This window comes from Pandoraea iniqua, from assembly GCF_902459685.1.
GTDB lineage: Bacteria > Pseudomonadota > Gammaproteobacteria > Burkholderiales > Burkholderiaceae > Pandoraea > Pandoraea iniqua.
Genome location: NZ_CABPSF010000005.1, coordinates 1 through 57671 on the forward strand (window position 1 = coordinate 1; position 57671 = coordinate 57671).

48 protein-coding genes, 4 tRNA genes and 1 pseudogene are annotated in these 57671 nt (G+C 63.6%); 28 read left to right on the forward strand and 25 right to left on the reverse strand.

Annotated features, from left to right (window positions below; translation table 11 throughout):
• The 6 genes from PIN31009_RS17720 to PIN31009_RS17745 form a co-directional block, all read right to left on the reverse strand.
• A tRNA-Lys gene (locus PIN31009_RS17720) sits at positions 1 to 76 on the reverse strand.
• Positions 77 to 135: 59 nt separating this feature from the next.
• Positions 136 to 211: transfer RNA gene (locus PIN31009_RS17725), tRNA-Lys, on the reverse strand.
• Between the two features lie 72 nt (positions 212 to 283).
• Entirely contained in the window at positions 284 to 469 is a 186-nt protein-coding gene (locus tag PIN31009_RS17730) for a hypothetical protein (RefSeq protein ID WP_150686414.1), read from the reverse strand.
• Positions 470 to 642: 173 nt separating this feature from the next.
• Positions 643 to 882, reverse strand: a complete 240-nt coding sequence (locus PIN31009_RS17735) for a hypothetical protein (RefSeq protein ID WP_058379188.1) — start codon at positions 880 to 882, stop codon at positions 643 to 645.
• Between the two features lie 581 nt (positions 883 to 1463).
• Positions 1464 to 2081, reverse strand: coding sequence for a LysE family translocator (locus PIN31009_RS17740; RefSeq protein WP_150686415.1), 618 nt, complete (start codon positions 2079 to 2081; stop codon positions 1464 to 1466).
• A 172-nt stretch (positions 2082 to 2253) separates the two neighbouring features.
• Positions 2254 to 2721, reverse strand: coding sequence for a rhodanese-like domain-containing protein (locus PIN31009_RS17745; protein WP_087688909.1), 468 nt, complete (start codon positions 2719 to 2721; stop codon positions 2254 to 2256).
• A gap of 477 nt (positions 2722 to 3198) precedes the next feature.
• Between PIN31009_RS17745 and glnA the strand changes: the two genes are divergently transcribed.
• From glnA to PIN31009_RS17775, 6 genes are all read left to right on the forward strand, one after another.
• A complete protein-coding gene (gene glnA, locus PIN31009_RS17750; protein ID WP_150686416.1) occupies positions 3199 to 4614 on the forward strand; it encodes a type I glutamate--ammonia ligase in 1416 nt (471 codons plus the stop codon).
• 172 nt (positions 4615 to 4786) lie between these two features.
• Positions 4787 to 5968 carry a nitrogen regulation protein NR(II) gene (gene glnL, locus PIN31009_RS17755; RefSeq protein WP_150686417.1) on the forward strand — a complete coding sequence of 394 codons (1182 nt, stop codon included), beginning with the start codon at positions 4787 to 4789 and terminating at the stop codon, positions 5966 to 5968.
• Between the two features lie 61 nt (positions 5969 to 6029).
• Positions 6030 to 7613 carry a nitrogen regulation protein NR(I) gene (ntrC, locus tag PIN31009_RS17760; protein WP_150791158.1) on the forward strand — a complete coding sequence of 528 codons (1584 nt, stop codon included), beginning with the start codon at positions 6030 to 6032 and terminating at the stop codon, positions 7611 to 7613.
• A 62-nt stretch (positions 7614 to 7675) separates the two neighbouring features.
• Positions 7676 to 8557, forward strand: a complete 882-nt coding sequence (gene rfbD, locus PIN31009_RS17765) for a dTDP-4-dehydrorhamnose reductase (protein WP_150686419.1) — start codon at positions 7676 to 7678, stop codon at positions 8555 to 8557.
• 424 nt (positions 8558 to 8981) lie between these two features.
• Positions 8982 to 11891 carry a pentapeptide repeat-containing protein gene (locus PIN31009_RS17770; protein ID WP_174997264.1) on the forward strand — a complete coding sequence of 970 codons (2910 nt, stop codon included), beginning with the start codon at positions 8982 to 8984 and terminating at the stop codon, positions 11889 to 11891.
• A 236-nt stretch (positions 11892 to 12127) separates the two neighbouring features.
• Positions 12128 to 13120 carry a flagellar brake protein gene (locus PIN31009_RS17775; RefSeq protein ID WP_174996263.1) on the forward strand — a complete coding sequence of 331 codons (993 nt, stop codon included), beginning with the start codon at positions 12128 to 12130 and terminating at the stop codon, positions 13118 to 13120.
• A 137-nt stretch (positions 13121 to 13257) separates the two neighbouring features.
• On the opposite strand, the gene xth is transcribed toward PIN31009_RS17775, so the two are convergent.
• Both xth and PIN31009_RS17785 read right to left on the reverse strand, forming a co-directional pair.
• Positions 13258 to 14037, reverse strand: coding sequence for an exodeoxyribonuclease III (gene xth, locus PIN31009_RS17780; RefSeq protein WP_087688902.1), 780 nt, complete (start codon positions 14035 to 14037; stop codon positions 13258 to 13260).
• Between the two features lie 47 nt (positions 14038 to 14084).
• Entirely contained in the window at positions 14085 to 14843 is a 759-nt protein-coding gene (locus PIN31009_RS17785) for a riboflavin synthase subunit alpha (protein ID WP_150791160.1), read from the reverse strand.
• Between the two features lie 107 nt (positions 14844 to 14950).
• Between PIN31009_RS17785 and PIN31009_RS17790 the strand changes: the two genes are divergently transcribed.
• On the forward strand, positions 14951 to 15205 hold the full coding sequence (locus tag PIN31009_RS17790; RefSeq protein WP_150686423.1) for a hypothetical protein: 255 nt from the start codon (positions 14951 to 14953) through the stop codon (positions 15203 to 15205).
• A 55-nt stretch (positions 15206 to 15260) separates the two neighbouring features.
• Positions 15261 to 15503 carry a hypothetical protein gene (locus PIN31009_RS17795; protein WP_150686424.1) on the forward strand — a complete coding sequence of 81 codons (243 nt, stop codon included), beginning with the start codon at positions 15261 to 15263 and terminating at the stop codon, positions 15501 to 15503.
• A 9-nt stretch (positions 15504 to 15512) separates the two neighbouring features.
• On the opposite strand, the gene PIN31009_RS17800 is transcribed toward PIN31009_RS17795, so the two are convergent.
• Complete coding sequence (locus PIN31009_RS17800) at positions 15513 to 16595, reverse strand: calcium:cation antiporter (RefSeq protein WP_150686425.1); 1083 nt, start codon at positions 16593 to 16595, stop codon at positions 15513 to 15515.
• Positions 16596 to 16995: 400 nt separating this feature from the next.
• Here PIN31009_RS17800 and PIN31009_RS17805 point away from each other — a divergent pair, with 400 nt between their 5' ends.
• The 6 genes and pseudogenes from PIN31009_RS17805 to PIN31009_RS17830 form a co-directional block, all read left to right on the forward strand.
• Positions 16996 to 17781, forward strand: coding sequence for a FadR/GntR family transcriptional regulator (locus PIN31009_RS17805; RefSeq protein WP_150791161.1), 786 nt, complete (start codon positions 16996 to 16998; stop codon positions 17779 to 17781).
• Positions 17759 to 18514 carry an SDR family oxidoreductase gene (locus tag PIN31009_RS17810; RefSeq protein WP_150791162.1) on the forward strand — a complete coding sequence of 252 codons (756 nt, stop codon included), beginning with the start codon at positions 17759 to 17761 and terminating at the stop codon, positions 18512 to 18514. Before PIN31009_RS17805 ends, PIN31009_RS17810 begins: the two co-directional genes overlap by 23 nt.
• Before the next feature lie 36 nt (positions 18515 to 18550).
• The gene (locus PIN31009_RS17815) at positions 18551 to 19411 is read left to right on the forward strand and encodes a fumarylacetoacetate hydrolase family protein (RefSeq protein WP_150791163.1); all 861 of its coding nucleotides are present in this window, start codon (positions 18551 to 18553) and stop codon (positions 19409 to 19411) included.
• 26 nt (positions 19412 to 19437) lie between these two features.
• Entirely contained in the window at positions 19438 to 20199 is a 762-nt protein-coding gene (locus PIN31009_RS17820; RefSeq protein ID WP_058379093.1) for an SDR family NAD(P)-dependent oxidoreductase, read from the forward strand.
• 194 nt (positions 20200 to 20393) lie between these two features.
• Complete coding sequence (locus tag PIN31009_RS17825) at positions 20394 to 20993, forward strand: DNA-3-methyladenine glycosylase I (RefSeq protein ID WP_150791164.1); 600 nt, start codon at positions 20394 to 20396, stop codon at positions 20991 to 20993.
• Positions 20994 to 21150: 157 nt separating this feature from the next.
• Positions 21151 to 22008: pseudogene (locus tag PIN31009_RS17830) on the forward strand (23S rRNA (adenine(2030)-N(6))-methyltransferase RlmJ); the annotation flags it as partial.
• A gap of 356 nt (positions 22009 to 22364) precedes the next feature.
• On the opposite strand, the gene PIN31009_RS17835 reads toward PIN31009_RS17830, so the two are convergent.
• The 9 genes from PIN31009_RS17835 to PIN31009_RS17875 form a co-directional block, all read right to left on the reverse strand.
• Complete coding sequence (locus PIN31009_RS17835) at positions 22365 to 23087, reverse strand: pseudouridine synthase (RefSeq protein ID WP_150791309.1); 723 nt, start codon at positions 23085 to 23087, stop codon at positions 22365 to 22367.
• Positions 23088 to 23157: 70 nt separating this feature from the next.
• The gene (locus tag PIN31009_RS17840; protein ID WP_425495497.1) at positions 23158 to 24009 is read right to left on the reverse strand and encodes an ABC transporter permease; all 852 of its coding nucleotides are present in this window, start codon (positions 24007 to 24009) and stop codon (positions 23158 to 23160) included.
• A complete protein-coding gene (locus PIN31009_RS17845) occupies positions 24002 to 25186 on the reverse strand; it encodes an ABC transporter substrate-binding protein (RefSeq protein ID WP_150686431.1) in 1185 nt (394 codons plus the stop codon). The genes PIN31009_RS17840 and PIN31009_RS17845 overlap by 8 nt, the downstream gene beginning before the upstream one ends.
• Before the next feature lie 42 nt (positions 25187 to 25228).
• Positions 25229 to 26185 carry an ABC transporter ATP-binding protein gene (locus PIN31009_RS17850; protein ID WP_150791166.1) on the reverse strand — a complete coding sequence of 319 codons (957 nt, stop codon included), beginning with the start codon at positions 26183 to 26185 and terminating at the stop codon, positions 25229 to 25231.
• Positions 26182 to 27387, reverse strand: a complete 1206-nt coding sequence (locus PIN31009_RS17855; protein WP_150791167.1) for an acyl-CoA dehydrogenase family protein — start codon at positions 27385 to 27387, stop codon at positions 26182 to 26184. The genes PIN31009_RS17850 and PIN31009_RS17855 overlap by 4 nt, the downstream gene beginning before the upstream one ends.
• Entirely contained in the window at positions 27384 to 27950 is a 567-nt protein-coding gene (locus PIN31009_RS17860; RefSeq protein WP_150686434.1) for a carboxymuconolactone decarboxylase family protein, read from the reverse strand. Before PIN31009_RS17860 ends, PIN31009_RS17855 begins: the two co-directional genes overlap by 4 nt.
• Positions 27951 to 28160: 210 nt before the next feature.
• On the reverse strand, positions 28161 to 29249 hold the full coding sequence (locus PIN31009_RS17865; RefSeq protein ID WP_150791311.1) for an AraC family transcriptional regulator: 1089 nt from the start codon (positions 29247 to 29249) through the stop codon (positions 28161 to 28163).
• 362 nt (positions 29250 to 29611) lie between these two features.
• Positions 29612 to 29696, reverse strand: a tRNA-Leu gene (locus PIN31009_RS17870).
• Positions 29697 to 29881: 185 nt separating this feature from the next.
• Positions 29882 to 30796 carry a LysR substrate-binding domain-containing protein gene (locus tag PIN31009_RS17875; RefSeq protein WP_150791312.1) on the reverse strand — a complete coding sequence of 305 codons (915 nt, stop codon included), beginning with the start codon at positions 30794 to 30796 and terminating at the stop codon, positions 29882 to 29884.
• A gap of 135 nt (positions 30797 to 30931) precedes the next feature.
• Here PIN31009_RS17875 and PIN31009_RS17880 point away from each other — a divergent pair, with 135 nt between their 5' ends.
• The 4 genes from PIN31009_RS17880 (at position 30932) to PIN31009_RS17895 (ending at position 36141) form a co-directional block, all read left to right on the forward strand.
• Positions 30932 to 31933: an aldo/keto reductase gene (locus PIN31009_RS17880; RefSeq protein WP_150791168.1), complete on the forward strand. Its 1002-nt coding sequence runs from the start codon at positions 30932 to 30934 to the stop codon at positions 31931 to 31933.
• A 343-nt stretch (positions 31934 to 32276) separates the two neighbouring features.
• On the forward strand, positions 32277 to 32897 hold the full coding sequence (locus PIN31009_RS17885; protein WP_246185736.1) for a (2Fe-2S)-binding protein: 621 nt from the start codon (positions 32277 to 32279) through the stop codon (positions 32895 to 32897).
• Between the two features lie 5 nt (positions 32898 to 32902).
• Positions 32903 to 33931 (forward strand): FAD binding domain-containing protein, encoded by a 1029-nt coding sequence (locus PIN31009_RS17890; protein WP_150791170.1) that lies wholly within the window; start codon positions 32903 to 32905, stop codon positions 33929 to 33931.
• Positions 33928 to 36141 (forward strand): xanthine dehydrogenase family protein molybdopterin-binding subunit, encoded by a 2214-nt coding sequence (locus PIN31009_RS17895; RefSeq protein ID WP_150791171.1) that lies wholly within the window; start codon positions 33928 to 33930, stop codon positions 36139 to 36141. Before PIN31009_RS17890 ends, PIN31009_RS17895 begins: the two co-directional genes overlap by 4 nt.
• A 234-nt stretch (positions 36142 to 36375) precedes the next feature.
• Here the strand turns inward: PIN31009_RS17895 and PIN31009_RS17900 are convergent.
• Positions 36376 to 36460 (reverse strand) — tRNA-Leu (locus tag PIN31009_RS17900).
• A 295-nt stretch (positions 36461 to 36755) separates the two neighbouring features.
• Here PIN31009_RS17900 and rnr point away from each other — a divergent pair.
• Both rnr and rlmB read left to right on the forward strand, forming a co-directional pair.
• A complete protein-coding gene (rnr, locus tag PIN31009_RS17905) occupies positions 36756 to 39314 on the forward strand; it encodes a ribonuclease R (protein WP_150686438.1) in 2559 nt (852 codons plus the stop codon).
• Positions 39315 to 39611: 297 nt separating this feature from the next.
• Entirely contained in the window at positions 39612 to 40382 is a 771-nt protein-coding gene (rlmB, locus tag PIN31009_RS17910; protein ID WP_087688879.1) for a 23S rRNA (guanosine(2251)-2'-O)-methyltransferase RlmB, read from the forward strand.
• A gap of 93 nt (positions 40383 to 40475) precedes the next feature.
• On the opposite strand, the gene tal is transcribed toward rlmB, so the two are convergent.
• Positions 40476 to 41429 (reverse strand): transaldolase, encoded by a 954-nt coding sequence (gene tal / locus PIN31009_RS17915; RefSeq protein WP_150791313.1) that lies wholly within the window; start codon positions 41427 to 41429, stop codon positions 40476 to 40478.
• Positions 41430 to 41593: 164 nt separating this feature from the next.
• Here tal and rpiA point away from each other — a divergent pair, with 164 nt between their 5' ends.
• Both rpiA and PIN31009_RS17925 read left to right on the forward strand, forming a co-directional pair.
• Positions 41594 to 42283 carry a ribose-5-phosphate isomerase RpiA gene (rpiA, locus tag PIN31009_RS17920; RefSeq protein ID WP_058380347.1) on the forward strand — a complete coding sequence of 230 codons (690 nt, stop codon included), beginning with the start codon at positions 41594 to 41596 and terminating at the stop codon, positions 42281 to 42283.
• Positions 42284 to 42301: 18 nt separating this feature from the next.
• The gene (locus PIN31009_RS17925; protein WP_150791172.1) at positions 42302 to 43387 is read left to right on the forward strand and encodes a serine endopeptidase; all 1086 of its coding nucleotides are present in this window, start codon (positions 42302 to 42304) and stop codon (positions 43385 to 43387) included.
• 138 nt (positions 43388 to 43525) lie between these two features.
• On the opposite strand, the gene PIN31009_RS17930 is transcribed toward PIN31009_RS17925, so the two are convergent.
• Positions 43526 to 43801, reverse strand: a complete 276-nt coding sequence (locus PIN31009_RS17930; RefSeq protein ID WP_058379080.1) for an oxidative damage protection protein — start codon at positions 43799 to 43801, stop codon at positions 43526 to 43528.
• 177 nt (positions 43802 to 43978) lie between these two features.
• Complete coding sequence (argA, locus tag PIN31009_RS17935) at positions 43979 to 45328, reverse strand: amino-acid N-acetyltransferase (protein ID WP_058379079.1); 1350 nt, start codon at positions 45326 to 45328, stop codon at positions 43979 to 43981.
• 44 nt (positions 45329 to 45372) lie between these two features.
• Between argA and hrpA the strand changes: the two genes are divergently transcribed.
• The 5 genes from hrpA (at position 45373) to PIN31009_RS17960 (ending at position 53800) form a co-directional block, all read left to right on the forward strand.
• Positions 45373 to 49479 (forward strand): ATP-dependent RNA helicase HrpA, encoded by a 4107-nt coding sequence (gene hrpA / locus PIN31009_RS17940; protein ID WP_150791173.1) that lies wholly within the window; start codon positions 45373 to 45375, stop codon positions 49477 to 49479.
• A gap of 204 nt (positions 49480 to 49683) precedes the next feature.
• Positions 49684 to 50694, forward strand: a complete 1011-nt coding sequence (locus PIN31009_RS17945) for a YVTN family beta-propeller repeat protein (RefSeq protein WP_150791174.1) — start codon at positions 49684 to 49686, stop codon at positions 50692 to 50694.
• 63 nt (positions 50695 to 50757) lie between these two features.
• The gene (locus PIN31009_RS17950) at positions 50758 to 51798 is read left to right on the forward strand and encodes a sterol desaturase family protein (protein WP_150791175.1); all 1041 of its coding nucleotides are present in this window, start codon (positions 50758 to 50760) and stop codon (positions 51796 to 51798) included.
• Positions 51795 to 52724, forward strand: a complete 930-nt coding sequence (locus PIN31009_RS17955; protein ID WP_150686442.1) for an EI24 domain-containing protein — start codon at positions 51795 to 51797, stop codon at positions 52722 to 52724. Before PIN31009_RS17950 ends, PIN31009_RS17955 begins: the two co-directional genes overlap by 4 nt.
• Before the next feature lie 236 nt (positions 52725 to 52960).
• Complete coding sequence (locus tag PIN31009_RS17960) at positions 52961 to 53800, forward strand: competence/damage-inducible protein A (protein WP_150791176.1); 840 nt, start codon at positions 52961 to 52963, stop codon at positions 53798 to 53800.
• Between the two features lie 115 nt (positions 53801 to 53915).
• Here the strand turns inward: PIN31009_RS17960 and PIN31009_RS17965 are convergent, their stop codons facing one another.
• Positions 53916 to 54932, reverse strand: coding sequence for a zinc-binding alcohol dehydrogenase family protein (locus tag PIN31009_RS17965; RefSeq protein ID WP_087688873.1), 1017 nt, complete (start codon positions 54930 to 54932; stop codon positions 53916 to 53918).
• Positions 54933 to 55068: 136 nt separating this feature from the next.
• Between PIN31009_RS17965 and PIN31009_RS17970 the strand changes: the two genes are divergently transcribed.
• Entirely contained in the window at positions 55069 to 56013 is a 945-nt protein-coding gene (locus PIN31009_RS17970; RefSeq protein WP_150791177.1) for a LysR family transcriptional regulator, read from the forward strand.
• A 90-nt stretch (positions 56014 to 56103) separates the two neighbouring features.
• On the opposite strand, the gene PIN31009_RS17975 is transcribed toward PIN31009_RS17970, so the two are convergent.
• Together PIN31009_RS17975 and fnr are read right to left on the reverse strand one after the other, a co-directional pair.
• Entirely contained in the window at positions 56104 to 56538 is a 435-nt protein-coding gene (locus PIN31009_RS17975) for a YybH family protein (protein ID WP_150686445.1), read from the reverse strand.
• Between the two features lie 244 nt (positions 56539 to 56782).
• Positions 56783 to 57517: a fumarate/nitrate reduction transcriptional regulator Fnr gene (gene fnr, locus PIN31009_RS17980; protein ID WP_150791178.1), complete on the reverse strand. Its 735-nt coding sequence runs from the start codon at positions 57515 to 57517 to the stop codon at positions 56783 to 56785.
• Positions 57518 to 57671: the final 154 nt, after the last annotated feature.

Genomic DNA, 57671 nt, shown 5'->3' on the forward strand with positions numbered 1-57671 from the left:
TGGTGGGGCGTGAGTGACTCGAACACTCGACCTACGGATTAAGAGTCCGCTGCTCTACCAACTGAGCTAACGCCCCGATGCAACCGGGAATAAAAAAGGCTGCACGGCAAAGCAGCCTTTCTTCAAAAATTCGTTTGGTGGGGCGTGAGTGACTCGAACACTCGACCTACGGATTAAGAGTCCGCTGCTCTACCAACTGAGCTAACGCCCCAACGAGACCGAGATATTATCGGCTCTTCCGCATGGGGTCAACCCTTAATGATGAAATTCCGCAAAAAAGCTCTCACGCGAGCAGCGGGACGAGTTCGAATGCCAGCACGGCAAGCACCGCCCCCACCACAACCAGCAGCGAGCGCCAGCACATTCGCACTGCGCCCTTGCACGGCATCGCGCCGACGACAATCGCTCCGAACACCGCAATCGCAAACATCACGATGAGCTGCGCATTGGAAAGGTGGGGTATGACCATGATCCATCTCCCGGTCGATATCACGCGACTAAAGACGCGATTCGAGTATAGAAAATGGCTCGCCCCAAGCAAAGCGGCGCGGCAACCGGGATTTCCCCAGTGGCCGCGCCGCGTGCGATGCGTCCGGACTGCGCTGCCGAGTGCTCATCGGCACCGTGCAGCGCGATTGCGCATTAGTCCGGCAGGTCGAGAATCAGGACGATCGTCCATGCATCTTCGCCTTCATGGTGATACTGGCGCTCCACCACGACGAACGGCTGCTTCTTGTCGCCTTGACCGAGAAACAGCACGTCGCCTTCGGCCGGCATGCATTCGATCGGCGGCAGCGCGATGGGCGTGTCCTTCTTGATGATCCGTTCGGCCTTTTTCGCTGCGCGTTCGGTCCACTCGATATCGAATTCGATCTGACTCACCGGATGATCCTGTCTATGCAAATTGAAACGGCAGCATGGTAGCACGCAGTGCGCGTGCCGCTACGAAAAAAGCCCGCTCCCTGGGCGAGGGGCGGGCGGAAAGTCCCATGCGATCCAAGCCTTAGCGGGGAACGCACGGCGACAGGAGACGCGCCCGAAGACATCGTCGGCGCCTGCCCCGGCCAGAGGGGAAGAGGACTGGCCGGATTTGCTTGACGATGCCCCGGAAAGACGCGGGCGCCCGCCTGTCGACGGACCTACGGCACGGATACCGGGGTGATATCGATGTGACGTAAAGAGGTGACGCAGCGCAAGCCGGAGATGCCGTCCGACTTGCGTGCGTCGTGTTGCGTTGTCGCGATACAGCTGAGGGGGACGACAACGCAACGAGGGCCGGAGGTCGTACGCCTGCGCACTGTTGCAGGCGGCCGACGCGTGTGAGTGAAGAAGGGGAAGTGCGCATTGCCCTGCGCTGACTGCTTCACCCACGCCACGAGTGTAGAGGCCGGGCGAGGGCGGAGAAACCGCAATTGAGCAAATGGACCCCTCCGCCTGACGCAACAATGCCGGAGAGGTTCGGGTTACCGCGTCGCGATAGCGACCGCTGCGCCAGCCATGACCGTGCCGGTGGCCCGGTTCAGCCGACGCACGGCGCGAGCGGAACTGAGCAGGCGGCGCGCACGCGCGGCGAGCAGGATGTAGCTGCCGAACACGATGGTGAGCACCGAGAGCGTCACGCCCACGACTTCGAAATAGCCGAGCGCGGTGATGCGTTGCAGATCCAGCAGGTTGGGCAGCAGTGCGAAATAGAACACGACGACTTTCGGATTGCCCAGCGTGACCGACAAGCCACCGAGAAACAGCCGCCACGACTGCTCGCGCGGGGCGCCCGTCATCGGTTCTGCGGGAGCGACAGCGGGGGCGTGCCACATCTTCCACGCCAGATAGAGCAGATAGGCGGCGCCCGCGTACTTGATCGCCAGAAACACGCCCGAGAACGTATGAGCCAATGCCGCCACGCCAAGCACCGCCAGCGTGAGCCACACGACGTCGCCGATCGCCACGCCTGCCGAAAATGCCACGGCGCCTTGCATGCCGCGTCCGAGCACGCGCGCAACGATGGCCGCGATGCCCGGGCCGGGGGTTCCGGCGCCCACGAACAGCGCGAGGGCGAAAGTCAGCAAATGGGTCCAGTCCATGGGGGATGTCTCCTCGCGGCGATGCGTCGTTGTTGTGTTTGTGTGCGTTGTTCGGTGGGTTGTTCGAGTTACGTACCGACGTAACCCGATGGCTTCATTCGGGCGGGAACGCTCCGAATAGGTGAATAGGTGAATAGATGACTCGGAGAATTGGCGAATCGACGCCGCTATCTCACGCGCCCAGCCAAGGCAGGCCGCGGAAGCACCAGCCGCTCACATGCTTGCGGTGGCCCGCGCTGTCCTTGTCCCCTTCGAAGCCTTCGAGGATGTCGAACGATTGCGCGTAACCGGCTTCATAGGCCACTTTGGCGGCGGCCTTCGAGCGCGCGGCGCTGCGGCACAGGAACAGCAGCGGCGTGTCCTTGCTGGCGGCCTGCGATGCCAGTTGCTCAAGAAACTGCTCGTTGGGCACGCCGCCGGGGTAGCGCACCCACTCCACGTTGACGTATTGGCCGTCCGGCACCTGCGGGCGGCCCACCCAGTCGAGTTCCGCGCGCGTGCGCACGTCGATCAGGCGCACCGCCGGGTCGGCTTGCAGCAGCGCCAGCGCTTCTTCCGGGGTCACGGCGCCCGAGTAGGCGAGTTGGCCGGCGGCGCGGCGTTGGGCGGCTTGTTCGAGAATGGCTTTCGCGCTTGTCATATTGCTGTGATCTCGTTGGTCGAAGGTTGACTCTCATTCTAGCGTGCACTTTGCGTCACATACATAGCCGATCACGCAGGCGCCAGCGAATGACGACGTGTACAGACGGTGCATTCGGATGCACAATTTCGGGTCGGTGCAATTCGGTGAATGGCACCTAAAAGGTGCATAATCCGTCAATGCACCAACATGGGGTTATTTTGGTGCGGACTGCACCAAAACGGCACCACGAAGGAGAATCGCCGCCCGGGAACGGGAATTCTTCCGCCGGGGATCGCTCAATTCATTATTTCCTTAGAAATCAGAGGAGATAGAGCTGAACTGAGACGGAAACCGCCATGCGGCGATAGCAGTATCAGTGGCTGGCACGCTTCGTGCTAATCACTGGTGAATCCGAACACGGAGTTCGTTAAGAGGGTGCGGCGACGCTGGTGACTAGCGCCGGCAGCGCCAGTATTGAATCTTTCGGGAGATAGCATGAGCAAATCAGTGGCAGATGTGTTGAACCTGGTGAAGGAAGAAGATGTCAAGTTCGTCGACTTCCGCTTTACCGACACGCGCGGCAAAGAACAACACGTCTCGGTGCCGGTGTCGCACTTCGACGCCGACAAGTTCGAAAGCGGTCACGCTTTCGACGGTTCGTCGATCGCCGGCTGGAAGGGCATCGAAGCCTCGGACATGCTGCTGGTGCCGGACGCCAACACGGCGTACATCGACCCGTTCTATGAAGAAAGCACGCTGGTGCTGACCTGCGACGTGGTTGAGCCGGCTGATGGCAAGGGCTACGACCGCGACCCGCGCTCGATCGCCAAGCGCGCCGAAGCGTACCTGAAGAGCACGGGCCTGGGCGACACCGCCTTCTTCGGTCCGGAGCCGGAATTCTTCATTTTCGACTCGGTCCAGTGGGGCACCGACATGTCGGGCACGTTCGTGCGCATCGGCTCGGAAGAAGCACCGTGGTCGTCGTCGAAGGACTTCGAAGGCGGCAACACCGGCCACCGTCCGGGCACGAAGGGCGGCTACTTCCCGGTCGCACCGGTCGACACGTTCCAAGACATGCGCTCGGAAATGTGCCTGTTGCTCGAGCAACTGGGCGTGCCGGTTGAAGTGCACCACCACGAAGTCGCCGGCCAAGGCCAGAACGAAATCGGTACCCGTTTCTCGACGCTGGTGCAACGCGCCGACTGGACGCAGATCCTGAAGTACGTGGTGCAGAACGTTGCCCACAGCTACGGCAAGACGGCTACGTTCATGCCGAAGCCGATCGTTGGCGACAACGGTTCGGGCATGCACATCCACCAGTCGATCTGGAAGGATGGTCAGAACCTGTTCGCCGGTAACGGCTACGGCGGTCTGTCGGAATTCGCGCTGTACTACATCGGCGGCATCATCAAGCACGCCCGTGCCCTGAACGCGATCACGAACCCGTCGACCAACTCGTACAAGCGTCTGGTTCCGCACTTCGAAGCCCCGGTGAAGCTGGCCTACTCGGCCCGTAACCGTTCGGCCTCGATCCGCATTCCGTACGTTGCCAACCCGAAGGGCCGCCGCATCGAAGCGCGCTTCCCGGACCCGATGGCCAACCCGTACCTGGCCTTCTCGGCCATGCTGATGGCCGGTCTGGATGGCGTGCAGAACAAGATCCACCCGGGCGAAGCTGCCGACAAGAACCTGTACGACCTGCCGCCGGAAGAGGATGCAAAGATCCCGACCGTGTGCTCGAGCCTCGAACAGGCGCTGGACTACCTGAACGAAGACCGCGAGTTCCTGACCCGTGGCGGCGTGTTCACGGACGGCATGCTGGATTCGTACATCGCACTCAAGAGCGACGAAGCCCGTCGTATCGCGATGACCACGCATCCGCTCGAGTTCGAGATGTACTACTCGCTGTAATCGAAGCGCTGCGCAGGGAATGCGCCGGCATGACGGAACGCCAGCGGCCGACCGTCATGCTTGCAAGCCAGAGGGGGATGGCCGCGGCCGTCCCCCTTTTTTATCCCTGCGTGTCGTGACCGGCATTGCCGGTCACAGGTTATCCACCATGAATTTATCGCCTCGATCCTTGATGAAAAGTGTGCGTGCCGGTGCCCGGCCGAAGGGCGAGACGCAAGCGGCAGTGGTATCTGCCGATGCGAGCGCCGAGCCATTGCTCGCGCAGAGCGACGATCCGTCGGCAGTGAAGCTCGCGGCGACCGGCATTTTGCCGGGCCTCGAAGCGTTGCCGACCGTGCTGCTGGTGCTCGAGAAGCACACGCTGCGCGTGGTGTTCGCGAACCCGGCGGCCGAAGCGCTGCTGGCACTCTCGCGCCGTTCGCTCTCGCAGATGACGTGGAGCGATGTGTTCACCAACGGCGACGTGCTGGCGTCGACGATGGTCGAGCTGATCGCCAATCACTTTCAGACCACGCGCCTCGATTTGGTGCTTGAACGCACCGCGCAGGAGCCTTTGCATACGCACGCGATCGTGGCCGCCCCCGAGGCGGCGCCCGATTTCGTGATCGTCGAGCTGATCGAGAACGAACAGAAGATCAAGAACGAGCGCGAAGAACGCATCATCGATCAGGCGTTGATGAACAAGCAGCTCATCCGCAATCTGGCCCACGAGATCAAGAATCCGCTCGGCGGCATTCGCGGTGCGGCGCAGTTGCTGGAGTTTGAGCTCGATCAGCGCGAATTGCGTGAGTACACGCAGGTCATCATCAAGGAGTCCGACCGGCTGCAAACGCTGGTCGACCGGCTGCTCGAGCCGCATCGCCATCCGTATATCGCCACCGACGTGAACATCCACGAAGTGTGCGAGCGCGTGCGCTCGGTGGTACTGGCCGAATTCCCGCAAGGGCTGTCGATCGAGCGCGATTACGACGTGAGCCTGCCGGACTTTCGCGGCGACAAAGAGCAACTGATTCAAGCGCTTCTGAACATTGTGCGCAACGGGGCCGAGGCGTTGCGCGAGCAGATTGCACGTGGCGACGCACGCATCGTTTTACGCACGCGCGTGGCAAGAAAGATCACGATTGCCAAACGTTTGCACAAGCTGGCATTGGAATTGCATGTCATCGACAACGGGCCTGGTATTCCCGCTGACATTCGTGACCGCATCTTCTATCCGCTCGTCTCCGGGCGCGAAGGGGGAAGTGGTCTGGGACTCACACTGGCGCAGTCGTTCGTACAGCGTCACGACGGTCTGATCGAATGCGAAAGCCGGCCCGGACGGACGGATTTCCGAATCCTGCTGCCCCTGGGCTGATGCGGCCCTCACGCCGTCGGCCGTACACCTGCGGCCGGGCATAGACGTTACACGGTGAACAATGAAGCCGATCTGGATAGTAGACGACGACCAATCGATTCGATGGGTGCTTGAGAAGGCGCTGACACGCGCCAACTTGCCGGTGCGCAGCTTTACAGGCCCGCGCGAAGCCAGTGCTGCCCTCGAACACGACTCGCCGCAAGTGCTGGTCTCGGACATCCGCATGGCGGGCGGGTCCGGGCTCGAGCTTTTGCAAATGGCGAAACAACGCCACCCCGGCCTGCCGGTCATCATCATGACGGCGTTCTCGGATCTCGACAGTGCCGTTGCCGCGTTTCAGGGCGGGGCGTTCGAATACCTCGCCAAGCCGTTCGACGTGGATCGCGCGGTCGAACTGATTCTGCGAGCCGTGGAAGAAAGCCTGCGCGAAGCGACCGACGACGAACGCATTACTGAAGAGCCCGAGATTCTCGGTCAGGCGAGCGCAATGCAGGACGTGTTCCGCGCTATCGGCCGCTTGTCGCATTCGAGCGCGACGGTGCTCATCACCGGTGAGTCGGGTTCGGGCAAGGAACTCGTTGCCCGCGCGCTTCACCGGCATTCGCCGCGCGCTGCGGGGCCGTTTATTGCGCTCAATACGGCAGCGATTCCGAAAGATCTTCTGGAGTCCGAGCTGTTCGGTCACGAGCGTGGCGCGTTCACCGGTGCACAAGCCACCCGGCGCGGGCGCTTCGAACAGGCCGAGAACGGCACGCTGTTTCTCGATGAAATCGGCGACATGCCGCTCGATCTGCAAACGCGCTTGCTGCGTGTGCTCTCGGACGGCAACTATTACCGCGTGGGCGGGCACAGCCCGATCAAGGCGAACGTGCGCGTGATCGCAGCGACGCACCAGAACTTGGAAGATCGTGTGCGGCAGGGCCTGTTCCGCGAGGACTTGTACCACCGCCTCAACGTCATTCGCCTGCGCTTGCCGTCGCTGCGCGAGCGCAACGAAGACATTCCGCTGCTGGTACGTCACTTCCTGCAAAAGAGCGCGCGCGATCTGGGTGTCGAGACCAAGCGCATCAGCGAGGGCGCACTCAATCACCTGACGCGCTTCCCGTTCCCGGGCAACGTGCGGCAGTTGGAGAATCTGAGCAACTGGCTCACGGTGATGGCCCCGGCGCAGACCGTCGAAATCAAGGATCTGCCGCCGGAATTCCAGACGTTGGCACCCACGTCCATCACGGGCTCGGGCGTGCCCGCGCCGGCTTATGCGGCGGCGGTGGCTGCGCCTGCAAATGCCGCCGTCAGCACACCGGCCGGTGGCGTGGCGGGGACCGGGATGGCGGGCGCCGGTTATGCGGGGCCGAACGGCATGTCCGGCGGTGCGGCGCCCCAGCCCGGCGCGAATGGCGCGTCGGCATCGGGTGACGCCACGGGCGCGGATAGCTGGGAGCCGATTCTGCGTCGCGAGGTGGCGAGACTGCTGCGCTCGGCGTCGCCTGACGTCATGGATCAGTTGACGCGTCGCTTCGAAACCGCGCTGATCAACGAGGCGCTCGACTTCACGCGGGGTCGAAAGGTCGAGGCGGCAAGCCGTCTGGGCATCGGCCGCAACACCATTACCCGCAAGATTCAGGAGTTGGGACTGGAAACCTGAAGGTAATCGCGGTAGGCTCCCCTGTTTCACCGATCTGATATCCGAGACAAGGGAGTCGTACCATGACGAGACGTATCCTGCTGACAGGCGCCACCGGACAAGTGGGCTGGGAATTGGCGCGTTGCCTGCAAGGCATGGGCGATGTCTACGCACCGGCGCGTAGCGAGATGGACCTGCTCGACACCGACAGCGTCGTGCGGACGATTCGCGACTTCGCCCCCGACCTGATCGTCAATCCGGCCGCCTACACGGCGGTCGACCGGGCCGAAACGGAAGAGGCGGCCGCTTATCAAGTCAATGCGGTGGTGCCCGGCGTCATGGCCGAGCAGGCCAAGCGACTTGGTGCGCTCGTCGTTCACTACTCCACCGACTATGTTTTCGATGGCACGTCCAGCGTGCCGTATCGCGAAGAAGAACCCACCAATCCGCAGAACGCCTATGGCCGCACCAAGCTGGCCGGCGAGGCAGCGCTTGCGGCGAGCGGTGCGAACCATCTGGTGCTGCGCACGAGCTGGGTGTACGGCAACCGCGGTGCCAACTTTCTGTTGACGGTGCAACGGCTGGCGCGCGAGCGCGACGAACTGCGCATCGTGGCCGACCAGCACGGCGCCCCGACGTGGTGCCGCACGATTGCCGAGTTGACGGCGCAGACGCTGGCACAAGGCACGAACGAGCAGGGCTTCGATGCCGACTTCTGGCGTGAGCGCAGCGGTGTCTATCACCTGACGGCAGCAGGTCAGACGACGTGGCACGGTTTCACCGAAGCAATTCTCGATCTGAGCGCCGCAGAAAAGCGTCCGAATGTTGTGCCGATTCCCACTTCGGCGTATCCGCTGCCGGCCAAGCGCCCGGCGTATTCGGTACTCGACAATGACAAGCTCGCGCGCACCTTCGGCGTGCGCGCCCCGGACTGGCGCGACGCGCTCGCACTCTGCCTCGGCTGATGCTGATCGCCACGTAGTTCGATGGACTGCGCTGGCTCAGGCGGTACCGGGTTGTTCAACGCAATTCGGACACTAACGGGCAATACCGGGCACCACCGTCCACTATCGGGCGGCACAACGGGTTTCGACTCGGTGCTGCCCGATTTTTTTGCGGTGCTTGTGACGCAACTTCACGTTTCCGATTGACGGTATTCCGCGCTGTCACGCGCACTGTTACGCGGACTGTTACGTTAAGGCCGCCCTTCGCGTGTAGGCACGCGAATTCAGAATTTACCCAAGCCTCTGCCCCGGTTTCCTTCGGCACCATGGTCGCTTTTTGTTCGCGTCACGCGTCGGCGTACGCGACGAGGAGCCACAGATGGTCCTGTTCTCAAGCACATCACCCCCCACCCAGCGTTACCCGAGTGTCCGCCCGGCTGGGCGCATGTCGGCCGAGGACGCGGTGTCTTACCACGATCTTGAACAACGCAGCGCCGCGCCCCCGGAGGCGTTACGCCGGTTGATTCTGTGCGCAGACAAAGACGAGCGGCGCGTGATCGGGCAACAAGTGGCGTGGCTGGTCCATGTCCTCGGTCAGGACGTCGCGATGCCGGCGCGGCACGCCGTCTCGAATCAATCGGATCAATTGGATCACTCGGATCACTCGGATCGACACGATGAATCCGGCTCGACGCGCCGGGCATCGCAGAGCGCATTGCCATTTGACGAGCAGGCGCTGGCGCACGCATGGCGTTTGCGTTTCTCCCATCTGGCACCTGACGGCAAGATCACCGGTGCGCTGCGTGCACTGATCCGTTGGTGTAGCGAGTCGCAGGCGCCGGCATCGGCGGCGCACGCGGCTACAGCGACCCAGCCAACGCAATGGCACTGGGTGGCGCTGGCGGATGCCGACGGATTCGACGTGTCGCGTTGCCACGACGCGCCCGTGCGTGAATGGCCAGCCGCAGTGTTGAGCGTTGCGCTGACGTTGACCCATTTGCGCAACGCCGACTTGCCCGACCTCTCGGTGCCGATGGCTGATTTGCGCGGCGTGCAGGCGTCCGGTGCCCGGCTGAGTCATGGCGGCTTCGACGGCGTGCAGTGGGGCGGCGCATCGCTCAACGGGGCAATGCTCGACCGTACGCGCAACGTCGGTGCCGACTTCGAGGGGGCCGATTTGCGCGACGCCACCTTCCGCGCAGCAGACCTCAGCGGCGCGCGGTTGTCGAAAGTGCGTGCGCAAGGCGCCGATTTCCGCTTCGCAGCGATGACGGGGGCGGACTTCAGCGACGCCCAGTGCGATGGGGTGGCGTTCGCACACAACCGACTCGACGATGCGTCGCTACGGCGCACTCGCTTGCAGCGAGCGAGCTTTTACGACTGCCGTGCCACCGGCATGAGGTTGACGGGAGCGAGCGCAGCGAAGTCTCAATGGGACGAAGTGACGATGGTGCGCGGCTGCGTGGCGGGGGCAGATTTGCGTCGCGCGGTGTTCCGGCACTGCGAACTGACCGGCTTGAATGCGCGGGAAGCGAAGCTCGACGGCGTGTTGTTCTTCGCCTCTGATTTGCGAGACACGCATTTCGGCGGCGCTAGCCTGAACGGTTTGCGCGTCGGCCCCGGTTGCCACTTGGGGGGCACGCAGTGGCAAGGGGCGCAGATACGGCTCGACGCTGACTGGTTGCGCGCGCTCTCACCGGCAGTGCTGGGTGAGGTCGTGCAATCGTGGATGACGTTGCCATTCGATCAGCCGGCCCTGCGTGCCGATGTCTTCGGGCAGTTGCTGCGTGCGCTGGCCGGTCGCTCCGGGGTGATGCCGTCATGGCTGGGCGAGGCGTCACCGTCAATACCGTCGTTGGCGCGTCTGCGCATCGATGTCCAGCACAGTGAATGGTTGGGACGCCTGCTGGCCGCCGAGCCTGCGCTCGGGGGCGTGGGTGAGCTCGATGGTTTTGCGCAGTTGCGTGCCCAGTGGCTCACGCGGGCCATCGGTGACCTGTCGGCGGCACCGTTGGGCCGGGTGCAGGCGGCATGGGTGTTGCCTGCATTGCTTCAGGCGCTGCTCGAGCATTGTCTGACACATGCCCCCGAAGCCGTCTGGCCGCTCGCCGGCGCGGTTTGCCAGACGCTGTACTGGGCAGAGGCTGGCGTTGCGGGGATCGCCGATGCGGACACGCAAGCGTTGCGCAAGGCTTGGCACGATGCGTTGCCCGCGCATCTGCATAGCGCGTTGTCCGTCGATGGCACGGATGCCTTCGGACCGAAGTCGTTCGTGCTGATCAGTGCCGACGGCCGGGTTGGCATGCGCGTGCCGCAGCAGCTTCTGGCAGCGGGACTTGAGGGCGATGTCCGTGATGGAGAACCCGTGGCGCCGACGGCATCGAATACCACGGACGCGACAGCATCAGACCCCACCACGCGACGCATTTCGAACGGCTGGCAATGGCTTGGCATTCGCGTGGCGACGTGCGAGCAGGGCGTGGGTGGTGTGGAAGGTGTGGCGGGTGTGGACGGCCCATATGCGCCGGGCGATATGTCGCAACTCCACACGCTGATTCGCGACTTCGGTTGTCTTCGCGATATCTGGCCGACGGAGCACACGCTGGCGGCCTTCGTTCGTTTGCTCGGCCGGTGGCTTGGCGACGCGGGCGGTGATGCCGCGAAGGCCATTCTCCATAGCGATGCCGCGCCGGGTGAATCTCTGCAATCCGTGGCGTTGTCGACGTCGGATCGCGTCGGTGCGCTGGTCGGGACCGCCGCGCAGCCGGACAGTGGGCGGCTGCGCCCCTTGGCGCATCTCGATATCGATGACGTCTTCCGAGCGGTCGTGCCGACGACGCCGGAGACCGAAGTGGCCAGCCCATCCTCCCGGCAGGCCATGCAAGCGACGCAACGCACGCGATTGCTGGCGATCGCAGCCGGGCTGACGTGGCTCGCCGTGCAGCCTGAATGTCAGGCGGTACGTCATGCCGGCACGCGTACACCGACGATGCCGGAACAGGCAGCCGGCTTGCTCCAGCCCGACTTGCTCAAACATTACGCGCTGGCGGCGTTCAACGATGCTATGAGCCACGAGCGCGCATGGCGCGAACTGCCACAGAGCCGGATCTTGCGTGCGCATCTGGCCGACCCTGCCTGCGATGCCGAAACGTTGGCGGGGGCGCTGGCCGGCTGGCTGGCAAGTCCCACGATACAAGGCACTGCGGGGCTCACCGGGTTTCTCGCGCAGACGCTGCCGTGGTTCTGGCTGGCCCGGTTGCCGCTCACACCCGCTGATACCGCGGCGTTGTTGAGCGTTTCACCGGCCGCGAACGAGAGCGGAATGACGCCAATTTCCCCCGATAATGCGCTGTAAGGATCGGGGCGCTTTCGTGGTACAAAGATGAACGCGCAAGGCGCTGCCCGGCAGGGCGGCGCTTCCGGCCGGCCGGAGGCGCGAAGTTTGTGTAGGTTGGCGACATTTGTGGGGTGTTGGCCACGGATGACGGTGCAAAGAGGGTCGCCCAAGACGTGGCCCCGGGCGCCGGAATGCGGGGAAGGTCAACGCCTTGTTCCCAGGCTCTCAAGGGGTTTGTAACCCTCTCAGGCATCATGCAATCGACTTGTATCGCGTCAGGCTATCCGGGGTTCGTGGCGGTCAATCGCCGCGAGCTTGACGCACATGTTCCACTCTCCTGGCCTCTGTTCGACGCCGACGGTACGCCATTGCTGGCGGCCGGCGAGCGTTTGCCTTCAGAGGCCGACCTCGATTGGCTGTTCACCATGTTCGCGCCGCACCGGCCGTTGCCCGAAGGGGCCAGCACCGGCGAAGCGGCGGGGCGCAGCGAGGCTGCCAACTCGGCATCGCCGCTTGACACGGCGCCCGCCAGCGCATCGACGGTGTATCTGCACGGCCTGCCCGTGCCGCTGCCGATCGGCGCCTGGTTGCAGGTGCGCGTGGCACCCGACGCCGAAACCATGCGGGTGCGCGCACGGTTGATCGGCCGGGCACCGAACGGCATGCTCATCATCACGCCACCGGCGGCCGGCGACACGCGGCTGCCTGTGATGGCAGGCGACAAGCTCGCGCTCTGGACGTTTCCCGGCGACAACCTTTACGAATTCACGTGCGACGTGCACAGCGTGCACCACGGGCCGTTCGATTACGTGGTGCTCTCGCGGCCGTCGCAGGTGCGTGAGACACCCGTGCGGCGCACGCCGCGTGTCGATACCCGGCTGGTCGCCCGGCTCTCGCCACTCGACGAAAGCTCGCGGGCGTCGTTCACGCGCATGCTGGCCGATCCGGAGGACACCCCCGAATGGCTGGTGCTCGTGCGCGACATCAGCGCCGACGGCGCAGGCATTGTCGCCAAGACGGCGTTGCCTGACGGCTGCACCCACGTCGCCATGCAGTTCCGTGTGCCGATCGGGGCGGATGTCGTGCCGATTCTCGGGATGGCGGCCGTGCGCGGCACGGAAGGACCGCGTGCCGACGGAACGTGGGCCTACGGGCTGGAGTTTATGCAGATGGACACGCGCAACAAGGCGGCCATTCGCTGCTACGTGTATGAGTCGCGGCTGACCGATCCGCGCGCGAGTCAGTAACCTGCGATCCTTGCGGCGCTCGTGTGATGCGAACGCCGGCAGGCCAATAAAAAACGGCACCGAATTTCGGTGCCGTTTTTGTTTGTGGCGCAGACGGTGTGTGCTCGTGCGGCATCCTCCGATGAGCGCCGTGACGCTCAGTCCTTGAACGTCGCCACCACCGGCGTGTGATCGGACGGCTGCTCCCACGTGCGCGGTTCACGATCGATTTCGCAACCGGTGCAGCGTTCTGCCATGGCGGCGGTCACAAGGATGTGGTCGATACGCAGGCCCGCATTGCGGCGAAACGCGCCCATGCGGTAGTCCCACCAGCTGAACGACTTCTCGGGCTGATCGAACATGCGGAAGGTGTCGCGCAGGCCGAGCCCTTGCAGGCGTGCGAAGGCCTGACGTTCCTGCGGCGAGACGAGATTCTGGCCTTCCCACTTGGCCGGATCGTGCACGTCGCGGTCTTCCGGCGCGATGTTGTAGTCGCCGAGCAGCGCGAGCTGCGGGTGACGTTCGAGCTCGTCGGAGAGCCAGTGGGTGAGGGCGTCGAGCCAGTTGAGCTTGTACTCGAACTTGTCGGAGCCGACGGCCTGCCCGTTCGGGAAGTAGCCGCAGACCACGCGCACACCGCCGACGGTGGCCGCAATCAGGCGGCGTTGTTCGTCGGCGAAATTCGGCAGGTTCATCACGATGTCGGTGGCTTCGCCGACCTTGGCGTGATTCACCAACAGTGCGACGCCGTTATACGTCTTCTGCCCGGTGAAGTGCGAGGTGTAGCCGAGCGACGCAATTTCCGCGATCGGAAAATTCTCGTCGGTGAGCTTGAGCTCTTGCAGGCAGAGCACGTCGACGGGGTTGCTGCGCAGCCAATCCTGCACATGACCGACACGGACCTTGAGCGAGTTGACGTTCCAGGTGGCGAGTTGCATGAATGTCCTTGGGGGTTGTCGGTGGCTTGAAGTGACTTGATGCGGACTCAAGCCTTGGTGTCGGGGGCGGGCTTCGCGGTGTTCTGCGCGTTTTGCGCCTCCGCAGCGGGCAGTTGCGGCACCGACACGAAGTCGTCCAGCGTCAGTCCTTTCTCCCTCAGCAGCGCTTCGAGCACGGGCTGCAAGCGGCCCAGACTTTCCTGCACGGCTTCACGCACGGTGTCGACCACGACCTGCGTGCTGCGCTCGATTTCGATATTCACGCGTGTGCCGTCGAGCTTGTCTTCGAACGTGGTCATGCGGCGCGTTTCCGGAATCAGCCACACTTCGAACCAGCCTTCCTGCCGGTTGACTTCCGAGACCGTGAGGCTCGCACCGTTGATCGCGATGTAACCCTTCGCGAACACGTACTTGCGAAACGCTTCGGGAATGGCGATGCGCAGCACACGATTCGTGTCCGAGGTGCGCACGCTCAGAATCTCGGTCGAGAAGTCGATATGGCCCGAGAGCGGATGGCCGCCGATCTCGGCGCCGTCTTTGGCGGCGCGCTCCACGTTGACCTGCGCGCCCACGCCGAAGCTGCCGAGCGTGGTCACATTCAGGCTTTGCAGAATCACGTCGAACGACGCGGCCGTGGGGGAGAGCAGTTGCGTGACGGTGAGGCACACGCCATCGACCGAGACGCTGGCGCCCAGTGTGAGGTCTTCGCAAAAACCCTCGGGAAACGCCAGCGCGAGAGTGCGCATGCCGTCGCGATCTTCGATGGACGACAACGTGGCCGTGCCTTGAACAATTCCGGTGAACATCGTGATGTCGGTAAGAGAGTCGTAGGTTGCTATGCCGCAGTATTCTACTGCGTGACGACGGTATGCCGCCCGTCGTGCTACGATGCCGCCTTTTTGCGGGATCGGATATGGGTTTCGAAGGCTGCCTGCTGGCGGGCGATTTTTACTACTGGGCGGAAACCGCGCCCATGCCGGACGGGCAGTTTCAGGGCGTGGTGCACTTTACCGGCTGGCGCGACGTGGACGATGTGATCGAATCACTCGACCCGCCGCTCATGCACACGACACCCGACACCTACCGCTGGGCAGGCGACGCACTCGAAGCCGCTCATGCATTGGCAAAAACGCTCGTAGAAGACGGCGCGCTCGGCATCGATCCCTGAGCGACCACCGCTACGCTGTACCGGCCTCCGAAGACGAGGTCACAAGGACATCATCATGACGCTGAAAAAATTCGACCTCGCCAAGCAACAAGGCCTGAAGATCAACGCCGGCGTGCGCCGCGGCCCGCCCTCGGGCAATGGCGTCGGCGCGCAAGGCAAGCGCAACCCCACCGGCAGCAAGCTGCTCGGCTCGCTGCTGGGCAAAGCCCCTGCACCGGCTGACGCCGACGCAGGCAAGAATGAGGTGGGTGGAGAAGCGGGCGCGGCAGCACCCGCCAAGGGAACGTCGAAGTCCTGATTTCGTCCCTTACGGCACGATCGCCAGAAACAGGAACGCCGCGAACAGCACAAGGTGAACGGCGCCTTGTAGCACCGTGGTTCTCCCCGTACCAAGCGAGATCACGCTCACCAGCAACGTGACTGCCAGCAGTACCGTCTCCTTGGGTGCCAGACCCAGTTCGATCGGGATGTGCAGGAACAGGGAGACGGCCGCCACCGTAGGAATGGTCAGGCCGATACTGGCGAGTGCCGAGCCGAGTGCCAGATTCAGGCTCGTCTGGAGCTTGTTGGCACGTGCGGCACGCAGCGCGGCCAGCCCTTCCGGCAGCAGCACCAGCGCTGCAATCACAATCCCCACCACCGCTTTGGGCGCACCGGCTTCGGCCACCGCATGCTCCACGGCCGGCGACAACTTCTTCGCCAACGCGACAACCGCGAGCAACGCGATCACCAGCAAGCCAAGACTCAGCACGGCAGTGCGGCGCGAGGGCGGCGGCACGTGCACTTCTTCGCTGGGCGCCTTCGCGAGAAAGTAGTCGCGATGGCTCACCGTCTGCACGAACACGAACACCATGTAGAGCACCAGCGCAATGACGCCTTCGAAGGCCAGTTGCGAGGACGTCAGTCCCGGGCCAAGCACTGAACTGGTGTAGTTCGGCAGTACCAGCGTCAGCACCGAGAGCACACAAAGCACGGCGAGCGCGGCACTTGCACCTTCCACGTGGAAGCCCTGCGTGTGATGGCGCACACCGCCGAACAGCAGGCACAGCCCCACAATCCCCGTCGACACGATCATGATCGCCGCGAACACCGTGTCGCGGGCGAGACCGGCTTTGTCCGGGCCGCCCGAGAGCATGACCGAGACGATCAGTGCCACTTCGATGATGGTCACGGCCACGGCGAGAACCAGTGTGCCGAACGGCTCACCGACCTTGTGAGCGACAGTTTCGGCGTGGTGCACGGCGGAGAACACCGCCCCGGCGAGGGCGATGGCACATACCGTGAGCGAGACACCGTAGGGCAGGACACCGGCAATGCCCCACGCGACGAGGGCCACGATCGGCATGTACATGGTCCAGTGGCCCAGCTTGGCGGTCTTTGAGGAGGACATCGTCGGAGACTCCAGAATTCGGGGGGATTCGAGGGATAAAGCGGATGCAGCGGATGCGGCGGGAGCATTGCCCCGGCAGGAACCCCGAGGCAGCGAATCATGGTCGCAGAAAAGCGACACCCAGACAACAGAAAGGGCGCAATGGCGAGGAGCCATCGGCCAAAACATCATTTGGCTCGAAACGCGCATGGCCAAACGATTTGCAGCCATCCATGCATTTGACTCGGAGTGCGGAATTGGCAAGAAATTCCATAGGATGAAACATTGAGCGCAATGAGTTGACATCCGATCGGTATCAGTCGTATCGTCGTGTTCATTGGTCTTACCACTGAACGACGAGCGTCCTGCCAACGCAGCATTCGGCACGGCCACGCGCGGTTCACTTCACGATCTGGCTGCTATGTCCTTCGATCCCATCGTGCAGGTCTCCGTCTCGGAGCAAGTTGCCCAGCGACTGCTCACGATGATTCGTACCGGGCTGCTCAAGCCCGGTCAGCAACTCCCCCCTGAACGTGATCTTGCCGCGATGCTCGGCGTGGGCCGGCCGGCCGTGCGCGAGGCCATTCGCGGGCTGGCGCTGTTGGGCCTGTTGCGCATCCGGCAGGGCGAGGGGACGTTTGTCGGCACGCTTCAGACGCGCGAGTTGCTCGAGCCGCTGGAGATGGTCATCGAGTTGAACGCGGGCACGCTCGAGGCGCTGTTCGATGCCCGTCTGGTCATCGAGCCCGGTGTCGCGGCGCTGGCAGCCAGCCAGATGACCGATGCGCACCTCGCGCGCCTGCACGCGCTTGTCGAGGACGAGCAGACGCTGCTCGGCAACCCCGAGACCTTCTCGGCGGCCGACATGGCGTTTCACGAGACGATCATCGACGCGTGCGATAACCCCTTTCTGCAAAGCATCGCCAACAGTCTCTATCTGCTTGGCAAGAAGAGCCGGCGCGTCACGTCGCAGGTGGCGGGCGTGCTGGAGCGCAGCTTGCAGGACCACCGCGACATCATTGCCGCCTTGCAGGCGCGTGATCCGGCGCGGGCCGCCGAGGCGATGCGCCGGCACCTGTGCCGCGTGCGAGAGGCCTACATCGGCAGCGCAGCGCCTCCCGAACATCCCGACGACACCGAACATCCCGGGGATTCCAAACCTTCCCAGCATCAAGGAGACACCGATGGCAGGCCGACTGGCGGGTAAGACCGCCTTGATTACCGCCGCAGCGCAGGGCATCGGACGCGCCAGCGTCGAAGCGTATCTGCGCGAGGGCGCCCGCGTCATCGCGACCGATCTGAATGCCGACGGACTGCGCGAACTCGACGATCACCCGAACCTCGTACGTCGCCCGCTCGACGTGACCGATACCGCCGCCGTCACGGCGCTGGCCAGCGAACTCGGCGCTGTCGACGTGCTGTTCAACTGCGCGGGCTTCGTGCATCACGGCTCGATTCTCGAGTGCGACGACGCGGCGTGGGACTTCTCGTTCGACCTGAACGTGAAGAGCATGTACCGCACCACGCGTGCCTTTCTACCGGCCATGCTGGCCGCCGGGCGTGGTTCGATCATCAACATGTCGTCGGCGGCGTCGAGTGTGAAGGGCGTCGCCAACCGCTGCGCGTACGGCACGACGAAGGCGGCGGTGATCGGGCTGACGAAGTCCGTCGCGGCCGACTACGTGGCGCGCGGCATTCGCTGCAACGCCATTTGTCCGGGCACGGTCGAGTCGCCGTCGCTGCGTCAGCGCATTGCCACGCAGGCCGATACGGCGGGCACGAGCGAAGCGGCGGTGCGCGCGCAGTTTGTGGCGCGTCAGCCGATGGGACGTGTCGGCTCGCCTGACGAAATTGCGGCGCTGGCCGTGTATCTGGGTTCCGACGATGCGGCCTTCACGACCGGGGCCATTCACGTGATTGACGGCGGCTGGTCCAACTGATCAACCGCTACCACTGCTCCAATTGGGAGAACTGCTTTGAAACTGCTGCGTTACGGCCCTAAGGGCCAAGAAAAGCCGGGTCTGCTCGATGCCGCCGGCAAAGTGCGCGATCTGTCGAACGTGCTCACCGATATCACTGCCGAAACGCTGAGCCCGGAAGGGCTGGCGGCGCTGCGTGCACTCGACGTCGACGCGTTGCCCATCGTGGCTGCGCCGGGGCGTCTGGGCGTGCCGTTCGCGGGGCTCGGCAAGTTTCTTGCCGTGGGCCTCAACTACAGCGACCACGCCGCCGAAGCCGGGCTGGCCGCGCCGTCCGAGCCGGTGCTCTTCACTAAGTGGGACAACTGCCTGAACGGGCCGAACGACCCTGTGGTGTTGCCGAAAGATTCGATCAAGGGCGACTGGGAAGTCGAACTTGGCTTCGTGATCGGCACGACCGCGCGTTACGTGCCGCTCGAGAAGGCGCTGGACTACGTGGCGGGCTACTGCATCGTGAACGACGTGTCCGAGCGCGAGTATCAGATCGAGCGGGGCGGCACTTGGGACAAGGGCAAGGGTTTCGACACCTTCGGCCCGGTCGGTCCGTGGCTGGTGACGACCGACGAGATTCGCGATCCGCAGCAACTCGGCATGTGGCTCGACGTGAATGGCGTGGGCCGTCAGACCGGTCACACGTCGACGATGATTTTCAATGTGGCGTTTCTCGTGCACTACATCAGCCAGTTCGCGACGCTCAAGCCGGGCGACCTCATTACCACCGGCACGCCGCCGGGCGTGGGCATGGGGCATAAGCCGCCGGTGTATCTGAAGGCGGGCGACGTGATGCGTCTGGGGATCGACGGGCTGGGTGAGCAGGAGCAGCATGTCCACGCTTACGACACGCGCTGGCTCGACTGACGATCTGAGGATTTGAGGATTTCACCATGGAAGACCTGAAAGGTAAATTCGTGCTGATCACGGGGGCGAGCACCGGCATCGGTGCCGCCGCCGCAACGGCGTTTGCGGCGCAAGGCGCCAATGTGGCCGTGCATTACAACCGTTCGCGGGAGAAGGCCGAGGCGGTGGCGGAAGCGGTGCGCGCCTATGGTGTGAAGGCCATGACCGTGGCCGCCGATGTGGCTGACACCGGTGCTATCGATGCCGCCGTGGCGCATGTGCTCGACGGCTTTGGGCGTATCGACGTGCTCATCAACAACGCGGGCAGTCTCGTCAAGCGCACGCCGTTCACCGAAGTCACCGACGCGTTTTTCGAAGACGTGCTCAACGTCAACGCGCGCTCGGTCGTCGCGTTTTCGCGCGCGGTGGTGCCCGCGATGCGCAAGCAGGGCGGCGGGGCCATCGTCAACGTGACGTCGATTGCGGCGCGTCATGGCGGCGGCCCGGGGGCACTCATTTATGCCGCAGCCAAGGGGTTCGTGAGCACGCTCACGCGTGGCATGGCAAAGGAGTTGATGCCTGACCGCATTCGCGTGAACGCCGTGTCGCCGGGCGTGATCATGACGCCGTTCCACGAGCAGTTCAGCACCGAAGCGCAGATCGAGGCGTTCCGTCAGAGCATTCCGATGGGGCGCTTGGGCGTGCCCGACGAGTGCTCGGGTGCGTTCCTTTATCTCGCGTCGGAGACGCTGGCGAGCTACGTGACGGGCCAGATCATCGAGGTCAACGGTGGCCAGTTGATGCTGTGAGCCGGGGTGCCCACAAGGAGTCGATTCCGAGTGGGCACCCGGAAAATTCCGGTCCATCGATGCCGTGGTGCCGAAAGTGACTCGCCATGCGATGGGTGGCGTGCGCTTCTCCGGCAAATGCTGGCACACTTGCGTCAATTCAATGACTTTGTCTGCGGCGCGAAGGCGCTCGGGACGCAACGATCGAGGGGCCAATGGAACGATGTCCATGGAGCGAGGGCTTCGAGCAGTACCGTCAGTATCACGATGAAGAGTGGGGCGTGCCGCTGCGCGACTCACGGGCGTTGTTCGAATTGCTGATGCTTGAAGGCGCGCAGGCGGGGTTGTCGTGGTCGACGATTCTCAAGAAGCGCGATAACTATCGCAAGGCGTTCGACGGCTTCGATCCGGTGCGCATTGCCGCTTACGGTCCGGAGGATGAGGCGCGACTGATGGCCGATGCGGGCATCGTGCGCAACCGCCTGAAGGTGAACGGCGTGATCAAGGGCGCACGGGCTTATCTGGCCATGGAGGCCTCAGGCACCCGATTCTCCGATTTCGTCTGGCAGTTCGTGGGCGGCGAGCCGTTGCAGAACCGCTGGACGACGCTTGGCGAGGTGCCTGCGAGCACCGCGGTGTCCGACGCGATGAGCAAGGCGCTTAAGAAGGCGGGCTTCACCTTCGTCGGCTCGACCATCTGCTATTCGTTTATGCAGGCAGCGGGCATGATCAACGACCATTTGGTGGCGTGTCCGCGTCACAAGGCTGTCAAAGCATTGGCCAAGGGGACGCCGAAGTCGGCAAAGCGCGCCTGAGCGAGGGTGCTGAAGGGGGGGTGTTCGGTGTCTGCCCGGTATTTGCGAAGTGTTTGAGGGGTTTTCTTGCGACGTGATTGAGGGCGCTGAAGGTGCGGAGAGGGCGCTGGGGCGCCGCGTCGGCTACAATCGCGCCTGACGAATCAGGAACTGCCTAATGTTCAGCTACCGCCATGCCTTCCACGCCGGCAACCACGCCGACGTACTGAAACACTTCATCGCCGTCGAATGCATCGATTACATGCGCCAGAAAGACACGGCGTTCTGGTACATCGACACGCACGCCGGCGCGGGTGGCTATGCGCTTGATGGCAAGTGGGCCGACAAGACGGGCGAGTATCACACCGGTATCGGCCGCCTGTGGGAGCGTAACGATCTGCCGCCCGCGCTGGCAGACTACGTGGCGTTGGTGCGTGAGTTCAACCCGGACGGCCAGTTGCGCTACTACCCGGGCTCGCCGTATTTCGCGCTGCAACTGCTGGGTGATCGTGATCGCCTGCGCTTGTTCGAGGCGCACCCGACGGAGCAGGAAGTCCTGCGCGAGAATTTCGAAGCACAAGGCCGTGAAGTGGCCCGTCGCACGATGATCTTCGGCGCCGATGGTTTTTCGGGGCTCAAGACGATTCTGCCGCCGGCCCCGCGCCGCGGCTTTACGCTGATCGATCCGTCGTATGAAGACAAGCGCGATTACACGCGCACGACGCAAGCGGTGCAGGAAGGGCTAGATCGCTTCCCGACCGGCATGTACGCCGTGTGGTATCCGCTGGTGCAGCGCCGCGAGGCCGCGCAACTGCCCGAGCGCATGAAGCGCCTGACGATCAAGGATCAGCCGATCAAGAACTGGGTGCACGTGGCGCTGACTGTGAGCTCGCCGGTGCCGGGCGGTATGGGATTGCATGGCAGCGGTATGTTCATCGTGAACCCGCCGTTCCAGCTGTATGAAACGCTGAAAACGACCATGCCGTATCTGGTCAAGGCGCTGGGACAGGACAAGGGCGCGCAGTACTTGCTCGAGGACGACAGCCACAAGGTGCTGCTGCCTCGCGGCGGCGCTTCGCGACCGTCAGCGGGCGGGCGTGGCGCGTCGGCTGGTGCGGCAACGACTGCTAAGCCGGGCACACCCGGCACGTCCTCGACGACCGGGACGACCGGCAATTCCGCACCCGGACGTCCGGGTGCCCGAACCCCCGGTCCGCGACGCGGCGGTCGGTAAGCCGGGCGGCTGACTGGGCGACTGACTTGGTGGCTTTGTTGGCATCTTAGTAGGCGGCTTAGTTGGCGCCGCCCTCGTTGCCGTCGTTACCATCGTCACTGTCGTCCGCCTCGATTCCACCGAATCCACCGAATCCGACGAATCCGGCGAATCCGGCGTTAACGCTGACCGGTTGCCGGAACTTCGTACGGCAGTGACAGCAGTTCGTCGGGGTCGAGATAGCGCCATTCCCCTTCCGCAAGTGTCCCCATCGGCAGACCGCCGATGGCGGTTCTGACCAGACCTTCCACTCGATTGCCCGCCGCAGCGACCATCCGCTTGACCTGATGGTATTTGCCTTGCGTGATCGTGAGCGCGATCTCGTGTGACGAGGGGCTCATCACGTCGGTGGCAGCCAACAGCTCAGTTTCGTCACGCAACAGCACGCCATCGCGCAACGCTTGCAGCATCTCGTTCGTCACCGGGTGTTTGGTGGTCGCGATGTAGCGCTTGGGCACGTGGCGGCGCGGCGACATCATGGCGTGCAGAAACGGCCCATCGTCGGAGAGCAGCAACATACCGGTGGTGTCCTGATCGAGACGTCCTGCAGGTTGCACGCCACGCACGGCCAACGGCAGCGGCAGCAGCGAATGCACGCCTTCATGGTGTGTGGGGCTGGTGGAGCACTCGAAGCCGGCGGGCTTGTTGAGCAGCACGTAGACGTGCTCGCGGTATTCCCACGGTTCGCCGTCCAGTGTGAAGTGCAGGCCGTGCGGATCGATCGACTCGCGCGGGTTGTCGCGCACCACGCCGTCGATGGCGAAGGCGCCGGTGGCGACCAGCTTGCGGCACATCTTGCGACTGCCGAAGCCCTGCGATTGCAAAATACGTTCTAGCTCGATGATCCGTTCTCCGTCGGGCGTCATGAATTCAGGCCGCTATTGTAGCGGCCTGAACGCATGCCGGTACCGCTCACTCGTCGGTCATCGTTCCGCTAAAGCGCCGGTAGATGAAGCGTGCCGCCCAATCGAGTGCGAAGCCGAGCACGCCGATGACGAGAATGACCGCCGTCAGCTCCGAATAGGCCAGTCGGTCCCGGGTGTCGAGAATCAGATAGCCCAGCCCGGCGTTCACGCCCAGCATTTCTGCCGGGACCAGCACGATCCACAGAATGCCGATGGCCAGACGCACGCCCGTCAATACATGCGCGGCGATGCCTGGCACGTACACGTGCCAAAGCATCTCCCAACGGGTGGCAGCTAGGCTCTCGCCCAACTGCACCCAGCGCCGGTCGATCTGCGTCACGCCTGCGGCAGTGCTCATCACCAGCGGCCACAGCGCAGCAAACGCGAGCAGAAAGTACACGGCCGGGTCGCCGACGCCGAGCGACATCACGGCGATCGGCATCCACGAGAGCGGCGACACCATGCGCAGAAATTGCAGCGACGGCGTGAGCGTCGCGTCGAGCCAGCGCACGCGACCGATCAGAAAGCCGAGCGGCACCCCCAGCACCAGCGCCCACGCAAGCCCGACGCCGATGCGTCGCAAGCTCGCGAGAATATGCAGGCTTAGTTGCTCGTCGCGAAACAGGTCGGGCAGTGCGCTCAGCGCTGCCGCCGGCGAGAACTGCGCCGCCAGTGAGCCCGGTGTGGTCAGTAGCGCAATGCCCAGCCACCAGATCGCGATAATGCCTGCCAGTCCCGCCAACCCTAGCCACGCGCGACGGCCGGCGGAGACTGCGTTCGCCGTGGTTACAGGGGCGACGGCGAGCGCAGTACCCGCAGCGCCCGCAGTGTCTGCCTTTGCGGACGCCAACTCAGACAACGATGACCTCCTGACGCGTGAAGCCTTCCGGCAACCCGAAGGCCTTCATGCCGCCAGCCGCCGCAATGCTCTTCTTTACGAAACGGTCGTCGACCAGATCGCGCGCGACAAAGGCCGGATCGAGCTTGGCGAGGAACTGCGCATTGCCTTCCACCTGCGTCTTCTGCATATGGCGCACAAGCGCTTCGGTATAGCTGGGGTACGGATACGGCTGGAAGTCGATGCGCTTCTCGTGCCAGTCGGCATGCACGATCGCCTTGTCCGCCAGATAGCGGCCTTCTTCGGCCGCCGACGGTGCCAGCACGCGCTGCAACACTTGGAACGGATGCGGCGTATAGCGATTCTCGCCTTCCTTCGAGAGCAGGCGGGCCGCGTCTTCCGGATGCGCGCGCGTCCATGCCTGCGCCTTCACGATCGAATCGACGACCTTCTGCGTCCACTCGGGGCGTGCACTCAAATCACGCTCGTGCATCGTCACCACGCAGCAGGCGTGGTTCTTCCACACGTCACCGGTAAAGCGCAGCACCTTGCCGACCTTGAGATTTTCGGCAGCGGCGTTGAACGGCTCCGCCACGATATAACCCGCGATCTGCTTGGCAGCGAGTGCCGGCGGCATGTCCGACGGCGCCATCACGATCAGATTGACTTCGTTGGCTGCCGGCGCACCCGACTTCTTGAGTACCGGCGTCAAACCGTTGGCAGCGAGCAGCCCTTGCAGCACCACGTTGTGAATCGAATACCAGAACGGCACGGCAACGGTTTTGCCACCGAGGTCGCTCACCTTGTTGATGTCGTTCGTCACGGTGATCGCGCTGCCGTTGACGTGGTTCCACGCCACGACCTTGGCCTGCGCCTGACTGCCGTAACGGGCCCAGACCGTCATGGGCGAGAGCAGGTGAACGACGTTGACCTGACCCGACAAGAAGGCCTCGATCAACTGCGCCCAGCTGCGCAGCAGGGTCGGTTTTTCCGCTTTGATACCGGCCTGCTCGAAGTACCCGTTGTTGTGCGCGACGAGCAACGGCGTGGCGTCGGTGATCGGCAGATAGCCGATGCGCAACGGCGCATCGGGTTCAACGGCGGCACGTGCAGCAGCCGAGGCCAGCAGCGGTGCCGCGCCGGCTACCGTCATCATCGAAGCGAGCTTGAGCCATTCACGGCGGGAAATTTGGCACATGGATAGGAGATCCCCGTAGGTCTGGTCGGTGTGGTCGATTATTTACAGCGAATTCGGTGTGGCGCCTGAGGCGTCTCGCGTGCCCGCGAAGCGCGTCATACCCGATTCGCCCGGTACATCTGTCGTATGCGTTGCTTCGCGTGACATCGCGCGTTGCAGCGCTTGCAGGATTTCGATGCGCAGGGCACCCAGCGCTTCGACCTGCATCTCGCGCGGTGCGGGAATGTCGACGCGCCATTGCGCCAGCGTGCGCCCCTGATTACCGAGCAGCACGATGCGATCGGAGACGAGCAGTGCCTCATCGATATCGTGCGTGACCAGCACGGTGGCCGCGCCGGTATCGCGCACGACGGTGACGAGCAGGCGCTGCATGTCGGCACGCGTGACTTCATCAAGTGCGCCAAACGGCTCATCGAGCAGCAACGCACGCGGTTGCCGTGCGAGGCAGCGTGCCAACGCAACACGCTGCGCCATGCCGCCCGACAACTGGCGCGGATGCAGATGATGCGCGTGAGCAAGCCCGACTTCGGTGAGTGCTGCGTCGATGCGCTCGCGACGCGTTTCGCGCGAGAGCTTGGGCTGACGTGCGAACGTGAGACCGAAGGCCACGTTGCGCTCGACCGAGAGCCACGGCAACAGGCAAGGGTCTTGAAATGCGAGGGCAACGTCGGGACGCGGACCGCTCAAGGGCGTGCCGTCGATATCGACGGTGCCGGTGCTGGGTGGCAGCAGCCCGGCCGCAATCCGCAACAACGTCGACTTGCCCGAACCACTCGGGCCCAGCACGGAAACGAGTTCGCCGGGCGCGACGCTCAGGTCGACGCCCCGCAGAATCTCTCGCGGCCCGTAGGCCAGCCCGATGCCGCGCAATGTGAGGAACGGCGTGGCGTTCGCCGTGCCTGCCGTAGCGCATAGCAGCGCGGCGCGCGAGTCATCCTCGTGCGCCGGGGGCGTCAACGTGTCGGCATGCGCGCGTTGCGTCGCCGTGGATTGGGTCATGAGGCCGTTCCGGTCCGGGGTTGTGCGGCAGAGGCTTCAGATACGCCCGACTTTGCTCGCTGGGCCGCCAACTGGTTCTTCAACTGCACGAGACTCGGGGTCACGATCGGCACGAACGCCGCTTCGCGCTGACGTCGCGCAACGCCCGACAATCCGCGCAGGTAACCTCGGCCGCCGCCCGTTTGCACTTCGAGCGTCGCGGCGTCATGCACCACGCCCGCCAGCGCAATGCGCAACTCGAACAGCTTCGCGGGCGTCGTGACAAATTCGCCTTGCGCGACGCCGGACTTCAGGCGCGTGGCAAGCGTGTCGATCTGGTCGGCAAGAGCACCCACTTCGTCGGCCACGGCAGCGCGCGCGCCCGGGCCACCGTCGTTGGTCGCGACAAGGCTGCGGCGCGCAAGGCCGAGCGACATGCCGCACTGCAAGCCGAGAAACGCGGGACGCACTCGCACCAGCCATGCAGGGGCGTCGTCGGTAATGCGATCGTTGTCGTCAAGCGGTGTGCCGGTCATCTGCAATGCCGCCGTGTTTGTGCCGCGCAAGCCGATCAGGTCGAGATCGTCGCTACGTGTCACGCCTTCCGCGTCGTGCGCAATCGCGAAGATGGATGGCGGGCCGCCCGCATCATGGTCAGCCGCCGCTGCCGCCACGAAGCCCTGTTTGCGCAAATTGGTAATCCACGGCAAGCCGCCGGTGACATGCCACGCGGGGGCGCCGCCAGTGCCGGCACGGTCGGTCGCGCGAATCTGCAACGGCTCGATCGCCGATAAATACTTCATCGCATTCGACAACCCCGTTGCCCCGGCAAGCTCGCCACTGAGCAGCGCCGGCAGCAAACGCTCGCGCAAACCGCGATTCGGGCTTTGCAGCAGATATTCGATAAACGTGCGCTGGCCCCACAGCACGAAAGCCGCCGCGAATGAATGGGTGGCCACGTCCGCCACGCTGTCGATGGCGTCGCAAATCGTGCCGCCAGCCCCGCCTAGTGCCACGGGCACGCCAATGCGCAACAGCCCGGCCTGCGCCAGTTGCGGCACGACATCCGCGCTCAGCGTGGCGTCGGTGTCCAGCGTTTCCGCATGGGCGTCCAGCCATGCGGCAAGCGAAGGCGCGCGCGTGATCAGGCCAAACGGAGCGTCTGCGGTGTTGGCGGTAGTTGCAGCAGTTGCCGCAGCAGGAGGGCTGGCGTGCGTGCTCATGCCGCCTGACCCTTCGGTTCCCAGCGATACGCGGCCAGTTGCGGATTCAGTTCGTTTTGCGAGAGATTGTTGGCAAAGTTGCACAACGTCGCCAACGACACGCCGAGCACCACTTCAAGGGCTGCCGCATCGTCGAATCCGGCAGACTTGAACGCCGAAAACTCGGCATCGGAGACGGCGCCACGCGTGGCGATGACCGCACGCGTGAAGACGGCAACGGCATCGAGCTTCGCGTCGGAGAGGGGCTGCTGATCGCGGATTTCATTGACCAGTGCCTCGGGCAGTTGCGCTTTCTTGAGCGCCACCGCCGTGTGACCCGCCACGCAGAATCCGCAGCCATGAATGCCGGCCGCCGTAATTTGCACCACTTCGCGCTCGGCCAGCGTCAGACTCGCGCGGCCGTTGATCGCGCCCACGGTCAAGTACGTCTCGAGCGCCGTCGGCGCATTGGCCAGCGAGGCGACCAAATTCGGCAGGAAACCATTCGCCGCCAACGATTTTTCCAAAAACGGACGGCTCGCCTCCGGGGCGGTCTCAACGGTATGCAACGGCAGTCGGCTCATATCGGGCTCCTCAAAGTCGAGCCTCCATTGTGCAGAGGCCCGGCCAAGCACTCAATGCGCGCGCGTCTGGAAATACTGCGGATTCGTCTCATCCGGCGGACGGCGGCGTCTGACGTTTCTTTGCTACGGTTCTTGATCTGGCCGGACGCGTCGGAAGTATTGCTGAATTTGCCATGCCCTCCCGTGAGCGGGCATGGCGACGCGGGCGCGTCAGTGTAACGCGTAATGTGTGACGGTTGCGTCAGAGGAAGGCGCAGGAGAGGGGGCCTGCAAACGCGCATCGGCGGCGTTATCGGTGTTATCGGCGCTGTCGGCGCTCGTCTGCCGACGCCACGCGCCGGGCTGAATGCCTGTGACTCGCTTGAATGCCTGCGAAAACGCAGACTCGGACTGATAGCCGACCTGCTCCGCCGTGTCGGGTAATGACACACCGGAGCGCAACAGCGCTGCCGCCGTTTTCATGCGCACCAGTGTCACGAACTGCGCAGGCGGCTGACCACCGATCTCGGCAAACTGCTTGCAAAAACGGGCCCGCGACATGTGCACGAAATCCGCCATCGTGTCAGTGGTCCATCGCTCACCCGGCGACTCGATGATGGCCGCAGCGAGACGGCCAAAGGCGTCGCGCCGCATTAAACGCCACATCCCGGGCGCAACGTCCTCGGCGTGCACGGCCTCGCGCAACGCATAGTAGAAAAGCAAGTCGGTGAGCCGCGCGAGCAACGGGGAGGGTGTCTCGCCCGGACGGCGTGCTTCCGCCTGAATTAACGCGAAGACCTGCGTGAGACCCTCGTGCCGGCCGCTGTCGCGCCGCGCAATGATCGGGTTCGGCAACATGCCGAGCACCAACGCGTCCAGCTCGGTGCGGAATTCGAAGAAGCCGCACGCTAAGGCAACGGTTGGGGTGGTGGTGCGTTCGCGTTCTTTGGTTGGCAGTGCGGTCATTTGCCCCGCGCGCGCCGATAAATCTGCGGGCGGTGCCGCATCCGGTGATAAGCAGTGACTCAAATCCGAAAGTAAGAAGACCGCATCACCCTTGCTCAATCGAATCGATCGCGCAGGCTGGCCGTTCTCTGCGCCGACGTGCAAGTAACAACCACCGTCCAACACCACATGGAAACTCGCCCGCTGATGACCCGCCGTCGATGCCTGAAAGGCGCCGCAATATTCACCAACGTGGAATAACGTGCTCTTTAACTCCAACCCCGCCAATAACCAATCCGCCACCCGATCCGGTTGCTCGGATGGGTCCTTGGCTTGGTATCCCGCTTCGTCCGTCGTCACCCGCTCTCGCGACATGGCTGCCAACTCTCTCTCGTGCCTCGCCCCATTACCTCAGGCAAAACACCCATCCTCCCCACACACATCCCACCACACAACTATTTTTTAGTTGAATGCTTATGACTGGGGGGAAGGGTGAAGGGTGAGGAGAGAGGGGGGAAGAGTGGCGCTGTGCGGTGCTGGCCCACGGTCAGCGGTAACTTCATCCTCCCATACGGCGCCTACCGGCACCGAGAGGACTCGGTCACACTCCGCGCGACCCCGGCATCGCCTGCATGCGATGCCTTTCGAGTCCCCACGCAATGTGCTCAAGCACATTGCTTTCTGACCACCAAAACAAAAAGGCAGATGATCTTTCGATCATCTGCCTTTCTTTGTCTTGGTGCCCAGAAGAGGACTCGAACCTCCACGGTGTTACCCGCTAGTACCTGAAACTAGTGCGTCTACCAATTCCGCCATCTGGGCATCGTCAGCTTGCTCGTTTTTGCGTGCTCGCTGCGAAGAAGTGAGATTATGCCGAGACCCTCACATGCTGTCAATAGGGTTTAATGAAAAAGTCATCAACACCCCCAGCGTCTCTCAACTTCTCTTTAACTCGCCTCATAAAACCACCACACCTCCACCACACACCCACACCTCATTCATCAACCTCAAGCCGCCCGACCCATATGCTCGGATCGAATCATGTCGATCAAGTGCCGCAACCCCGGCAAGGTCTGCCGCCGGCTCGGGTAATACATCGACAACGGCGGCCCATCCACCGCCCAATCACTCAACACCGCTTCTAATGTGCCCGCCGCCAACTGCGTCGTGACATTCTGCTCAAGGACGTAACCCAATCCCAATCCACCCAACGCCGCCGCAACGACACCATCGGTCTCGTTAATGCTCAACGCCCCCGGCACATCGAGCTCGATCGCATTCGACCCATTCCCTAATTCCCACTTGTACAGCGAGTTGTCGCCCAACCGCATCCGAATGCAATTGTGTGACAACAAATCCTGCGGCAACTTCGGCCGGCCATGACGCGCCAGATACGCCGGCGATCCCACCACAATCCACTTCAACGAGGGCGTCAACGGCGTCGCAATCATGTCGCCCGGGACGGTGTCGCCATAGCGCATCCCCGCATCGAACCCCTCGGCCACGATATCCAGCATGCGGTCGTCAACGGTGATGTCCAGCTCGATGTCGGGATACGCCGCCACAAATCGCGGCAAGATCGGGTCGAGTAACAGCCGCGCCGCATCGCGCGGCACGTTCAATCGCAAACGACCCGCCGGTGACGCCCGATAACGATCCAACGCCCCAATCGCCGACGCAATCTGCTCAAGACCCTGTTCCAGCTCTTTCGCCAGCGCCGCACCCGCCGCCGTCGGTGATACCGACCGGCTGGTACGGTTGAGCAACTTCACCCCCAAACGTGCCTCAAGGTTGCGCATGGCATGGCTCAAGGCCGATGTGGTCACGCCCAACTCGGTGGCGGCCTCCCGAAAACTCTGCCGGCGGCAGATGGTGACGAAAACGTTCAGATCGGCAAGCTCGCCGCGAGTAAAAGCAGGCATGTAGGTCCCAACAAGTATCAAATATCCAAAACCAGAAACGTCGAGTACGTACAACGAGTTAAGCGTTCGTTGAATAATACTCAATTTTTTATGAGCTAAATTCTACAGAATTACATAGTTTCGAGAGGTTGCTCAATGAAGGACGTGACAGAAACGCTACACATCGCAGGCATCGATACGCCGGTCAGCCGTATCGGTCTGGGGACGTGGGCCATCGGCGGCGCGATGTGGGGCGGGGCGGACGATAACGCCTCGGTCGCCACGATTCGCAGCGCGGTGGAGCGCGGTATCAATCTGATCGACACGGCACCGGTCTACGGCTTCGGTCACTCGGAAGAGATCGTCGGCCGCGCACTGGAAGGCCTGCGCGACAAGGCCGTGATTGCCACGAAAGTCGCGCTGGCGTGGGGCGACGCCGGTATTCGCCGGAATGCCACGCCCGCACGCATTCAGAAGGAAGTCGAGGATTCGCTGCGCCGCCTTCGCACGGATTACATCGACCTCTATCAGGTGCACTGGCCGGACACGCTGGTCCCGTTCGAGGAGACGGCCGCCACGCTGGAAAAACTGCGTGAGGCCGGAAAGATCCGCGCCATCGGTGTCAGCAATTTCTCGCCCGCACAAATGGACACGTTCCGCCGCGCAGCGCCGCTTGCCGCTGTGCAGCCCCCTTACAACCTGTTCGAACGGGCAATCGACGCCGATGTGCTGCCGTATGCCAAGCGCGAACATCTGGTCGTGCTGGCCTACGGTGCGCTTTGCCGCGGCCTGCTCTCGGGGCGCATGAACGAAAACACGACGTTCGAAGGCGACGATCTGCGCAAGTCCGACCCGAAGTTTCAAGCGCCACGGTTTGACCAGTATCTGGCCGCTGTGAATGCTCTCAAGGACTTCGCTAAGGCGCGTCACGGCAAGTCGGTGCTCGCACTGGCCATTCGCTGGGTGCTCGATCGAGGTCCGACGATTGCCCTGTGGGGCGCCCGCCGCCCGGATCAACTCGAGGGTGTTCACGATGCCTTCGGCTGGCAACTCTCCACGCAGGATCTCACCGATATCGACGAAATTCTCGCGAAATACGTGACTTCGCCAATAGGACCAGAATTCATGGCACCCCGCCTGCGCGACGCGAAGTTATAACCGCAAACCCGAAGCATGCGGTGAGCGCGCAGTCATCGCCGCATGTGTGCGCGAACCCCCGCAGTGCGCGTCAGATGGCGTCAAGATGGCAGTTTCCCGACGCCTGCAAGCCGCGCCAGCTTTCTCTATAGTGCTCGAATGGATTTGCGGCGACCGGTCGCCATCCTCAACGATTGCCCTCAAGGGAGGCCTCTCGATGAAGGAACATGCTTGCCATTCCTCATGTGCCAGCCACACCCATGGCGCCCATGACAGCCCTCAGCATCCACAGTCGCCGCAGTCATCTCATTCTTCAGTCCATCCGCCATCGCCGCCCACGGCCGCCGCTCACGCCGCCGCCGCGGTGGCCGATCCCGCCGGACGCCGCCGGTTTCTGAAGTCGCTCGGTGCATCGAGTCTTGCCGGCGCCAGCGCCGCATGGCTGCCGAACGCCCATGCGCAAACGACCGCTGAGAATGCGCTCGCCGGCGCGGGCACTGCGGCCCCGGTCGATGGCGAGCCACTCACGCTGACGGTGAACGGCCAGCGTCGCGCGCTGCATGTGGCGCCGAACGCGATCCTGCTCGATGTGCTGCGCGATCAGCTTCAACTCACCGGCACAAAGAAGGGCTGCGATCACGGCCAGTGCGGCGCCTGCACGGTGCACGTCAACGGCATATCGATCAATTCATGCCTCTCGCTCGCGCTGATGCACGAGGGCGACGCCATCACCACCATCGAAGGTCTCGCGCGCGGCGACACGTTGCATCCGGTACAAGCCGCGTTCTGGGAACACGACGCCTATCAATGCGGCTACTGCACGTCCGGTCAGATCATGAGTGCGGTCGCGATCCTCGCCGATAAACGCATCGGCCACGACGACGCAGCCGTGCGCGAAGCCATGAGCGGCAACATCTGCCGCTGCGGCGCCTATCGCAACATCCTCGCCGCCATTCAGGATGCGCGCTCGCGCATGGGAGGCTAAGCACCATGCGACAGTTCGAATTCATTCGGCCGCAAAGCGTTGCGCAAGCGATCAGCGTCCACGCGACGGCGCACAGTACGCCCGAAAACGCCGCGATGTCTGTTGGCGAGGGCGTTTATCTCGCGGGTGGCACGACATTGCTCGATCTGGTCAAACTGGATGTGATGCGACCGGCCCGCGTGATCGATATTCACCGGCTGGGCATGGACCGGATCGATCGATTGCCTGATGGACGATTGCGCATCGGCGCGCTGGTGACGAATACGACGCTGGCGTACGACCCGAACGTGGTGCGCGATTACCCCGTGCTGTCGCAGGCGCTGCTTAGCGGCGCGAGCACCGCGCTGCGCAACAAGGCGACCACCGCAGGGAATGTGATGCAGCGGGTGCGATGCGGGTATTTCCGCGATGGCGTATCGCCATGCAACAAGCGGGCGCCGGGTTCGGGATGTGCCGCCATCGGCGGACACCACCGCAGTCTGCACGCGGTGCTGGGCGGCAGCGCGCAATGCATCGCGGCGCATCCTTCCGACATGTGCGTCGCGATGGCCGCCATCGGCGCGACGGTGCACGTGCAAGGCGCGGCAGGCGAGCGCGATATCGCGTTCGCCGATTTCCATCTGCTGCCCGGTGACACGCCTTGGCGCGAACATGCACTCGCCGACGACGAAATCATTACGCATGTGACGCTCGATGCGCCTTTGGCAAATGCGCGAGGTGCCTATCTGAAACGCCGGGACCGGGCGTCCTATCAATTCGCGCTGGCGTCGTGTGCCGTGATTCTGTCGCTCGATGGCGGCGTGGTGCGCGATGCACGCGTGGCGCTGGGCGGGGTGGCGACGAAGCCGTGGCGCGCCTTGCCAGCGGAACGGGTGTTGCGGGGTGCGCAAGCGTCGCCGGAACTTTGGCAGCGGGCGGCCGCGGCGGCGCTCGACGGTGCCCACGACTACGGACAGAACGGCTACAAGATCGCCCTCTGCGAACAGGCTATCGTCCGAAATCTGTCACGACTCGCGGCGGGAGGTGCGGTATGACGACGCCTACAATCGGTCAGCCGATTCGCCGTATCGACGGCCGCAAGAAAGTCACCGGCGCTGCGCATTACGCAGCAGATTGGCACCCTCCCGGGCTTTGCTATGCATACGGCGTGTTCTCGACCGTGGCGCGTGGCACGATCCGCAACATCGATACGCGCGACGCCCAGCGCGTGCCCGGTGTCGTCGACATCTTTCATCACGATCATTTCCCGGCGCTCTTTCGCGTGCCGCAGCGCGGCGGTGGGTTCAACGCCATTCTCGAAGCGTCGATTACGGACGAACACCGGCTGCCGTTTGAAGACGACAAGGTCTACTACGCCGGGCAGTTTGTCGCGCTAGTGGTCGCGGATACGTTCGAACACGCGCGAGAAGCGGCGTATCGGGTGCGGGTGGATTACGCGAAGGAGGCGCCGCTCACCAGTCTCGAGCAAGGCGTCGCCCGCAACGGCACGCAAGACGGCGGGCGAGGGCACCAGCGCGGTGATGCCGCCGCCGCGTTCGACAACGCGGCGCGCCGTGTGGATGCGGTTTATCGCACGCCCGTCGAAACGCATAACCCCATGGAAATGCACGCCACGACGGCGCAGTGGCGCGATGGTGGTTTGCATCTTTACGAGTCGACACAAGGCGTCACCGTGCATCGCAATACGATCGCCCGCGTGTTTGGGCTCGATCCGGAACGCGTGGTTGTCGAGGCGCCGTTTATCGGCTCCGGCTTCGGCTCGAAACTGTTTATTTGGCCGCATTCGATTGCTGCGGCCGCTGTTTCTCGCGAAGTCGGACGGCCGGTGAAGTTGCTCGTGCCGCGGGCGCAGATGTTTACGACGACCGGGCATCGGCCGCAAACGGAGCAACGGCTGCGGCTTGCGACGGATGCGGATGGGAAGCTTGTTTCGCTAAGACATGAGTCGATTTCCACGCAGGCGTTTGTCGATAACTTCACTGAAAACTGCGGGGGGATGTCGAAGAGTCTCTATGGCTGCGCCAATGTTCTGGTGAGCCACCATACGACGCGGGTGCATCAAGGTGCACCGACTTCCATGCGCGCGCCCGGTGCCGCGCCGGGGCTGTTCGCGCTGGAGTCGGCGGTAGATGAAATGGCGCTCGCCGCCAATCTCGATCCGCTGGAATTTCGCCTGCGTAATATTTCTACGCGAGATGAAAGCGCCAATCTGCCATGGTCGAGTAATCATCTTCGTGAGGCTATTGTGCAAGGGGCGGAGGCGTTTGGATGGCGTAAGCGAGACGCTCCGGTTGCCTCCATGCGCGACGGCGATGAGGTCATCGGCATGGGTATGGCCGCCTGTAGCTGGGATGCCATGCGCACGCCTGCAAGGGCTCGTGTGATGCTGCGCGCTGATGGGACGGTGGAGGTGACCTGCGCCGTGCAAGATATCGGCACCGGGACGTATACGGTGGTCGCGCAGACGGTCGCGGATTTGACTGGGGTCGCTATCGAGAAGATTGATGTGAAACTCGCCGACTCTTCAATGCCCGCAGCACCGCTTTCCGGTGGCTCATGGGCGACGGCCAGTGTGATGCCCGCTGTTGCTGCTGCGACGCGTAATGCGATCGGGCAACTCACTTCGTATGCGGTGGCAGGGAAGGGCGCGTTTGCCGAGGCTAAAGCGGAAGAGGTGAAGTTTGTTGATGGGGCGCTGGTGTATCGCGGGAAACACGTGCCGTTCGCAGACGTGCTGAAAGAACTCAAGCTCGGACTCGCCATCGGCGACGGCGCCACCGGCGGTGCCCCAGAAGGCAAAGTCTCCTTCCGTAGCTTCGGCGCCCATTTTGTGGAAGTTCGCTTCGATCCAGCGATTTCTCACCTGCGCGTTTCTCGTGTGGTCAGCGCGATCGATGTTGGGAAGATCGTGAATCCGCTTACCGCCAGAAATCAAGTGGAAGGCGCCATCGTCATGGGCATCGGCATGGCCCTCTTCGAAGCCACCGACTACGATCCCCACTCCGGACTCCCAGCCAATAACTCCTTCGCTGAATACCTCGTCCCCGTTCACGCCGATCAACCCGATATCAATGTGATTCTTCTTGATTACCCTGACCTTGCGCTGAATGAGTTTGGGGTGAGAGGGATTGGGGAAATTGGGATCACTGGGCTCGCCGCTGCTGTGGCGAATGCGGTGTTTCACGCTACCGGCAAGCGCGTGCGGGATCTGCCGATTACGGTTGAGAAGGTGATGAGGACTTAGGCACTCGTTAGCACCGGAATAACACCGCTAATTCTGGCCCACGATCAGTGGTCGCTTCAACCTCCCGTACGGCGCCTACCGGCACCGAGAGGACTCGGTCACACTCCGCGCGACCCCGGCATCGCCTGCATGCGATGCCTTTCGAGTCCCCACGCAATGTGCTCAAGCACATTGCTTTCTGACCACCAAAACAAAAAGGCAGATGATCTTTCGATCATCTGCCTTTCTTTGTCTTGGTGCCCAGAAGAGGACTCGAACCTCCACGGTGTTACCCGCTAGTACCTGAAACTAGTGCGTCTACCAATTCCGCCATCTGGGCATCGCCAGCTCACTCGTTACTGCCTGCTCGCTGCGAAGAAGTGAGATTATGCGCATGCTCCCCGGCACTGTCAACACTTCCACATAAAAAAATTTCAAACGCCTCACCCAACCCCCAAGCAAAAACCAAAATCCGCACAGGTGGCAGTTTTCGCAAGGTTTGCCGTATGATTGTCCTTGTTCTCGCCACACACCCCCCTTTACAGGTGCACAGGTGCGCGAACATCACCACGGACCGTAGGGCGCATGGTGCGCCGCTCGGCCGGACTCAACCGGCACAGTAACGCTACCGACCTTTGAGCAAATATCCCTATCCGATTCCGAGCCGCGAAGAAATCCTCGGTGTACTGCGCACCGCCGATTCCGCGCTGTCCGCCAACGATATCGCCGAAGCCCTGGCCATCAAAAAGCAAGAACGCGAAGGCTTCTTTAAGCGCCTCGCCGCCATGGAACGCGATGACCAAATTCGTCTCGATCGCCGTGGTTACTATCAACTGACTCACCCCTCGAATTTCATCGCCGGCCGTGTCATCGGCCACCGCGATGGCTACGGCTTCGCCGTGCGCGACGACGATGGCGATGACCTCTATCTCCCCACGGAAGAGATGAAGAAGGTCATGCACAACGATCGCGTCCTCCTGCGCGTCGCCGGCTATGATCGCCGCGGCCGCCCAGAAGGCCACATCGTCGAAGTCGTCAGCCGCGCAAACACCCACGTCATCGGCCGCCTTCTCAACGAGAACGGTGTGATGGTCGTCGCCCCCGAAGACAAACGCATCGGGCACGACATCCTCATCCCACCCCGCTCGCAAGGCAAAGCGAAGGTCGGACAAGTGGTCTCGGTCGAACTCACCGACTACCCCAGCCGCTATAGCCAACCCATCGGCCGCGTCTCGGAAGTGCTCGGCGATATCGATGACCCCGGCATGGAAATCGAAATCGCCGTCCGTAAATACGGCGTGCCCCACCAGTTTTCCCCCGAAGCCCTCGCCGCCGCCGGTGCACTCCCCGATGAAGTTCGCGCGCCAGACCTGCGCCACCGCGTCGACCTGCGCGATGTGCCCCTCGTCACGATCGACGGTGAAGACGCCCGCGACTTCGACGATGCGGTCTACTGCGAACCCGTCAAGATCGGCCGCGCCAACGGCTTCCGCCTGATCGTCGCCATCGCCGACGTGTCGCACTACGTCACCTCCGGTGGCCCGCTCGACGCCGACGCGCTCACGCGCAGTACCTCGGTCTATTTCCCGCGCCGCGTCATTCCGATGCTGCCGGAAAAACTCTCGAACGGCCTCTGCTCGCTGAACCCCGACGTCGATCGCTGCGTGCTGGTCTGCGATGCCATCGTCACCCCGACCGGTGACGTGAAGGCGTACCAGTTCTATCAGGCAGTCATTCACTCGGCCGCACGCCTCACGTACACGGAAGTGGCCGCTGTACTCGGCAACACGAAGGGCCCGGAGGCCCAACGCCGCGCCGCACTGCTGCCGCATCTGCAAAATCTCTACGAGCTGTACAAGGTGCTCGCCAAAGCGCGTAAGTCGCGCGGCGCCATCGAGTTCGATTCGACGGAGACGTACATCGTCTGCAACGCGCAAGGCAAGATCGAACAGATCCTGCCGCGTACCCGCAACGACGCCCACCGCCTGATCGAGGAATGCATGCTGACGGCGAACGTTTGCGCCGCCGACTTCCTCAAGCGTCACAAGCAACCCGGCCTCTACCGTATCCATGCCGGGCCGAAGGGCGAGAAGCTTCAGGTGCTGCGCACGTTCCTCAAGACGCTCGGCCTCTCGCTCGGCGGCGGCGATGAACCCGCCACCTCGGATTACTCGGAGCTGATGACGCAAATCGAATCGCGTCCCGACGCACCGATGCTCCAGACGATGCTGCTGCGCTCGATGCAGCAAGCGGTGTACAGCCCCGATAACATCGGCCACTTCGGCCTCGCTTATCCGGCCTACGCCCACTTCACGAGCCCGATTCGCCGCTACCCGGACTTGCTCACGCACCGCGCGATCAAGGCCATTCTCGCCGGCCGCAAGTACGAGCCCGAGATTCCGCAGGGCGTCGATATGACGACCGGGATTTCGCCCCACGCCCGTAAGCTCCAGAAGGACGACGACGCGGCGAAGAACAAGAAATCGCCCTCGGCGAAGAAGCGTGACGCGGTCTGGGAAGAACTCGGCCTGCATTGCTCGGCCAACGAACGCCGCGCCGATGAAGCCTCGCGCGACGTGGAAGCCTGGCTCAAGTGCTACTTCATGCGCGACAAGCTCGGCGAGGAATACGGCGGCACGGTCAGCGCCGTCACGTCGTTCGGTATCTTCGTGCAACTCGACGACCTCTTCATCGAAGGCCTCGTCCACGTGACGGAACTGGGCAGCGATTACTTCCAGTTCGATGAAGTCCGCCACGAACTGCGTGGTGAGCGCACCGGTATTCGCTACCGCCTGACGGATCGCGTTCGCGTGCAAGTCAGCCGTGTCGACCTCGATGCCCGCAAGATCGACTTCCGTCTGGTGAAGGAAGCCAACGTCCGCAGCCTCGCCAAGACCTCGGGCCGCACGGAGCGCGGTGGCGCACCGGTGCCGACGCCAGCCGCCGGTACGCCGGGCGTGGCAGGCACGGCCGGTGCAGGGGCAGGGCCGACGGTTCGTCAACTGCCGAAGGGCGGCGCGCTGCTCAACGGCGTGCAACTGGCCCCGGCCGGTAAGCACGCAGCCAAACCGAAGCCGGCAAAGGTCAAGATCCCCCACGGCGAACGCGGGGCACCCACGCCCGTCAAGCGCTCGGGCGGTAAAACGGCCTCGTCGAAACGCGCAGGCGGCCCGGCAAAGAAGCCGCGCCGCTGATCGGATTGCCCTGTGCCTGACACGATGCACGCAGTGCACGATGTCGTGGAAAGCGCAGGGGCCGGTCGCGCTTTGCAGTAAGATGTGCGCCTTGTGCCGACCCCCGTGTCCAAGCAAGGCAGCGCAGAAGACCGCGTAGGGTTGCGGCGGCGGACACCCGGCAAGGGTGCCGCCGCCGTCGTACTTTGTACGGCAGCCGGGCGAATTCAGCGAATTCAACGCCCCCGGCCAACGCGACCCGCCCGGCCCGCCCGACGTCGGGGCCTGCCTCGGCACACGCTATTTTGAGGATGTGAAATGAGTCAATTGAAAATGCTGTTCGGCTTTCACGCCGTCACAGCCCGTCTGCGCCACGACGCGACCAGCATCGAAGAAATCTATTACGACCCGACCCGCCGCGATCGCCGCATGTCGGACTTCCTGAAAGCCGTGGAAGCCGCCAAGGGCGCGCCGGGTGTGAAGATCAAGGTGGTGCAGGCCGATGGCAAACGCCTCGACGGCATGGCCGGTTCGTCACGCCACCAAGGCGTGGTCGCCCGCGCGCAGGAAGTCTCGCTCGCGCTGAACCTCGACGAACTGCTCGACGGTATCTCGGGTGATCCGCTGCTGCTGATTCTCGATGGCGTCACCGATCCGCATAATCTCGGCGCCTGCCTGCGCGTGGCCGATGGTGCCGGCGCGCACGCCGTGATCGCCCCGAAGGATCGCGCGGTCGGCTTGAACGCAACGGTCGCCAAGGTCGCCAGCGGTGCCGCTGAAACGGTGCCGTACATCATGGTGACGAACCTGTCGCGCACGCTGCGCGAACTCAAGGATCGCGGCATCTGGGTGGTCGGCACGTCGGACGACGCGCCCGCAGACATCTACGGCACGAAGCTCACCGGCCCGATGGCCATCGTCATGGGCGCAGAAGGCGAGGGCATGCGCCGCCTCGTGGGCGAGAACTGCGACATGTTGATGAGCATCCCGATGTCGGGCGGCTGCGAAAGCCTGAATGTCTCGGTCGCCAGCGCCGTGTGCCTGTACGAAGCCGTGCGCCAACGTAAGGTCGCCGCCAAAGCGAAGTAAGGGTCACGGGTCACGATTCACGATCCGCACAGCAGCAACGCAAAAGCCGGCTTTCGCCGGCTTTTTGCTTTTGTTCCGCCCGAACCCGGCAGCTTATCGGGCCGCTTCGATCAACGCTTCGAGCTTGACCGCGTCTGCTGCAAACGCGCGAATGCCTTCGGCAAGCTTCTCGGTCGCCATAGCATCGTCGTTGAGCTGGAAGCGGAACGACGGCTCGTCGGTCTTCACGCGATCGATCGACGCAGCGCGCGCGTCTTTGACGTCGAGCTTGCGCGGCACTTCGCCTTCGGTCGTGCGCAATTGCTCAAGCAGCGCCGGGCTGATAGTGAGCAGATCGCAACCCGCCAGCGCCAGAATTTGGCCGGCCGATCGGAAGCTCGCCCCCATGACTTCGGTGTCATAGCCGAAATGCTTGTAGTAGCGATAAATCGCCGCGACGGATTGCACGCCCGGATCGTTGTCGCCCGCGTTGGCGGCTTCGTCCCACTTGGCCCCGGCGGACTTCTTGTACCAGTCGTAAATACGGCCGACGAACGGCGAAATCAGTTGCGCGCCGGCTTCGGCACACGCGGCCGCCTGCACCAGCGAGAACAACAGCGTCATGTTGCAGTGGATGTTGTCGCGCTGGAGAATCTCCGCCGCCCGAATGCCTTCCCACGTCGACGCGATCTTGATCAGCACGCGCTTGCGCTCGATTCCCTCGGCTTCGTACATGGCAATGATCTTGCGCGCGCGGGCCACGGTGCCGGCGGTGTCGAACGACAAACGTGCATCGACTTCGGTGGACACACGCCCCGGCACGATGTCGAGAATCTCGCGCCCGAAGGCAATCAACAGACGATCGATGATTTCGTCGACGGTCTCGGCACGATGCTCACTCACCACGCGCGTGAGAATCGGTTTGTAGGCGTCTTTTTGTACGGCACCGAGAATCAACGACGGATTGGTGGTCGCGTCCTGCGGCTTGTAGGCATCCATGGCCTGAAAGTCGCCGGTGTCGGCAACGACGATGGTGTGGCGCTTGAGCTGATCGAGCTGATTCATGATGGCGGGCCTTACAAGTAATGCACTGCATGACATGATGCCGATGATGCCACCCCGCAACAGGGGCGGTCGGCGCGAAACTGCCGGCATGCCGTGCGACGAAATACGGCGCGGCACGCCCGACTCCGGTAAACTTCCGACTTTACCAAACTTTGCCGGAATTCCCCATGACCCAGGACGAACTCAAACGCTTGGTCGGTCAGGCCGCTGCCGACTATGTGAACCAACACGTGCCCGAAGGCAGCGTGATCGGCGTGGGCACCGGGTCCACGGCGAACTGCTTTATCGACGCCATCGCCGCCCACAAGGGCCGCTATCGCGGCGCGGTATCGAGCTCGGAAGCGAGCACGGAGCGCCTGCGCAAGCACGGCATCGAAGTGTTCGACCTGAACCAGATCGACAGCCTGCCCGTCTACGTGGACGGTGCGGACGAAATCAACGCGCTGGGCCATATGGTCAAGGGCGGCGGCGGGGCGCTCACGCGCGAGAAGATCGTCGCCTCGGTCGCGAAGGAATTCGTCTGCGTGGTCGACGCCTCGAAGCTCGTCGCCGTGCTCGGCGTGTTCCCGCTGCCGGTGGAAGTCATCCCGATGGCGCAAGCGAGCGTCGCCCGTGCACTCACCGCCCTCGGCGGCAAGCCGCAAGCCCGCGTGCGCGCCGATGGCAGCCCCTACATGACCGATAACGGCTGCGCGATTCTCGACGTGCACGGCCTGCAAATTCTCGATCCGGTGGCGTTCGAAACGCAAATCAATCAACTGCCGGGCGTGGTGACGGTAGGCCTCTTCGCGCAGCGCGGCGCCGACCTTACGCTCATGGGCACGCCCGAGGGCGTCAAGACCATCGACTACAAATAACTGACCCCGGAGGGCAGGATGGCTCAATCGCGTCGTCTTCCCGAAACATGGTTTCGCCGAGGGCTGTGGCTGATCGCCGTGCTGTTCGCGGCGTTTTTGATCGGCCTCGGCGGTCTGGTCGTCGACAAGCTGCCGGGCGTGGCCCCGGCGCCCACGCTCGATTCGTTTATCGATCCGGCACAGGCCACTCGCGCGGACGCCGCCATCAAGCAGGAGGAAACGCAGGCCGAAGACATCCAGTCGCAGTTGGAGACGGCGCGCCTGCAACTCAAGGCGCGCAGCACGGCCTATCGCAATGCGCGTGAGTCGTTCAACGATTGGGTGGCCACGCGCACGGCGACGGCGCAGGCGAGTCAAGATGCCGAGCTCGTTTCCCGCACGCGCGCGCTCGACGCACTCAAGACCGCCGAGCGCGATGCGCAAACGCAAGTCGACACGCTGGAGACGAAGCAGCTCGACGCCTCACGCGCGGTGCAGTCGGCGCGCACGGCACGTTTTGCCCTCAATACGGCAGCCAGCGAGCAGTTGGCCGCGATTCAGCGCTCGCAGGACCTGAAAGTCTTCGGCATTCGTCTGGCGATTACGCTGCCGTTGCTGGCCATTGCGGGCTGGCTCTTCGTGCGTCAGCGCAAGAGCACGTGGTGGCCGTTCGTGTGGGGTTTCGTCTTCTTCGCACTGTTCGCATTCTTTGTCGAGCTCGTGCCGTATCTGCCGGACTACGGCGGTTATGTGCGCTATCTGGTGGGTATTGTGCTGACGGTGCTGGTCGGGCGCTACGCCATCGTCTCGCTGCAACGCTATCTGGCGCGGCAGAAGGCGGAGGAGCAGTTGCCGGATCAGGAGCGCCGCAAGACGCTGTCGTACGATCTGGCTCAGGCACGGCTGTCGAAGGCGGTGTGCCCGGGGTGCGAGCGGCCGGTGAAGCTCGATGACCCGGAACGCGACTTCTGCATGCACTGCGGCATTTGCCTGTTCGACCACTGCGGCACGTGCAAGACGCGCAAGAACGCGTTCGCGCACTACTGCCACCACTGCGGGGCGGCATCGCTCGGTGCCAACGCGGGAAATGCGGCGGTTGATGGCATGACGGGCAAGCCTGCCTGACACGCACTCAGTCAGCACTCGGTCAGCACTCATTCAGCGCTTCAGGCAAAGAAAAGGGGTTCACGACATGACGTCGTGAACCCCTTTTTTTCATCTCGGCCGACGGTGACCCTCAAGGCCACCGGCAGCCCGCGATGCTTACTCCGAGGGCGGCGGCACGTAGCCTTGCGCCACGTCGGCGCCTTCGCCGAAGAAGTACTTCTCGGTCTGCTTGACCAGATACTGACGCGCGCGCGGGTCAGCCATGTTCAGGCGGTTTTCGTTGATGAGCATGGTCTGCTGCTTGAGCCAGCCGGCCCACGCTTCTTTCGACACGCTCTCCCACAGGCGCTTGCCGAGCTCGCCGGGCATCGGCGGGAAATCGAGACCTTCGGCTTCCTTGCCGAGTTTGATGCATTGAACCATGCGAGCCATGGGGAACTCCTTCGTAATCTTGGGTAGGGCGTGAAAAGAGCGGCCACGCATTCACGCGACGACATCGAAACGTCGCTCACCGTGGCCGATATCCGGATATGGGGGCAGGGCGCGTCAGACTCAAGGTGCCGATGAAACATCGGTCTCAAGCTACGCGGCCCGTCCCCCGGTGTCGTGTTACAGCTTCTTGATCAGCACCAGCGACCGGCGCTGCCAGTTGTAAAGCCGGCGGCGGTCGGCGGGCAGGTCGTCGACGCCTGCCTTGACGAAGCCGCGCTTGAGAAACCAGTGCTCGGTGCGCGTGGTGAGCACGAACAGCCGCTCCAGCCCCCGCGCCCGCGCACGCTGCTCGATATGCTTGAGCAGCCGCTCGCCATCCCCCGAACCCTGCGCTTCCGGGTCCACGGTGAGGCAGGCCATCTCGCCGATGCGCTCGCTCGGGTACGGATACAACGCTGCGCAGCCGAACAGCCGCCCATCGTGCTCGATGACCGAGAAGTGGTCGATATCGCGCTCGAGCTGGTGACGCCCGCGACGCACCAGTGTGCCGTCGGACTCCAACGGCTCGATGAGCTGCAAGATGCCGCCGACGTCGTCGACCGTCGCTTCACGCAGGCTTTCCAAGTTCTCGTAAGAGATCATGGTGCCCACGCCATCGTGCGAGAACAGTTCGAGCAGCATGCTGCCATCGAGCGCGAACGGCACGATGTGCGCGCGTCCCACGCCCGCGCGGCAAGCGCGTGTGGCGTATTTCAGATAAAACGCCGAGTCGCGGTCGAGCGCGCCCTGCGACTGCATGCGCTGAGCGTCTTCGAGCGTCAGCTCGCGCTGCAACTCGTTGTATTCGTTGAGAATGCCGGGCGTCTCGGTGATGAAGATCAGCTTGTCCGCACGCAGCGCGATGGCCGCCGAGGACGCCACGTCTTCCATCGTCAGATTGAACGACTGACCCGTCGGCGAGAAGCCGAGCGGCGAGAGCAGCACGATCTTGCCGTTGGCGAGCGACAGGCGAATCGATTCGGCATCGACCTTGCGCACCACGCCGGTGTGCTGGAAATCCACGCCGTCGACAATGCCCACCGGGCGCGCCGTGACGAAGTTGCCCGACACCACGCTGATGCGCGCGTTGCCCATCGGGGTGTTCGGCAAGCCCTGACTGATCGACGCCTCGATGTCCAGACGCAATTCACCGGCCGCTTCCTTGACCGCTTCGAGGGCGGCCGCGTCGGTGATACGGAGCTGCTGGGCAAAGTGCGATTCGATATGTCGCAGGCGCATCTGCTCTTCGACCTGGGGTCGCGAGCCGTGCACCAGCACGATATGCATGCCCATGGCGCACAGCAGCGCGACGTCCTGAATCAGGGTGTCGAGCCCGCCGGCCGCAACAAGTTCGCCACCAAAGGCGACCACGAAGGTCTTGTCACGAAATGCATGGATGTAGGGGGCGACCGAGCGCAGCCAATCCACAAACTGGGCTTGGTGGGCGGTCTCTTCGTCTTGTAGGGCGGGATCGGGTTCGGTCAGCATGGGTGTACGTGCGCAAACATCCGCAGATTATATAATGCGCGCCCATGGCAAGTGATGAACGAAATCGACAATCTAAGCCCCCGAAGCCGACAGTGCCGGCTGCGGGACCTAAACGCGGACGTGAGAATGCCGGCGAACGCCGCATGACGGCCGCCCAACGGGCCGAGCGCGAGGCTGAGCGGCTGGCCGCGAAGCAAGCCGCCGCCAACCGAATTCCCGAGATCCAGTTTCCCGAAGCGCTGCCGGTGTCCGGCCGCCGCGAGGAGATTGCCCGCGCCATCGCCGGCCATCAGGTCGTAATCGTGAGCGGCGAAACCGGCTCGGGCAAGACCACTCAGCTTCCCAAGATCTGTCTCGCGCTCGGTCGCGGGCTGGGCGCGGGCGGCACGGGCCTGATCGGCCACACGCAGCCGCGCCGTATCGCGGCTTCGGCCACGGCACGCCGTATCGCCGACGAATTGAATACGCCGCTCGGCGAAATCGTCGGCTTCAAGGTGCGCTTCAACGACACGCTTTCGAATGGCGCGTCGGTCAAATTGATGACCGACGGCATTCTGCTGGCCGAGACGCAGACCGACCCGCTGTTGCGTGCGTACGACACCATCATCATCGACGAGGCGCACGAGCGCAGTCTGAACATCGACTTCCTGCTCGGCTACCTCAAGCAACTGCTGCCGCGCCGGCCCGACCTGAAGGTGATCATCACCTCGGCCACGATCGACGCCGACCGCTTCGCCCGTCACTTCGGCACGATGGACGGCGAAACGCTGCGCCCCGCGCCGGTGATCGAAGTCAGCGGCCGCCTGTACCCCGTGGAAGTGCGCTATCGCCCGATTCAGGACGACGCCCGCATTGCCAACGCGGAAGGGCGCGAGGGCAGCCGCGCCAGCGCGCGCGACCGTGATCGCGATTTGATGGACGGCATCGTCGATGCCGTGGACGAACTGTGCCGCGAAGGCTCGGGCGACGTGCTGGTGTTTCTGCCCGGCGAGCGCGAAATTCGCGAAGGCGCCGAGGCGCTGCGCAAGCACCATCCGCCGCACACGGAGATTCTGCCGTTGTTCGCCCGGCTTTCGGCCACGGATCAGGAGCGCGTGTTCAAGGCATCGAACGCGCGGCGCATCGTGCTCGCCACCAACGTGGCGGAAACCTCGCTGACTGTGCCCGGCATTCGTTACGTGGTGGACGCGGGCACGGCGCGCGTGAAGCGCTATTCGTACCGCAACAAGGTCGAGCAGCTTCAGATCGAATCGATCTCGCAGGCGGCGGCGAACCAGCGCGCCGGGCGTTGCGGCCGGGTGGCCGATGGCGTGTGCATCCGCTTGTACGACGAAGCGGACTTCCAGTCGCGCGTGCGCTTCACCGACCCGGAAATTCTCCGCTCGTCGCTCGCCGCCGTCATTTTGCGCATGCAGTCGCTGCGTCTGGCGAAGGTCGAGGACTTTCCGTTCATCGAGCCGCCGCCGGGCCGCGCGATTGCCGACGGTTACCAGTTGCTGAACGAACTGGGCGCCGTGGACGACACCAATCAGCTCACGCCGCTCGGGCGCGAGCTGGCGCGTTTGCCGCTGGACCCCCGCGTCGGACGCATGATTCTCGCCGCGCGCGATCAGCAGTCGCTGCGCGAAGTGCTCATCATCGCCGCCGGGCTGGCGGTGCAAGATCCGCGCGATCGACCCATCGAGGCGCAGGACGCCGCCGATAACGCCCATCGCAAGTTCGCCGACGAGAAGTCTGAATTCCTCTCGTGGATCAAGATGTGGCGCTGGTTCGAGGAGGCGATTGCGCACAAGAAGTCGAACCGCTTGCTCGGACAGGCGTGCCGCGAGAACTTCCTCTCGCAGTTGCGCCTGCGCGAATGGCGCGACGTGCACAGCCAGTTGCTGACGGTGGTGCGCGAGCAGGGCTGGCGCCTCAACGAGTCGGAAGCGACGTACGAACAGGTGCACCTCGCCTTGCTCGCCGGTCTGCTCGGCAACATCGGCTGCAAGGCCGACGACGATCCGCATTTCCTCGGCGCCCACGGCATCAAGTTCCATATCTGGCCGGGGTCGTCGCTGGTCAAGAAGGCAGGCCGCTGGGTGATGGCCGGTGAACTGGTCGAGACGAGCCGCCTGTATGCGCGCTGCATTGCCCGCATCGAGCCGGAATGGATCGAGCGCGTGGGCAAGCATCTGGTGAAGACCTCGCTGTCCGATGCGCACTGGGAAAAGAAGGCCGCGCAGGTTACCGCCTACGAGCGTGGCACGCTGTACGGCCTGACGATCTACGCGCGCCGCCGGATGAATTTCGGCCCGCGCGACCCGCGTCGTGCCCGCGAAATTTTCCTGCGCAGCGCGCTGGTAGAAGGCGAATGGGAAACCAAACTGCCGTTCTACGCGCACAACCGCAAGCTGATCGCCGACATCGAACAGTTGGAACACAAGTCGCGCCGGCAGGACGTGCTGGTCGACGACGAGCTGATTTACGCGTTTTACGACGCACAGGTGCCGGAGGATCTCTACGACGGCACGAGCTTCGAACACTGGTATCGCGAGACGGCCAAGGGCACGCCGAAGCTGCTGTATTTGGTGCGCGACGATCTGATGCGCCACGAAGCGGCCGGTGTGACGACCGATCTGTTCCCGAAGAAGACGGCCATCGCGGGGATCGAGATGGTGCTCACGTACCACTTCGAACCGGGTTCGCCGCGCGATGGCGTCACGCTCGCCGTGCCGCTTTTCGCGCTCAATCAGGTCGATGCGCGCCGCTGCGAGTGGCTGGTGCCGGGCATGCTCAAGGAAAAAGCGCACTTGCTGATGAAGTCGTTGCCGCAGAAGTTGCGGCGTCACTTCGTGCCGCTGCCGGAGTACGCAGCGGGTTTTGTCGACCGCGCGAAGTTCGGGCAGGGCGCCTTGCTCGACGCGCTGATGGCCGATGCGCGCGAGCAGACCGGTGTCATGCTCAGCCCCAGCGACTTCAAACTGGAGATGCTGCCCGCACACTTGACGATGAACTTCAAGATCGTCGACGAGCACGGGCGCCAGCTCGGCATGGGCCGTAACCTCGCGCAATTGCGCGCAGAGCTCGGTCAGCAGGCGCAACGCACGTTCCAAGAGCTGGCGGCGAAGAGTGGCACGACGCCCACGGGGGCGCTCGCGAGCGGCCCGGGCAGCGATGGTGGCGGCCGTCAGTCTGCCAAGCAGGTCGGCAAGGGCGACATGACCGGCGCGGCGGCGGTTGCTGGGGGTGCAAAGGGCGCCGCTTCGCGCGGTGCGGGCGGGCAACAAGGCGCGTCTGCGGCGGCGGTGGAGCCGGGCCGTTACGACAACCTCACGACGTGGAGCTTCGGCGAACTGCCCGAAATGCTCGAAATCCGGCGTGGCGGGCAGACGTTGTTCGGCTACCCGGCACTCGTCGATCGTGGCGATCACTGCGATCTGGAAGTGTTCGACGACCCGGATGAAGCCCAGCGGCAGCACCGCGCCGGGCTGCGGCGTCTGTTCGCCATTCAGTTGCGCGAACAGGTGAAATTCCTCGAGAAGAACATCCCCGGCTTGCAACAGATGGCGATGCAGTACATGAATCTGGGCACGCAGGAGGAGTTGCGCGATCAGATCGTGGATCTGGCGCTTGAGCGTGCCTGTCTGCAATTGCCGTGGCCGAGCGATAACACCTCGTTCGTCGCGCGCAAGGACGAAGGGCGCGGCCGGCTCACGCTGCTCGCGCAGGAGATTGCGCGGCTGGCGGGGCAGATTCTCGCGGAATACGCGGCCTTGCAGAAGAAGCTGGCACAGGCCAAACCGTTTGCGCAGGCCTACGCCGACCTCACGGCGCAGTTGCAGCGGCTGATCGGCAAGCGGTTCCTGATCGACACGCCGTACGCGCAACTCGCCCATTACCCGCGTTATCTGAAGGCAATGGCGGCGCGTATCGACAAGCTCAAGGCAGACCCGGCCCGCGACGCACGTGCCATGAGCGAACTGGGCCCGCTGCTGCAAAACTGGCAACGGGCGACGTCGCAGCGCCGCGACCACGGCGATGTGCGTCTGGAGGAGTTCCGCTGGCTGCTCGAAGAGTTGCGGGTGTCGCTCTTCGCGCAAGAGCTGCGCACACCGATGCCGGTGTCGGTCAAGCGTCTGCACAAGGTCTGGGAGGCGTTGCAGCGCTGAACGCCCGCGCCGGTTTGCGCTACGTCAGGAACTGTCGAGATACTGTTTCGTCTGATCAAAAAAGCGCCGGTGAGGCGCGCGCTTAGGCAATTTCCCAGCCTACAATAGCGAAACTTTTTCGCGACGCTGCGGTGGCCAGACGATGGCCCCGCAGCGACCTCGCAGAGATTCTTCAGTGACTCTTTTTTCCCGAGAGATTTCGCAATGCGTAAATTCCTGATCGCCGCCAGTCTGGCTGCTTCCTTCGGCCTGACGGCGCTTGCCGGGCCGGTGGCCGTGGCCGCACCGGCCGCACCCGCAGCGGTGCCGGACGGCGTGGTGGTGGTGCTCAATTCCGGCGACGCCAGCGTCAGCCTGATCGACAAGACCAGCCAGAAGGTCATCCAGACGTTCCCGGTCGGCAAGGAACCGCATCACCTGATGGCGACGCCCGACAACCAGTCGCTCATCGTGGCGAACTCGGTGGGCAACAACCTCGTGTTCCTCGACCCGAAGACGGGCCAGATTCAGCGCAAGATCGAGAACATCGAAGATCCGTATCAGATCGGTTTTTCGCCGGATAAGAAGTGGTTTGTCGCCAACGGTCTGCGTCTGGATCGCGTGGACGTCTACAAGTTCGACGGCAAGAATCTGACGGTGGCCTCGCGCATTCCGCTCAAGAAGATGCCAAGCCATCTGGTCTTCACGCAAGACAGCAAGCTCGTGTTTATCTCGCTGCAAGAGTCGAATGAAGTGGCGGCCATCGATCTCGCCAGTCAGAAAGTGATCTGGAAGATGAAGGTCGGCGACAGCCCGGCAGGGGTGTGGCTCACGCCCGGCGACAAATATTTGCTGGTGGGCATGACCGGTGCCGATTACGCCGCCGTGGTCGACTGGCGCAACCAGAAGATCGTGAAGACGATTCCGACGGGCAAGGGCGCGCACAACTTCCGTTCGCTGGCCGACGGCAAGCACGTGCTGATTTCGAACCGTGTGTCGAGCACGATCAGCATCATCGATCAGGACGCGCTCACCAATGTGGGCAACATCACTGGCCTGCTGCCGGGGCCCGACGACATGGAACTCTCGGCCGACCGCAAGACGCTGTGGGTGACGTTCCGCTGGGCGCGCAAGGTCGGCATCATCGACCTCGCGTCGCGCAAGCTGATCAACACCATTCCGGTCGGGCGTTCCCCGCACGGGATCTACTTCTACGACCGCGCGCCGGTGCTGTAACATCGGGGCATTGCCGCAACGGCTTCTCTGACCGGGCGTCCCCGCGACGCCCGGCCCCGCTCCATGTTCGAAACGCTGGTCGACGGTTTCTACGCCGCCTTCTCGGCGGCGCAGACCGAGATCTATACCCGCATCGTGCAGCCCGCGCTGTTCGCCACCGGGCTGATGTCGTTCGCCGACGATGCTTACGATGCCGTGCAGTTCTTCCTGATCGGCGTACTCCAGATCGTGCTCATGCTGGTGCTGCTGCGCCCGCTCGAATCCATTGCGCCCGCTGAAGCGTGGCGCGAACGGCGCGCGGTGCGCGTAGACGTGCTCTACACGCTCGTGCACCGGCTCGGCCTGTTCAATCTGGTGTTCTTCTTCGCGTTCCGCCCGCTGTTCGACGCCTTGCAGTCTTGGCTGCGGCTGATGGGCTTCGTCAATCTGAATCTGGAGGACGTCTGGCCGGGCGTGACGGATCACGCGCTGGCGAGCTTTCTGATCTATCTCTTGATTCTCGATTTTGCCGGCTACTGGTATCACCGTTGGAGCCACACGTTTCGCTGGTGGTGGGCGCTGCACGCGGTGCATCACAGCCAGCGGCAGATGTCGCTCTGGACGGATAACCGCAACCACCTGCTCGACGATCTGATCAAGGCCGCGTTTTTTGCGGCCATCGCGATTCTGATCGGCGTGAGCCCGGTGCAGTTCGTGCTGCTCGTGGCCGTGTCGGAATGGCTGCAAAGCCTGCAACACGCGAATACGCGGCTGCGCTTCGGCTGGCTGGGGGAACGGCTGCTCGTGAGCCCGACGTTCCATCGCCGCCATCACGCCATTGGCGCGGGGCACGAAGGGCGTCATCGCGGTTGCAATTTCGGCGTGCTGTTCCCTTGGTGGGACATGGCGTTTCGCACCGCCGATTTTTCCGCCGCCGCCGTGGCCACCGGCATTCGCGATCAACTGCCGCCGCCGGTTGGCCGCTCGGCCGACTATGGCGACGGGTTCTGGGCTCAGCAGTGGCTCGGCCTCAAACGCATGGCCAGAAGTCTGCGACCCGCTCACCGGAATGGCAGCGACGGCCGTCCACCCGCTTCTCGTACTGACCGCACCGAATCTGCATGAACGATATTCTTCGCGCGCTTGGCCGCGCGCTCGTGAGCCTGCTGCACCCACGCATGTTGTGGCTCACGGCGATGCCCTTTTTTGTTTCCGGCCTGATCTGGGGGGCTGTTATCTGGTTTGGCTGGGAGCCGTTCACCGACTTTCTGCGGCTCTGGCTCGAGCAGTGGCAGTTCACGCAGTGGATCTACCGGTTCTTCGGCTACTTCGGCGTGGACAGCGTGCGCATGGCGCTCGCCCCGTTCATTCTCGTCGCGCTGCTCGTGCCGCTAATTGTCGTCACCGCGTTGCTGCTCATCGCCGGCTGGTCGATGCCGGCCGTGTTGCGGCATTTGTCGCGTCGGCACTTCATTCATCTGGAAGCGCGCAAAGGCGGCTCGTTCTGGGGCAGTCTCGGGCAATCGCTGGGTGCGACGGTCATTTTCCTGATCGCGGCGCTGGTGACATTGCCGCTGTGGCTCGTGCCGCCGTTCTTCGCGATCGTGCCGCCGCTGCTGTGGGGCTGGCTGACGTACCGGGTCATGACTTACGACGCGCTGGCCTTTCACGCGAGCGCGGAAGAGCGCAAGCGCATCGTGCGCGAGCGGCGCCTGCCGCTGCTGGTGATCGGGGTGGCGACCGGGCTGCTGGGTTCGTTGCCCACGCTGTTGTGGGTGTCGTCGGTCATCATGATCGTGCTGTTCCCGGTCATCGCGTTGCTCGCGATCTGGCTGTACGTGGTGATCTTCGTATTCTCGGCGCTGTGGTTCGCGCATTACTGCCTGCGCGCACTCTCGCGCTTGCGCATCGAAGAGGCCGCGCATCACGAACCGACGCTTCACGGCACCGTGCTGCCGGCCGCCACGACGCTGTCGCACGAAAGTGGCGATGCGACGGGCGCAGCGCCTTCGGGCACGCCGCCTTTGCTGCCGCCGCCCGAAGGGCGTTGAAGGGGCGCTCAAGGGACGCTAAAAGGACGTTAAAGGGGCGTTGGGCGGGCGCCGCCCGTGAGCAAGTGCTGTAACGATTTGCTGCGAAAGTGGCACAATCGTTGATCTGCGGACGTCCAGCGGGCCGGGCGGCCGCGGTCCGGATTCAAGACCCTCCCCCAAGCGCCGGCGGCGCGGTGCATCGGGCAACAACGAGCATTGCGAGCGCGTCGGCAAGACAACACAAAGGAAGCATCATGGCGGTCGGCATCATCATCATCGGCGACGAAATCCTCTCCGGTCGTCGCCACGACAAGCACCTGCCCAAGATCATCGAGTTGCTCGCCGAGCGCGGCATGCAACTGGGCTGGGCCGAGTATGTGGGCGACGATCCCGAGCGCATCACGGCCACGCTGCGCCGCACGCTCGCGACCGACGACGTCGTGTTCGTGACCGGCGGCATCGGCGCCACCCCCGACGACCACACGCGTCAGTGCGCCGCGGCGGCGCTCAACGTGCCGCTGGCCCTCACGCCGGAGGCCGAGGCGCTCATCATGGAGCGCATTGCCGACACGAGCGGCGACGGCCGAGCCGACATGACGAACCCCGACAACCGTCATCGTCTGAAGATGGGCGAGTTTCCGGTCGGCGCGCGCATCCTGCCCAATCCGTACAACAAGATTCCCGGTTTCTCGGTCGAACAGCATCATTTCATGCCGGGTTTCCCGGTGATGGCGTGGCCGATGATGGCGTGGGTGCTCGACACGTATTACACGCAGTTGCACCATCTGACGCGACACGCCGAGCGATCGGTGCTGGTGTTCGGACTGGCGGAATCGACGCTGACACCGCTGATGGAAGCCATCGAAGCCGAATACGACGGGATCAAGGTCTTCAGCCTGCCGAGCGTGGGCGATGCGGAGCGCGGCGCGATCTATGCGCGACGCCACATCGATCTCGGGGTGAAAGGCGACCCGGCACTGGTGGGCGCTGCCTTTGAGCGGCTGGTCGCCGGCGTGAACGCGCTGGGCGGCGAGATCATCCATCCGGCCGAAGCGGTGGCGTTGCCGGAAGGGACGGTGCCGACGACGAAGTGAGTCGGACGGCGCGGGCGGAGGGCGGGTGGTACTCCGCCGTTCGCTGAAGCAGGATGCAAAAAAGGCGTCTGCGCAATCGTGCGCAAACGCCTTTCTTTTTTATCGGATACCGGGCTTAAAACCCTGCCAGCACCAGCTTGCCGATGGTACGTCCGCCTTCCAACTGCGCATGAGCGCGGCGCAGGTTCACGGCGTTGATCGGGCCCAGCACCTCACCGACGGTCGTGCGTAACGTGCCTGCATCGACCAGTCGCGCCACTTCGGTCAGCAGCTTGTGCTGCGCAATCATGTCGGGCGTTTCGAACATGGCCCGCGTGAACATGAATTCCCACACGAACGTGGCGCTCTTGCTCTTGAGCAGACCGACTTCCAGCGGCGCCGAATTTTCCACGATCGAGCAGATCTTGCCCTGCGGCGCGACCGCTTCGGCCAAGGCCGGGAAGTGCCGGTCGGTGTCGTTCAGGCACAGGACGAAATCCACATGACGCAAGCCGAGCGCTTGCAGTTGCGACGGGATGTCCTGATAGTGGTCGATCACGTTTTGGGCGCCCAATTGACGGCACCAGTCGGCGGACTCGGGTCGCGAGGCAGTCGCCACGATGTTCAACCGGGCAAGACGCCGTGCCAGTTGGATGGCGATCGAGCCGACACCCCCGGCACCGCCCACGATCAGAATCGATTTGCCTTCGTCGCTGCCGTCCGGTGCGATGCCGAGGCGGTCGAACAGGCCTTCCCATGCGGTGATGGTGGTCAGCGGCAGTGCGGCGGCGTTTGCGAAATCGAGCGACGCCGGCATGTGGCCGACGATGCGCTCATCCACCAAGTGAAACTCACTGTTCGCACCGGGGCGCGTGATGCTGCCCGCGTAGTACACGGGGTCGCCAACCTTGAACAGCGTGACGTCCGGGCCAACGGCGGCCACGGTGCCCGCGGCGTCCCAGCCGAGCACGCGCGGCGCATCTTCCACCCGGTCTTTCGGGGCGCGCACTTTCGTGTCGACCGGGTTCACGGAAATTGCCTCGACCTTGACCAGCAAGTCGCGGCCCGCCGGGGTCGGCGTGGGCAGTTCGACGTCTTCGAGCGACTTGGGGTCGTCGATGGGCAGGTAACGGGTCAGTCCGACAGCTTTCATCTGTTTTCTCCTTGAAAGGGCAAGGCGCTTCGCCCAGAGGCTCACTAGCGCCGACCATGATGACGAGAGATTACGACTGGTCGATTACTTTGATAATCCGCATAATGCAGAAAAGATTTTTTTGAAAAGGCGATAAATGTCGTTGGACCTCGAGACAGTTGCGTTGTTCGTGCGGGTGGCGGCGCTGGGCAATGTGTCCGCGGCGGGGCGCGAGCGTGGTTTATCGCCTGCTGCGGCCAGTACGCGGCTCACTCAACTCGAAGCGGTGCTCGGTGCGCGGTTGTTTCATCGTACGACGCGCCGGGTGGCCCTCACGCAGGAAGGCGATATTTTTCTCGTGCAGGCGCAGGCGTTGCTGATGGCCGAAGCGCAGGCGCTGGCGTCGGTCGGGCAGGGGCTTGCGGCGCCGCAGGGACGCCTGCGGGTCTCGTGTTCGTCGTCGTTCGGGCGGCAGCACGTTTCGCCCGCGCTACCGGCGTTTCTGGCGCAGTACCCGGGCATTTCGCTGGATTTTCGCTTGACCGACCGGGTGGTCGATCTGATCGAGGAAGGGGTGGATCTGGCGATTCGCGTGGGGGCATTGCGAGATTCGACATTGATTGCCCGCAAGCTCGCACCCAACCGGCGTGTGTTGTGCGCGTCGCCGGCCTACCTTGCTGCCCGTGGCGCACCGAAACATCCGGGCGATCTGGCCGGGCACGACTGCCTGACACTGGGCGATCAGCGTGACTGGCGGTTCATGACCTCTGGCGGTGCACTCAGCGTGCGGGTGACGGGGCGGCTGTCGTCGGATAACGGCGAAGTGCTGCGTGACGCCGTGGTCGCTGGGCTTGGCATTGCGCCCAAGTCGACGTGGGATATCGGGGCGTACTTGCGGCGCGGCGAACTGGTGCCGGTGCTGCCGGCGTATCCGCTGGCCGACGAAGTCGCGATCTGGGCGGTGTACCCGAGCCGCGCCTTTGTACCGCCGAAAACCCATGCGTTGATCGACTTTCTTCAGGCCCGTTTCGGCCCAACGCCGTACTGGGATGTGCAAGACGACACGCAGGAAAGCCCTGCCAGTACCGGCACAACCGTATGAGCTTTCAGGAGCAGGGGCGCGACGGTCGCCGGCGAGACGCTGGTGATGCCCGCTGAGTGACCTAATGCAGCCGACCCGATGCAGCCGAAGTCAGTGCAGGCGATGCGAGTGAGACGCCGGTGAGCGGGTATCTTCGTGCCCGATGGCGGGGCTCGCGTGGTGAAGCGCGAGGCGCCAGCCGTCGGCTTCCTTGAGATACACGTTGGTGGCCAGCACGAACGCGTAGCGCGCTTCGGGATGCGTTTCCACCAGAATCTGTTCCAGCACGTTATGCACGGCGCACAGCGGGTTGTGAGCGACCTGAAGGTGGCTGACGGCCAGTTGCAGGCCGCCCTTGGACAGAATCTGGCGCCAGCTTGTGCGCACGGCCGCCGGACCGACATGGCGCGGGCCGGCCGGATGAATGCAGACGATCTCCTCGTCTTCCGACCACACGTTCATCAGGACATCGACGTCACCGGCACGGAGCGCTTCGTAATAAGCGTGCTCGGCGTCTTCCGGACTCAGAAAAATGGCTGCGGGCATAACGGCGGCCTCCGACGGAGTGATGCGCCGGACCGCAGGTGGCGGGCGGCGAACGCGCCGATTATGGAGGGTTTGCCTGAGCTTGTCGAACGCCTGTATCAGCGGCGTCCGGCCGCCGTCGCCGAATCGCGTGCGTCGTGATCGACGTCACGCGAATCTTGGCGACTCGTGGCGACTCTTGATCTGGCGCAAGGCGGGCGAGCCAGCCGGCCGGTAGCTTATCGGTTATGCACGCAAGCCTGACTTAACAGGCGGAGGGAGCGCCTGCCAGGGTGCGCAGGGCGGCGCCGTCGATGATTTTGACGTGGCGCTGGCGGATTTCGATCATGCCGTTCTGGGCAAAGCGGGAGAACAAGCGGCTCACGGTCTCGAGCTTGAGGCCGAGGAAGCTGCCGATTTCCTCGCGGCTCATGCGCAGCACGAATTCGTTGGCAGCGTAGCCGCGTGCGGCCAGACGCTCCGACAAGTTGAGCAGAAACACGGCCAGACGCTCTTCGGCGCGCATGGTGCCGAGCGCGAGCAACTGCTGGTGTTCGTTGCGGATTTCCTGACTCATCAGGCGGTGCATCTGACGTTGCAGCGAAGGCACCTGACGCGAGAGCGTCTCCAGTTCGCCGAAGCGGGCAATGCAAAGCTCGCTGTCTTCGAGAGCGACGGCGGTGCTCGGGTGATGGCTGTCGGCGATGGCGTCAAGGCCGATGAGTTCGCCTTGCAGGTGGAAGCCGACGACCTGCTCGCGCCCGTCCGGTGCCGTGACACAGCTCTTGAGCGAGCCGAAACGGATGCCGTAGACGGCGTTGAGCGAATCGTTGGCGTGATAGAGCACTTCGCCTTTTTTGAGGCGGCGGCGCTCGCTCACGAGTGCATCCAGCCGTTCCAGTTCAGGTGCCGGAATGCCGACGGGCAGACAGAACTGCCCCAGCGAGCACGTGGAACAACGGGGCTGAGCGACTGGAATGCGTCCGATCTCGGTGGTCATGAATGCCCTTAAAGTTATTTCAGAAGTTTACCATGGTGCGTCTACCCGCCGATTCAAACGACGGGGTGGCCTGTCGGAGTCGACAGGGGCGCAGAACGGGCGTTTGAGGGGTTATGTCGGTGCGCGCGGTGTGCGAATGCGACAAGACGCCGCA

Coding starts and splice junctions, on each gene's coding strand:
- PIN31009_RS17790 (WP_150686423.1), top strand. CDS start 14,951: ATGGGTTTCGAAGGCTGCCTGCTGGCGGGCGATTTTTACTACTGGGCG.
- PIN31009_RS17825 (WP_150791164.1), top strand. CDS start 20,394: ATGGAACGATGTCCATGGAGCGAGGGCTTCGAGCAGTACCGTCAGTAT.
- PIN31009_RS17975 (WP_150686445.1), bottom strand. CDS start 56,538: ATGCCCGCAGCCATTTTTCTGAGTCCGGAAGACGCCGAGCACGCTTAT.
- PIN31009_RS17970 (WP_150791177.1), top strand. CDS start 55,069: ATGTCGTTGGACCTCGAGACAGTTGCGTTGTTCGTGCGGGTGGCGGCG.
- PIN31009_RS17890 (WP_150791170.1), top strand. CDS start 32,903: ATGCGACAGTTCGAATTCATTCGGCCGCAAAGCGTTGCGCAAGCGATC.
- PIN31009_RS17960 (WP_150791176.1), top strand. CDS start 52,961: ATGGCGGTCGGCATCATCATCATCGGCGACGAAATCCTCTCCGGTCGT.
- PIN31009_RS17810 (WP_150791162.1), top strand. CDS start 17,759: ATGGCAGGCCGACTGGCGGGTAAGACCGCCTTGATTACCGCCGCAGCG.
- PIN31009_RS17770 (WP_174997264.1), top strand. CDS start 8,982: ATGTCGGCCGAGGACGCGGTGTCTTACCACGATCTTGAACAACGCAGC.
- hrpA (WP_150791173.1), top strand. CDS start 45,373: ATGGCAAGTGATGAACGAAATCGACAATCTAAGCCCCCGAAGCCGACA.
- PIN31009_RS17775 (WP_174996263.1), top strand. CDS start 12,128: ATGCAATCGACTTGTATCGCGTCAGGCTATCCGGGGTTCGTGGCGGTC.
- PIN31009_RS17745 (WP_087688909.1), bottom strand. CDS start 2,721: ATGACAAGCGCGAAAGCCATTCTCGAACAAGCCGCCCAACGCCGCGCC.
- glnA (WP_150686416.1), top strand. CDS start 3,199: ATGAGCAAATCAGTGGCAGATGTGTTGAACCTGGTGAAGGAAGAAGAT.
- argA (WP_058379079.1), bottom strand. CDS start 45,328: ATGCTGACCGAACCCGATCCCGCCCTACAAGACGAAGAGACCGCCCAC.
- rlmB (WP_087688879.1), top strand. CDS start 39,612: ATGAGTCAATTGAAAATGCTGTTCGGCTTTCACGCCGTCACAGCCCGT.
- ntrC (WP_150791158.1), top strand. CDS start 6,030: ATGAAGCCGATCTGGATAGTAGACGACGACCAATCGATTCGATGGGTG.
- PIN31009_RS17875 (WP_150791312.1), bottom strand. CDS start 30,796: ATGCCTGCTTTTACTCGCGGCGAGCTTGCCGATCTGAACGTTTTCGTC.
- PIN31009_RS17740 (WP_150686415.1), bottom strand. CDS start 2,081: ATGGACTGGACCCATTTGCTGACTTTCGCCCTCGCGCTGTTCGTGGGC.
- xth (WP_087688902.1), bottom strand. CDS start 14,037: ATGCAACTCGCCACCTGGAACGTCAACTCGCTCAAGGTCCGTGTCGGT.
- PIN31009_RS17860 (WP_150686434.1), bottom strand. CDS start 27,950: ATGAGCCGACTGCCGTTGCATACCGTTGAGACCGCCCCGGAGGCGAGC.
- PIN31009_RS17845 (WP_150686431.1), bottom strand. CDS start 25,186: ATGTGCCAAATTTCCCGCCGTGAATGGCTCAAGCTCGCTTCGATGATG.
- PIN31009_RS17805 (WP_150791161.1), top strand. CDS start 16,996: ATGTCCTTCGATCCCATCGTGCAGGTCTCCGTCTCGGAGCAAGTTGCC.
- PIN31009_RS17880 (WP_150791168.1), top strand. CDS start 30,932: ATGAAGGACGTGACAGAAACGCTACACATCGCAGGCATCGATACGCCG.
- fnr (WP_150791178.1), bottom strand. CDS start 57,517: ATGACCACCGAGATCGGACGCATTCCAGTCGCTCAGCCCCGTTGTTCC.
- PIN31009_RS17895 (WP_150791171.1), top strand. CDS start 33,928: ATGACGACGCCTACAATCGGTCAGCCGATTCGCCGTATCGACGGCCGC.
- PIN31009_RS17855 (WP_150791167.1), bottom strand. CDS start 27,387: ATGAGCACGCACGCCAGCCCTCCTGCTGCGGCAACTGCTGCAACTACC.
- PIN31009_RS17730 (WP_150686414.1), bottom strand. CDS start 469: ATGGTCATACCCCACCTTTCCAATGCGCAGCTCATCGTGATGTTTGCG.
- PIN31009_RS17925 (WP_150791172.1), top strand. CDS start 42,302: ATGGCTCAATCGCGTCGTCTTCCCGAAACATGGTTTCGCCGAGGGCTG.
- PIN31009_RS17865 (WP_150791311.1), bottom strand. CDS start 29,249: ATGTCGCGAGAGCGGGTGACGACGGACGAAGCGGGATACCAAGCCAAG.
- PIN31009_RS17785 (WP_150791160.1), bottom strand. CDS start 14,843: ATGTTCACCGGAATTGTTCAAGGCACGGCCACGTTGTCGTCCATCGAA.
- PIN31009_RS17955 (WP_150686442.1), top strand. CDS start 51,795: ATGAACGATATTCTTCGCGCGCTTGGCCGCGCGCTCGTGAGCCTGCTG.
- glnL (WP_150686417.1), top strand. CDS start 4,787: ATGAAAAGTGTGCGTGCCGGTGCCCGGCCGAAGGGCGAGACGCAAGCG.
- rfbD (WP_150686419.1), top strand. CDS start 7,676: ATGACGAGACGTATCCTGCTGACAGGCGCCACCGGACAAGTGGGCTGG.
- PIN31009_RS17930 (WP_058379080.1), bottom strand. CDS start 43,801: ATGGCTCGCATGGTTCAATGCATCAAACTCGGCAAGGAAGCCGAAGGT.
- rpiA (WP_058380347.1), top strand. CDS start 41,594: ATGACCCAGGACGAACTCAAACGCTTGGTCGGTCAGGCCGCTGCCGAC.
- PIN31009_RS17965 (WP_087688873.1), bottom strand. CDS start 54,932: ATGAAAGCTGTCGGACTGACCCGTTACCTGCCCATCGACGACCCCAAG.
- PIN31009_RS17850 (WP_150791166.1), bottom strand. CDS start 26,185: ATGACCCAATCCACGGCGACGCAACGCGCGCATGCCGACACGTTGACG.
- PIN31009_RS17820 (WP_058379093.1), top strand. CDS start 19,438: ATGGAAGACCTGAAAGGTAAATTCGTGCTGATCACGGGGGCGAGCACC.
- PIN31009_RS17950 (WP_150791175.1), top strand. CDS start 50,758: ATGTTCGAAACGCTGGTCGACGGTTTCTACGCCGCCTTCTCGGCGGCG.
- PIN31009_RS17945 (WP_150791174.1), top strand. CDS start 49,684: ATGCGTAAATTCCTGATCGCCGCCAGTCTGGCTGCTTCCTTCGGCCTG.
- PIN31009_RS17800 (WP_150686425.1), bottom strand. CDS start 16,595: ATGTCCTCCTCAAAGACCGCCAAGCTGGGCCACTGGACCATGTACATG.
- PIN31009_RS17795 (WP_150686424.1), top strand. CDS start 15,261: ATGACGCTGAAAAAATTCGACCTCGCCAAGCAACAAGGCCTGAAGATC.